This window comes from Saprospira grandis str. Lewin (assembly GCF_000250635.1).
Lineage (GTDB): Bacteria > Bacteroidota > Bacteroidia > Chitinophagales > Saprospiraceae > Saprospira > Saprospira grandis.
On sequence record NC_016940.1, the window covers coordinates 461371 to 519041 of the forward strand.

The 57671-nt window shown below is 45.5% G+C and carries 31 protein-coding genes (2 of these 31 only partly in view); 12 read left to right on the forward strand and 19 right to left on the reverse strand.

Going from position 1 to position 57671, the window contains the following annotated elements; translation table 11 throughout:
- From SGRA_RS02015 to SGRA_RS02030, 3 genes are all read right to left on the reverse strand, one after another.
- Positions 1-1383: the 5' portion of an IS4 family transposase gene (locus SGRA_RS02015; protein ID WP_014373399.1), read on the reverse strand. Its footprint begins 63 nt before the window's first position; only the first 1383 of its 1446 coding nucleotides appear in the window; its start codon is at positions 1381-1383; the stop codon falls past the left edge of the window.
- A gap of 197 nt (positions 1384-1580) precedes the next feature.
- Entirely contained in the window at positions 1581-2966 is a 1386-nt protein-coding gene (locus SGRA_RS19770) for an N-acetylmuramidase family protein (RefSeq protein ID WP_014373457.1), read from the reverse strand.
- A gap of 73 nt (positions 2967-3039) precedes the next feature.
- Complete coding sequence (locus SGRA_RS02030) at positions 3040-3702, reverse strand: hypothetical protein (protein ID WP_014373458.1); 663 nt, start codon at positions 3700-3702, stop codon at positions 3040-3042.
- A gap of 317 nt (positions 3703-4019) precedes the next feature.
- Here SGRA_RS02030 and SGRA_RS02035 point away from each other — a divergent pair, with 317 nt between their 5' ends.
- The 3 genes from SGRA_RS02035 (at position 4020) to SGRA_RS24300 (ending at position 7939) form a co-directional block, all read left to right on the forward strand.
- Entirely contained in the window at positions 4020-5435 is a 1416-nt protein-coding gene (locus SGRA_RS02035; RefSeq protein WP_245538615.1) for a DUF4384 domain-containing protein, read from the forward strand.
- A 221-nt stretch (positions 5436-5656) separates the two neighbouring features.
- Positions 5657-6346 (forward strand): T9SS type A sorting domain-containing protein, encoded by a 690-nt coding sequence (locus SGRA_RS02040; protein ID WP_014373460.1) that lies wholly within the window; start codon positions 5657-5659, stop codon positions 6344-6346.
- A 162-nt stretch (positions 6347-6508) separates the two neighbouring features.
- Positions 6509-7939, forward strand: coding sequence for a hypothetical protein (locus SGRA_RS24300; RefSeq protein ID WP_014373461.1), 1431 nt, complete (start codon positions 6509-6511; stop codon positions 7937-7939).
- An 853-nt stretch (positions 7940-8792) separates the two neighbouring features.
- On the opposite strand, the gene SGRA_RS02055 is transcribed toward SGRA_RS24300, so the two are convergent.
- A complete protein-coding gene (locus SGRA_RS02055) occupies positions 8793-20591 on the reverse strand; it encodes a T9SS type A sorting domain-containing protein (RefSeq protein WP_041329443.1) in 11799 nt (3932 codons plus the stop codon).
- A gap of 172 nt (positions 20592-20763) precedes the next feature.
- On the opposite strand from SGRA_RS02055, the gene SGRA_RS24250 reads away from it, so the two are divergent.
- Positions 20764-20892 (forward strand): hypothetical protein, encoded by a 129-nt coding sequence (locus tag SGRA_RS24250; RefSeq protein ID WP_014373466.1) that lies wholly within the window; start codon positions 20764-20766, stop codon positions 20890-20892.
- A gap of 180 nt (positions 20893-21072) precedes the next feature.
- On the opposite strand, the gene SGRA_RS02065 is transcribed toward SGRA_RS24250, so the two are convergent.
- The 8 genes from SGRA_RS02065 to SGRA_RS02110 form a co-directional block, all read right to left on the reverse strand.
- Positions 21073-31476, reverse strand: a complete 10404-nt coding sequence (locus SGRA_RS02065; protein ID WP_014373467.1) for an Ig-like domain-containing protein — start codon at positions 31474-31476, stop codon at positions 21073-21075.
- A 545-nt stretch (positions 31477-32021) separates the two neighbouring features.
- Entirely contained in the window at positions 32022-33440 is a 1419-nt protein-coding gene (locus SGRA_RS02070) for a caspase family protein (protein ID WP_014373469.1), read from the reverse strand.
- A 303-nt stretch (positions 33441-33743) separates the two neighbouring features.
- Complete coding sequence (locus SGRA_RS02075; protein WP_014373470.1) at positions 33744-34556, reverse strand: pseudouridine synthase; 813 nt, start codon at positions 34554-34556, stop codon at positions 33744-33746.
- Positions 34557-34561: 5 nt separating this feature from the next.
- Entirely contained in the window at positions 34562-35131 is a 570-nt protein-coding gene (gene scpB, locus SGRA_RS02080) for an SMC-Scp complex subunit ScpB (protein WP_014373471.1), read from the reverse strand.
- Between the two features lie 197 nt (positions 35132-35328).
- Positions 35329-36882 (reverse strand): NAD(P)H-hydrate dehydratase, encoded by a 1554-nt coding sequence (locus tag SGRA_RS02090; protein WP_014373473.1) that lies wholly within the window; start codon positions 36880-36882, stop codon positions 35329-35331.
- 54 nt (positions 36883-36936) lie between these two features.
- Positions 36937-37575, reverse strand: coding sequence for a hypothetical protein (locus SGRA_RS02095; protein ID WP_014373474.1), 639 nt, complete (start codon positions 37573-37575; stop codon positions 36937-36939).
- A gap of 84 nt (positions 37576-37659) precedes the next feature.
- Positions 37660-38442, reverse strand: coding sequence for a hypothetical protein (locus SGRA_RS21105; protein ID WP_245538616.1), 783 nt, complete (start codon positions 38440-38442; stop codon positions 37660-37662).
- Between the two features lie 609 nt (positions 38443-39051).
- Positions 39052-39765 (reverse strand): hypothetical protein, encoded by a 714-nt coding sequence (locus SGRA_RS02110; RefSeq protein WP_014373477.1) that lies wholly within the window; start codon positions 39763-39765, stop codon positions 39052-39054.
- Between the two features lie 37 nt (positions 39766-39802).
- Here SGRA_RS02110 and SGRA_RS02115 point away from each other — a divergent pair, with 37 nt between their 5' ends.
- The 7 genes from SGRA_RS02115 (at position 39803) to xerD (ending at position 47665) form a co-directional block, all read left to right on the forward strand.
- Positions 39803-40867 carry a sensor histidine kinase gene (locus SGRA_RS02115; protein ID WP_014373478.1) on the forward strand — a complete coding sequence of 355 codons (1065 nt, stop codon included), beginning with the start codon at positions 39803-39805 and terminating at the stop codon, positions 40865-40867.
- Entirely contained in the window at positions 40864-41583 is a 720-nt protein-coding gene (locus tag SGRA_RS02120; protein WP_014373479.1) for a LytR/AlgR family response regulator transcription factor, read from the forward strand. The genes SGRA_RS02115 and SGRA_RS02120 overlap by 4 nt, the downstream gene beginning before the upstream one ends.
- 268 nt (positions 41584-41851) lie before the next feature.
- Positions 41852-42520 (forward strand): vWA domain-containing protein, encoded by a 669-nt coding sequence (locus SGRA_RS02125; protein ID WP_014373480.1) that lies wholly within the window; start codon positions 41852-41854, stop codon positions 42518-42520.
- A gap of 102 nt (positions 42521-42622) precedes the next feature.
- Positions 42623-43498 carry a PP2C family serine/threonine-protein phosphatase gene (locus tag SGRA_RS02130; RefSeq protein ID WP_041329444.1) on the forward strand — a complete coding sequence of 292 codons (876 nt, stop codon included), beginning with the start codon at positions 42623-42625 and terminating at the stop codon, positions 43496-43498.
- Between the two features lie 197 nt (positions 43499-43695).
- Entirely contained in the window at positions 43696-45897 is a 2202-nt protein-coding gene (locus SGRA_RS02135) for a protein kinase domain-containing protein (protein ID WP_014373482.1), read from the forward strand.
- Between the two features lie 89 nt (positions 45898-45986).
- Positions 45987-46244: a type B 50S ribosomal protein L31 gene (locus tag SGRA_RS02140; protein ID WP_014373483.1), complete on the forward strand. Its 258-nt coding sequence runs from the start codon at positions 45987-45989 to the stop codon at positions 46242-46244.
- Positions 46245-46753: 509 nt separating this feature from the next.
- Entirely contained in the window at positions 46754-47665 is a 912-nt protein-coding gene (xerD, locus tag SGRA_RS02145) for a site-specific tyrosine recombinase XerD (RefSeq protein ID WP_014373485.1), read from the forward strand.
- Between the two features lie 164 nt (positions 47666-47829).
- On the opposite strand, the gene SGRA_RS02150 is transcribed toward xerD, so the two are convergent.
- From SGRA_RS02150 to SGRA_RS02180, 7 genes are all read right to left on the reverse strand, one after another.
- Positions 47830-50379 carry a S8 family serine peptidase gene (locus SGRA_RS02150; protein ID WP_014373486.1) on the reverse strand — a complete coding sequence of 850 codons (2550 nt, stop codon included), beginning with the start codon at positions 50377-50379 and terminating at the stop codon, positions 47830-47832.
- A gap of 129 nt (positions 50380-50508) precedes the next feature.
- A complete protein-coding gene (locus SGRA_RS02155; RefSeq protein WP_014373487.1) occupies positions 50509-51015 on the reverse strand; it encodes an OmpH/Skp family outer membrane protein in 507 nt (168 codons plus the stop codon).
- Positions 51016-51039: 24 nt separating this feature from the next.
- Positions 51040-51555 carry an OmpH/Skp family outer membrane protein gene (locus SGRA_RS02160; RefSeq protein WP_014373488.1) on the reverse strand — a complete coding sequence of 172 codons (516 nt, stop codon included), beginning with the start codon at positions 51553-51555 and terminating at the stop codon, positions 51040-51042.
- 74 nt (positions 51556-51629) lie between these two features.
- A complete protein-coding gene (locus tag SGRA_RS02165; RefSeq protein WP_041329445.1) occupies positions 51630-52139 on the reverse strand; it encodes an OmpH/Skp family outer membrane protein in 510 nt (169 codons plus the stop codon).
- A 588-nt stretch (positions 52140-52727) separates the two neighbouring features.
- Positions 52728-53684 carry an isopenicillin N synthase family dioxygenase gene (locus SGRA_RS02170; protein ID WP_014373493.1) on the reverse strand — a complete coding sequence of 319 codons (957 nt, stop codon included), beginning with the start codon at positions 53682-53684 and terminating at the stop codon, positions 52728-52730.
- Positions 53685-53843: 159 nt separating this feature from the next.
- On the reverse strand, positions 53844-56021 hold the full coding sequence (locus SGRA_RS02175; protein WP_014373494.1) for a PD40 domain-containing protein: 2178 nt from the start codon (positions 56019-56021) through the stop codon (positions 53844-53846).
- A gap of 156 nt (positions 56022-56177) precedes the next feature.
- Complete coding sequence (locus tag SGRA_RS02180) at positions 56178-57011, reverse strand: leucine-rich repeat domain-containing protein (protein ID WP_245538617.1); 834 nt, start codon at positions 57009-57011, stop codon at positions 56178-56180.
- A 193-nt stretch (positions 57012-57204) separates the two neighbouring features.
- On the opposite strand from SGRA_RS02180, the gene lolA1 reads away from it, so the two are divergent.
- On the forward strand, positions 57205-57671 hold the 5' portion of the coding sequence (gene lolA1, locus SGRA_RS02185; RefSeq protein ID WP_041329446.1) for an outer membrane lipoprotein periplasmic chaperone LolA1. Its footprint extends 214 nt past the window's final position; the window shows 467 of its 681 coding nt (coding positions 1-467); the start codon lies at positions 57205-57207; its stop codon lies beyond the right edge, outside the window.

Sequence of the window (57671 nt, forward strand, 5' to 3'; positions counted from 1 at the left end):
CTTGACGGATACGGCATGCCTAGTTTTCTTCACTGCGCCATTAAATCCGCCCAACCTTGCTATGATCCAATAGGCCCAAGCTATTGATTTAGAGGTAAATGGGTTACGCAAAGAAGGGCTTTGGCTTTCGCCTTTTAGATATTGTTTAAATATAAGATCTAAGACTTCTACTTCATCTTCTGTGAAAATAGAGGTTGCTGGAGTCTCATTATCTTGGTTAAGTCCAGCTTCTTTAAGCTTAAGGACCTTGTCAGATGCACTGATTGCCATAAGTATCATTTTGCGGATAGCTTTACCTGTTTTTAAACATATGTTTTCAATATCAAAGCCATCTGATTTTAAATATTTAAAGTATGTTTCAATTAACCACCTCTTGCGGTAGCAAAGAACAAGCTCTAAGAGCTCTTCTTCGCTGTTGATTTCTTCATTTGTGAGTAAGCGCCAACTGATGGTTTCATCATCATGATCTTTTTTTGTTCGGCTTCTTTTTCTAGCGGCAGATTTTGAAAAACCTTTGCCCTTTTCAAAGACCTCAATAACATTGATTGTCATTGGTTTAGGCCTTGGTTCGCCAAGAACATACTTACAAGATTTGGGAACGGCAAAAGTCACTTTTTTAGATCGAATAACTAGCTTCTTCCCGTTAAGTTTTTTACGGCTACTCTTGACCGTTTCTGTCGTCTCAAAGTCTGCTGGATAATGTTCAAAGACATCACATAATGGAATCTTTTTGCCATCCTCCCAAATCGTTGCTCGTCTATCTGTTCGAGACCGAATCAAGAACTTAATATGCTGTCTGAAAAAACTTTCCATCATGGGATAAACATCTCCTTCTCGATCACAAACATGTAAAATATCAATTAGGTCGTTAATTACTTTTAACGCAGATTCTGTCTCTTCTACATTTACTTTCCATCTCGTAATTTCACCTCTAAAATGACCCGTATTTCTATTTTCAGCCTCCTTACAAGTTACTCTATTTTTATATCGATTATAAAGCTGAACACCTCCTAAGCCATGATAATGAAAGCTTTCTCGACCATATAGTAGAGCCATGTGAAGAAATACAGACAAATTTGTTTCCCGACCTCCAGGGCCTAAACCCTCTTTGTCCGTTAGTCTATTTCTTTGCTTATTCAGTACAACTTCAGAGGTGTCGTGAAAGGCCAGAAGCTTTTCTTCAACCACCTTCATAGACTCCCTACTTTTGCCAATAAACTCAAATTGAATGTATTCCTCAGTAAGATTTTTGTTTGATAACAACCTCATGAAAGCCTTACGGTCTGCATCAGTTTTTGCTACATTTGTTAAATGTGGGTTAGGATTATTTTTTAGACTCTCTGCTAATCTATAACATACTCTCACTGATTGCTTATTTAGCATAAATGAAGATACCTTTGTACTGTCCATATAAATCTTGATTTAGAGCTAAGTTAAGCTTATTTTTAAAAGTGGGTCAACCCAAGCCCCGCAGCATAGCGGCGGCCAGCTTCGCTGGCCGCGGGCCCCAAAACAAAAAACGCCTCGCTCCTAAAAAAGGAACGAGACGTTAATATTTGGATGATCAGAACTACTGGCTGCTATACATTTTGGAAGCGAGCGAAGGCCGAGGCCAACTTCTTATCATATTGGTTTTTGGCATAGCCGGGGCCATTATAGCCTTTGGCAAAAGCTGCCCAATCCTTGCTACTTCCTTGTACGTGACGGAGAAGATTATTGTTTTTCACAAACTCCATAACGGCTTTGAGAGAAGCGCCATTGGGTACTTTCATGGCTTCCACGAAAGAGAAAACATCGCTGTATCCTACGGTAGAGTGGTTAAAGCCCATAATTTGGAACTCGCCCCAAGAAGTGGCCTTATAGGCGGCTTCCTTATGAATTTTTTCAGCTCTAGCGAGGCGATCATACTCTTTGGTACCACCGGCGTACTGGCTACTATCCCATTTGGGGTAGATAATATTTTCGTTTCCAGGGCGGAGCGCATTAGGATCTTTACCTGCTTTCTTGAGTTCCTTCCAGAAAATATGTCCTTCAAAGAGGATTTTGGGTCGGCCATCAGAGAAGAAGCCATTTCCGCCAGACTCGACAGTTTGGATCGCCATAATGACGGCGGGTTCTACGCCATACTGTTTAGACAAAGCCTCTAGGTGGCCTTGGATACGGCCCATACCGAGCAGAGAGCCCCAGGTACGTCCGCCAGCGTCTACGCGGCCATCGGGTTTGCTACTTCCGCGATATTTAGTTTGGAAATCTTTGATTGCTGCGGTAAGTGCGGCATCGGCATTTCCGTCCTCGGTTAATTTGTGGCCAAATTTATTGAGGAGTTGTTTTACGCGGAGCACATCTTCCGCTTGATTTTTTCCACCTGCGCCTACAGAGGCAGAGATTTTAGAATTGGCGGCTAGGGCCTCTTCTACCTCGCCAGAAGCGGCGGCATCGGAGCTAGCAGAGCTGCTATCATCGCCGGATGAGGCATCTTCGCTGCTTGTGTCCTCTCCTTCTTCGGTAGTTGCTTCATTGGTGCTTGCGCTAGCTCCGCCAGAGAGTGCGCCCCAGCTTTTCCCGCCTGGATCGATACGGCCATCTTTCCAGCCGAACTCGCTTTGTTGGAAAGCCTCGATAGCGGCGATAGTATTGCGGCCACAGTCTCCATCAACAGTAAGGTTTTGGCCTTTTTTGTTGAGTAGTTCTTGGACCAATTTTACATCTTCTAGTTTATTATCTCCGCCTTTACCGACAGATCCAGAGATAGAGCTGACACTAGCGGGAGTTGCTGCGGCGGCAGATGCGCCTTCTACAGCAGAGCCGATAGATGCTCCGATAGAGCTAATCAGTTCTTCAATTTGCGTTAGTGTAGCTTGTTCTTTATCATCGATTTTGCCATCGGCCATGAACAGCTCTTTGAGTGTTTTAAGCTGATCTTGATATTTGCCGAGCAGTTGTTGTAGTTTTTCTACGTTAGCCATGCTTCAAAAGTTAAATTAGGTTGAATAGATAAGATGCTCTAGCCGAAAAGGGCTAGAGGGATAAAAGCAGGGATTATTTTTGAAGCTTGCTTTCGATTTTCTGAAGATTCTCTAGCATTTTGGCCATCACTTGGCGGGCTTTGGCTTTTTTCTTCTCTAGTTGGGGGTCGATTGTAGTGCTTTCGGGGCCAGCAGAGGCGGTATCATCAGAAGCGCTATCTTCTGTTGTTTTGGCTTCTTCTTTGGCCTTGGGTTCTTCTGTTTGTGCAGTTTCTTGCTTACCCTCTTGCTCTTCTTCGGCAGCACCGGCGGCGCTTACTTCAGGACCAGCAGAACCGGCTACAAATTCGTTGAGAGTCAATTTTACTTTTTTGAGGATGGTCTTAGCTTCCTTAGCGATTTTGGCTAGGGGGGCATTTCCTTTGATGGGGCTTACTTCTAGGGTAGCGCCATTTTCGCCTTCCTGAACAAAAGCCTTAGCGATCATGACCATTTTCTTATCGCCTTTGAGGTCTTCCTTGGCTTGTTTTTTCCATTGCGCATCTAGTTTAGCAATGAGCATAAGGGGGCCAGTGGCACCGCAGGCAAATTTGTGCTCACGTTTTACGTAAAGTGTGACAGCGGTATCTTCGCTATTGGCTTGAGTAAAAGCGGCTTTGCTCAGGCGCTTAAATTCTTTTTCGTAAGCGGCTTGAGTCAATTCAGATAAAACTCCAACTTTTAATTTCGTTTTCATAAGGTAGTATGTATTGGCAGGTTAATGTATTGTATTTGCTTTAACGAGTCGAATATATTGAGTTTTGCAGAATTAAGCAAGCGCATAAAGAAGTATTCCTAATTTTTATTGCATTTAAGACGCTTAACTTATCGGATCCTCTTGTAAAATAATGGGCTTGGCCTTATAAAATTTGCCTAGTCCTTGGTAAAAACGCTAGCTAGGCCTTAGTTTTGTAGTCCTCTGTATGAATTCCTAATTTAAACTACAACTTTTTTATTATGAGGCAAGCTCAGTTCAGTTTACTATTTTTTATTTTTTTGCTCAGCACGAGTTTAATGGCCCAGCGTCCTCGCAGTGGTGGTTTTGGTGGCTTTGGGAAGAAGCTATCTGGGACGACCTATAATGAGGAGCAGCTTGAGTTTATGAAGGGGCATGTAATGGCCATAGAGCAGTTTAACGACAGTGTAAGTCGGGGTTTATTAGAGTTTCCGCTCAAGATTCATATTGTGGCCAAGAGTGACGGCAGTAATGGTTGTGAGATTGCCGAGGTACAGGCAGCAATACGGGAGCTCAACAAAAGTTTTTTGAAGGCCAACATTCGTTTTTTGCCTTTAGAGGACTACAACTACATTCGGGATGATGCGCTTTATCGCTTTCCGGTAGTTGATGAAGAAAAGCTTTGTCGGCCACATGATCGGGCTAATGTAATTAACGTTTACATTGTAAACAAGCTGCAAGGCGAGCGCAATAGTTTTTCGGGTTATACGCATCCGCCTTCAGCCAAGCCGGTCAATCGTTTGTTTATCACAAAAAAGGCCCTCAGTAATGGCACCACGCTCAAGCGGCAGATGGGGCATTTTTTTGGCCTCTACCCCACTGCTGGTCCTATTGCTGGGCAGCGTAGTGAAGAATTGGTTTCTGGAGAAAACTGCCAGATGGAGGGCGATCAAGTTTGTGACACCCCGGCCGACCCCGGTTTGGACCGTCGTTCTATTGATGATCGTTGTGATTATGTAGGTACTTTAAAAGATGCCAATCGCAAATTTTACAAGCCGATGGTCGATAATATCATGTCGGATAATCCTCGCCAAGGTTGTCGGACCAAATTTAGCCGTGGGCAGCTCAAGCGGATGCTTTATACGGCCACTTATATTCGCAACTACATTAAGTTTCCGCCTCCTGCCGATGCCACCAAAAAGTATCTCAAAAAATTGAAGGAGAAATATGGCCAAGAGGGCGAATTGGTGTTTAACATCAATGCGAGCAAAGCGAATGTCCAATTGCTTCAAAACCTATATAAGGTGCAGGGTACCTTTTTGCCAGAAACCGCCTACTTCTTTGAGATCACGAATTTACGCAAAGGCTTTATTTATGTCTTTGAAGGCGATGAAGACCGCGGTTTTCACTTGCTTTATCCGCAGGCTGGCGATCAGCAATATTTTAAGGATGAAAAGAAAAAGTTTAGAGTCCCTACAAATAAAGGTGATCATTTTCAGGTAGACCCAGATGGGACAAAAAACTACATTTGTATTTTGTTCTCGAAAAAACAGATTCTCCCAGAGCGTTTTCTCCAAGAAATCAATGAGCTAGATGATGAGCAGCTGAACCTTTTCCAGCGCTTTTATGCCGCCCATCAGGAGAAGATTGTGGGCAACCACAATATTGAGTTTAAGGATAATAAAATTGAGTTTTCGGCCACTTCTACAGAGCGCTATATTGTGCCCATCTTTTTAGAGTACGACAAGCGTTAAGCGCCACAATTTAAAGCCCCTTTGCCAGAAGCAAAGGGGCTTTTTTTTAGCCTAAGCTTTCGGGAAAGTGATGAAATCGTTAAAAGCGGGGCTATAGCAGGGAATTTTATGGGGATAAATTGTATATTAAATAGAAATTCAGTCTTTTTGCGGCCAGGTAGTTTCTTTGGCCCAATTTAGGCTAAAAACAACCAAAATTCATCCAACTCAACCCCCCGCTTATGCAGCAAACTATACATCTTTTTTGTTTTCTTTTTTTCACGGTCTTTCTTTCGGCCCAAAACTTTTCGGTCTCGGCGGATTATGCCAGTCTTCAGGGCGATTGCCAGGCAGAAATAGGGCCCCGGATTAGCCTAAAAAATGAAAGCAATCGCAAAATCACCTTGGTTTGGGAACAAAGCCGCAATCTCTGCCCCGAGGGCTGGGAGGTAGCGGTTTGCGACCGACAATGCTACTCCTCTTTGGTCCAAAAAAAGCAATTGGTGTTGGGCCCCAAGGAAGAGGTTTCTAATTTTCGGGTCAATTTTCGCCCTAATGGAAAGGAGGGAATTGGCAATTTAGAGCTCAAGATTTATGAAAAAGGGCTCAAGCAGGATGCCGAACGCATTTTGTTTTCTGCCTCAGCCAAAAATGAGCGCTCGGCACAAAAAATGTATCAGCCCAAGGCCGAAAAGCCTACGGTTTACCCCAATCCGGTGGTAGAGCACCTCATGCTTCGAGACGCCCAAGAGCAGGTCAAGTATTTAGAGATTTACAATGTGGTGGGCCGCAAAGTTTTGCAATTTCAGGTCAATGGGCAGCAAGACAAATTTGATGTCAGCAGCCTCAACCGCGGCATTTACATGCTTCGGATGCTTGATGAAAACCGTCATATTATCCGCACAGAGCGCATTAGCAAGTACAATCCTTAGTCTTTTGCGCCTAAGATTCAAAAAGCCAGCTGTTTTCAGTTGGCTTTTTTTGTTTTGGGGCCTCCGCTGCGGCCTGCAAGGCGGGGCAGTCCAAAAAATTACCCTCTTTTTTTTTAAGTTTACGAAAAGGTTGCTAACTTTATGTAATTAAAAAATAAACCAATGAACACCCTTATGACTTTTTTGGTCCTTTTCACGGGACTTTTCGCTCCCATTGAGCTGCAAGAAAACAAAGCAGAATGTAGAACTAAGGACTATAGTAGTAAAGAAAGAATGAGCACAGAGGCCGCTATTCCAAAAATTGATTTTTGTTTGGAATTTGCCCTAAATGCGATAGCGGTAGCCGATAAGGCAAGAAGCCTAAAAAATAGTATTAAGAAGGACCAATGGGAGGAAACCTTATACCTAGATGATCTTTATTTTAACTTTTATCAAGGTAAAAAGCTCAAAGTTTGTCGCCTAATTTCGAGAGATATTAAGGCCTTAGTAAAGCAGGCGAACAACAAGTCACCCAGTCTATTTTTAGAAGAATTGGCCCAAATTTTTGAGCGTTATGATGCAGTAGAAAAGATTGAGAAATATAGTGCTAAATCGGACTTTATTGAGTCTAGCATTGCACCTTATGTCCTTTCGCCTAGCCAACTAGAACCCATTTTGGACCAAGCCTTGGCCAAAGATGACTTTTTGACCACAGAAGAGTGGAGAGAGAAAAAAGAAGCCGACTCTACCTACCTGGCAGAACTTACTAGATTCTATGACCTCCTTAACTATGGTGAAAGTAGAATCCTAAACCAATTATTCAATATGGCTCCTTTAGAGGAGCAACTGCATTTAGACCCCGCCTTTAAATACTCTATTTCAGCTAAGGAGTTAATAGCGTTTTTAAAACAAGGAAATACAGGGCATCCTCTTATTAGAAAACAACTGATTCAACAATTGGCCAATCAATTAGATAGTAACAAACACTACTCAATAGATGAGTTGAGCGCTAAGATTCATACTGAGCTATCCCTTTCTTCAAGTTTTAGGAAAGAGCTCTTTTGTCAAGAATTTTATGACGTAAAAAAACAGCGCTGGATGAACGGCTACCCTCCTGCTCCTCAGGAGCTCTATCCTATAGACTGGCTGTATAGCTGCTTTGATGCTAAACTACGGCATACTAGCGTACGCCGAGAAGTAGTTGTTATACAACTTAAAGAAGAAATTAAAGTCTGGTTTAAAAAACTACAACCTAGCATCAGTGATCCTAATATTAGAAACTACTGCCTAAGCAAAAAGCAATGGAAGGCCCATATTCACAGCCTTTTTTCAGCATCAACGAGAAGTGGGTTGAAAATTCCTCTATTAGAAGACTATTTTTTGTCTAAAATAGATGAGACAAACCCCAATGAAGACTACCTTTCTATGAACGATTTTATCAAAAACGTTTGGACTAAGTTTTTGGGAGACAAAGCTTTTCAGCGACTAGATCCTTTCAAGGAATTATCTGCAGAAGAGATTAAACAATTAGCAGATAGTGCTAGGGTGCTCTTAGCAGCAGCAAAAAACTGGGAAAAAGCAATCCGAGATAGTCGTTGTCAGCAGTCAAAATAGCCTCTCTTTTTTGCCTTATATTATTTTAACATCTAGCGCCCTGAACGAAAGTTTGGGGCTTTTTTGTTTTGGGGCCTCCGCTGCGGCCTGCGGCCTTGCGGCGCTACGTTTCGCAGCTCGCAGGTCTGCTCGGCCCTGCGGCCTAACGGCCTTGGTCTGCGGCTGCGCCGCACTGCTGCACATCGCTAGGCCGAATGGAAGTCCTGCGCTTCGGCCATCCTTTGATAAAAATTTCAGGCTAGTCAAGGCATTTTTTAAAGGCATAGCCCTAGCTATGGGGGAGAAAAATAAGGCAAAATAGCAAGAAATTAAAGCAAAGGATAGAAGTGGAAGGGCTTTCATTTGGCCTTTGCCGCTCCACGGTCTTTTTGCTCTTGGCATTCTTCTTTGGCGACTGAAAAGTTTTGGGTTCATGGGCTAAAGCCTAGGCTTATTAACTGAGCGAACTGAAGGAGAAAGTCCTTGTTCGCTTTTTCTACTTATAGCTGTCCATTAAGCTTGAGCCCAAAACTACCCAACCGCTAAAAGACGCTTTCTTTCCCTCTCCTTTTTCAAAACTCCCAAGAAAAAGTTGAGGGACTAATATTAAAATCTTGTGTGCGCCCTTCTTGCTGCCTAGGGGCTTGTCCCTAGGCGATAAATGGCAGGCGGCAAAGCCGCCATGGCCGAAGGCCAAACGGCCTAGCGATGTGCAGGGGTGGCCGAAGGCCAGACCGAGCGGGCGCAGCCCGCGCAGGGCCGAGCGAGCAGCGAGCCCCGAAACGTAGCGCCCGCCCTAGGCGGGAGGCCCCAAATAAAAAAGGCCTAGCTCCAGAAGAGCTAGACCAGTAAAAATCAAAGTATCAAAATTGGTTTAAGGACGAACGATGACTACTTGGCGTTGGGCCATAGCTTGTCCATTTTTCAGTACAAAGAAGTAAGTTCCCTCGCTGAGGTTAGGCGTTTGGACCTGAATTGTCTGGCTGCCAGCTGTGGCGGTTCCCTCTTGAAGAACGCGGCCGAGCACATCGATTAGCTGCCATTGGCAATCCTCGCTAAGGCCTTTAGTAAAGTCTACTTGGAAGGCCTCGGTAGCGGGGTTCGGGTAGAGCGTAATGCCGTCTAGTTCCTCACCGATAGACTGAATAGCCTCCTCATTGAGTACGCCAGTGGGTGGATAAACCGTGAGGTCTCGGGTAGTGGCTACTTGGAGGACCTGTTTACTGGCATTATCCTGAATAAAGGCGACAGCTTGGAGGTTGGCAGGGTTGAGTGTACCCTGGGTGTAGACCCAACTTCCGGAATAGCTAAACTGTTGGCCAGCCGACCAAGGTTGAGCGTATTGTTCTCCTGCTGCATCGGGGAGGATCGTTCTCATGACAGCCATTTCGGGGAAGCCACGGTCATTAAAGACTTGGTCTTCGGTGATTACGATATAGAAGGCATAATCGGAAGAATCCATTTGTCGGAGGGCTTCTCCTTGGGCATCGAGTAGTAGGATATTACCTGAGAAGACGATGGGGTCGAGTTGGATATTGAAGTCAGCGAACTGCATCATATCGTAGTCGATACTCCATTGGTCAAGTTCCTCGGTAGTGCTAACGCCTCGGGTAGTACCGTTGAGGCGATATCGGCTATTTTCCGTTAGTCCATAGTAAGATATTCTAGCATTATTATCTCGCCAGTTGAGGGCATTGAGAGGATCTTGGCCTTCGAAATCTGTAGCATATTGGATCAGGTTAAGATCGCGGCCATTGTAATTATTATAGACGAGGTCATTGTATACATAAGTATTGATCTCATCCATAGAATCGCCTTGGGTATTGACATGATAGTAATTAGAGAAATGTTCGAGGAGGAGATTTCGGTTGCGTTCTCCGACCCAAACACTATCAAAGGCGAAGCCTTCAAAACCGTCGGTAGTTACTGTATTGCTATCAGAAGCAAAAGCGATACGGAAGCGGACAAAGTCCTCTCCGACTAGGTGATCTAGGCGGAAGCGGCTATTATCCCAGGTACTGCTGCTATCGGTCCAACCTTTGGGGTTGAGTAATCCGGCTTGGTTACCGGGGCGAGCGAGCAGGAAGTCTGTTTGGTACCAATTGATTCCCTGGTGAGGGTCCCCCAATTGGATCCATTCGTTAGTTGCGTTATCGTAGTACTCCATAACGGCGCCATCAATATCGTTGAGCGTATGTCTCCAAGTATTGAGCACAATCATGGGGCGCCAAGACTGCGTAAAGTCGAAGCAAGGCGAATAAACCCAAGCCTGTTCGCCTGCGCCGTAAGTATAAGGCGTTTGGGCGGCGGTAACCCAGGCAAAGTTTCCGGGATCATTGATTCCTGGTGCGGTTAAGTCTGCACGTTGCCAGAGGGCCAGCGAGTCGGGTAAGAGGACATTAGCTTCCTCTTGGTACCATCCGCCTGCATTAGTTTGGAAATCCTCTACATAAGGCGTTTGGTGGATCGTATTCACATAGGGTGAAATAATCAACTGATTGCTCATGGTATCGATACATTGGCCTTGATTATTCACGACCAATTGTACTTGATAATTTCCATCGGTGGTATAGGTATGAACTTGGTTCGGGATGGTCACGCCAGAGGCTGGGTTAACAACTGTAGAGTTTCCGTCGCCATAGATCCATTCGAGTTGCCAGATACTATCTACGCCGGCCACTAAATTGGAGGCCAGAGTATCTTCTACGAAAGTGATATTAGCGGCGACACAACCTCCTAGGGCGTAGAAATCTACATCTGGAGTATTGTACATCGTCACCAATTGTTGATCAGTATTCGAGCAAGTAGTTAGGCTATCATAGTAATAGTACGTAATATTTCTAGGTCCTGAATTGCCATTAAGGACAAGGAAAGAATCCTGAAGAATATCGGTTACTACTAGATCATCGGTAAATAGTCCTCCTTGAGGCGAGACATAAGGCATCAGATTTTCGATAGTATCGGCAGAGCAGAAGCTTTGCGAGATATTCATAAAGATGCGTGGGTAGGGTCTCACTTCGAAAGAATCGGTTATTTCATTCGTACAGCCATTGAGGTCGGTATAAGTATAATAGACATCATATAGGCGGGTACTGCTCGTTGTATCGACTAGCTGCATAGGTTGAATGAGATAGAAGCTACTATCGAGGGTAAAGGTATCGGCTCCGGAAGTAATTTCTAGATAACCTGCACCAGGATAATAGGGTTGATAAGCGAGTAAGAGGCTAGGCGCTTCATTTTCGCAGTACACCCGATCGGGGTTGAGGCCACTAAAGTAGAGTTCTGGAATAGTATCTACGCGGAAAGAATCGGAGATAGACGAGCTACAGCCATTTCTATCGGTATAACTATAATCGATATGGTGCCATCCTACTCCAAAGTTACGAGCGACCAAGGTATCTTGCAAGCCTAAGCTAGGCAAGAAATTACCGCCAAAGACGGGGCCGATTCCGACTAGGGTATCGTATTCGATTTGGCCTTGTGGTCCTTCGATCACGTGGTTATTTACTCGAATCTGCACGGCTCCTGCATTTAAGCAGATGCTATCGGGCATATTGGTAAAGTTCAGATCGGGTCGAGCATTTACGCGAGTAATAATCTTGGCTGTATCTACACAAATGCTATTTGTGGGATAGATATATCGGAGTTCAAACTCGCCATAGCGGCCTGATTGAATCACAGCAGAATCTGGGAAGAAGGCAGAGACACCAGCTCCGGCAGAATCTGGATAGACTCCTGCGCCGACAAAATAGCCAGGAAGAGGAGCACCAAAGACGGGAACAAAATCGAGAAGAATAGAGTCCTCATATACACAGTAAGAAGTATCCACGCCATTAAAGGTAGCGCTATCGGGAATAGCGATTACGGTAGCGGTATCACGGATAATTGAAGTACAAAGCGTACTCAAATCTGTATAGCTATAGCTCACCACCTCATTATTGTGTGCGGCTACGGGATCGTAGGCTAGAGCGGCTTGATCCAAGTTGGGGCCAGTACTTGTGAAAGTACCACCAACAGGGCTTGGGTTAAGTGCTACGGCTGCGGCATTAGCGCAATACAAAGAATCTAGATCGGTAAAGCTCACAATGGGGTGAGGCTTCACTTTGATAGGCATTTGGATGCTATCGGTACAACCTGTACTTGCATCGGTATAGACATAGCGGACATTATAAGAGCCTGGAGTCACCAACTGCGGATTAAAGGTATAAGTAGAGTCGGCAATATAGCTAATGCCGGGGCCAATCATAGAGCCTGATCCGCCAGCGATACAGCCAGTTTGAGAAAGATCTTCGATCTTAATATCATCTAAAGTAATTCCTTGGGCATCGATACCGGAGGCATTTTGGAGGGCAAAATTAAAGCCTCCTGTTACGCCAGTATGTAGGTAATCAAAAGAGTAAGGATTATAGAAAGTTTGATGAATTGAAGTATCTCCGATTTGCGTTCCTGCTTGTTGGGCGCTAATACTTTGCCCTTGGCCCATATACACATTAATTTGGGCGGGGTCGCAAGGTGGAGGCGTACAGTTATCGGCTTTAGCAAAGAAGCTAATGCGGTAAGTATGTCCAGTAACGAGGTTGAGCGTAGGCGTAAAGAGCCAAGCATCTTCCACATCATTAGAGCTATTCACATAGGCTGCACCTGTACCAGAATAAGGAGCAATAGTAGTTCTCACCCAGGGGTTTCCGCTAGCGCTATTATTTAGGGCCAACCAGCCACCGGGAGGGAAGGCAAGAGAGTCAAAGTTGGCAAAGAGAATATCTTGTCCACCAGAAACAAACTGAGCACAAACGGGAGTAGGCGCTACCTCCATAGTTACGATAGAGTCATTTGTACAGTAGCTAGACTGCAACAAAGGCGTTACAGAAAGCTGAGGTAAGGCATTGACCACAAAAGTATCTGTAGCCTCATAGCTACAGCCAAAAATAGTATCTGTAGCGATATGCGTAACAACTTGGTTACCGGGCACTAGAGGGCCGGGATTAAAGAAGAGTCCTCCTTGAGCCACTCCATTGACCAACCAAAGGCTGGTAAAGTTGCTTCCTTGTGTATTGATATTGATTGGATCAACAGGATCTGAGGCACAATAAATTGTGCTCATACTAGCAGGAAGGAAGCTAGGATCTAAGGGTTCTGGAATCGTAATTTGCTTCGTATCAGAATTTTGGCAAACCGCCCCTTGCTTGATATAAGTCAAGTCATAGGTGGTATTGTTAGATTCTGGACTATGCACATCAAAAGGATTCAAGATATTATTGCTAAGCGTATCGGCAGTGGCATAAGCTGCGGTTCCACCAGCAAGGGTAAAGACTCCACCGCTAGGTGCCCCAGCAAGAAGATAAAGTTCATCCTCTTCACAGTAAATATTATTAACAATACTATCAATGATTTCCACTTGGAAAGTATCCTCGATAAAGATAGGGGTAATGATAGAGCCCAGTACGTATTCCACGGTATCTACGGGTGCACCAAAGACATACTCCACCTTGCGATAGACATACTCTAGGCTAAGCGTATCGTAGTTTCCAGGAACCGCTGCAGGATTATAATTAAACTCTTCGAGGTTTGTAGCGGGGTTGATGGTAGTCAGCCCTGCTCCTGCTGTATTTCCGACCACCATAATATTGATCGTATCGCTAAAGCTCACGCCAGCTTGGATCGGGATATTGGGGCCATCAAAATAGTTATAGCGTCCAGTTTCACGGCCAAAGTTTGCAAAGGTTTGGGTCCGACAAATAGAATCTGGAATACCAATAGACAAAGGTGCTTCAATAACTTCAATAGAATCTTCTACTGAGTTTTGGCAAGCGCCATTGTTAATCACATAGCTCATTGCGTGTTTTCCTAGGCCTGCATTAGGGGGTAGGAAATCTACGGGAGCTCCAGCAGGGAAGGTAAAGCTACCGCTAAAGCCAATCGTTCCTACGCTTTCCCATTGGCTAGGTTGTGCAGAATAGGGAAAAACACGATAAACAAGATTTTTCAGTAGTTCTCTATCCTGAGAGATAGCGATAGGGTTAAACTGAACACTATCGAGGAAGACACCTCTAGCATCCACCCAAGAAGTATCGGTATCTGTCAGCGGACAAGTTTGGCCATTTGTATAGGTGTTTACATAGTTATAAATCACTTTTACATTTTGGACTTGATCATTGCCATAACTACCATAAGTAGCGGCTGTAGGATAGAAGGTAGAGCCATTAAATGCTCCAGGAATTAGGGTATTGGCAGCTACGGTAGATCCACCAGCAGCTCCAGTATACTCAGCCGTGAAGAAACCTCCAGCGGGTGTACCTGTAAGCTCAATAGAATCTCCATTAGAGCAGATAATTCCGGGCAAGCCTGAGATTTCTAGGTTTTCATTATGGATGAGGACAAAAGAAGTGAAGAAAGTATCTACATTTCCTGCAGAAGTCATCATCATAAAGCTTTCTTGAGCCCAAGAAGGAATACCTAGGCGGATTGTTCCGGTATAGACGATATCAGAGCCATAGGTTTGTGCTTGCAAGCCATTAGAGTCTATGGGCACCAACATATAGTTATTGCTAACATCTCTCAAGTAGATAGAATCTACATAGAAAGGCATATTATTCACTTGCAGCTGTAGTGTATCGGCCACACAAGCCTCTAGGCTTGGGGCGATTGGGTTTTCGTTGAAAATATCTACAGAAGGATCTTCAAAGACCAGCATAATATCATCGGCAATAAAGTTACAGCCTAGTGTATCGTAGCGATAATAAATCTGGTGGTAGCCTGCTCCAGAAATGGAGGGATCAAAATTTTCATTTCCAATGCCAAATAGTCCTGAATTAGCGGCCAAAGTCGCATCAAAAGGTTGGCTGTAGAAGCTATCATTTAATGATTGGCGAATAGTGGATGGTTGAACGGCATCATACAGACTCACTGGCGCACCCGTTGGGGTCAGTGGACTAATACCATTGGTAGAAAGGTCCAGACCAAAACTAGATGGGGCGGCAACATTGGCCAAGGTAATAGCTACCGAGGTATCTGTACAACCTGTTGCGGCATCTACCATTTCTAGGGTATAGGCTCCTGGAATGTTATTCACCACAAAGTTGGGTGTAGTCGCCGAAAGGATAGGCTGATCGTTAAGTAGCCATTGGAACTGACAACCAGCGCAACCTCCGCCCATACGGTAAACCGTGAGCGTATCTCCATCACAAATATTGGCCTTAGTAGAGCTTACCGGAATACTTAGTCCGTTGAGTCTGTTCAAAGCGACTTGATTAGACAAGGCAGCACAGCCCAACTGCGTCACTTCTAGAGAGTAGACCCCTACAGAGTCGGTCTCATAGAAAGGAGTAGTCGTTGTTGTATTTAAACCATAAAGCGGAGCGGCAGTACCTCCTTTTAGCCACTGATAGCTACAACCTACACAGTTGGCAGAATCTGCATAACTAAGCTCCACGGTTCCTCCAGTACCACAAATAGCTGTTGCATTAGAGGCGACAAATGGATTGAGGTCCACTTCTCGTACAGTTACGGTATTAGACTCTTCAATACATCCTCTAGAGTCAGTCATCCGCAATTTGAAAAACCCACCTTCAGTAGTTGTATAAGCATTGGCATTAGAAGGCACCAAAGGAGATCCCCCTCTAAACCACTGGAAGGTACAGCCTAAGTTGCAATACAAACTTCCTGAAGTTGCCGAATCAATCTGCAGATCTACAGGACTATTATTACAGACAATACTGTCTGGGCTATTAGGATCAATTTCAATGGCCAAATTATAAGAGCCATCTAAAATACTTTCCACAATAGAGGTGTCGCGACAGCCATTGGCATAAGTTACGGCCACGCTATACGTTCCCGCATCAGATGGATCTGAAACGATGAAGAAGGTATCATTTAAGGCGCCAAAAACAGGCACACTATTTCTCATCCAAGTATAGCTACAAGAGTTACACTGAGAAGTCGTCAAAGTAGAAGACTGCCCATCACAAACATAAGGCGAGCTACTATTGATATTGATAGATGGAGTAACTAGCGCCAAAGAAGCGATGTTAATGGTATCCGAATTTACAAAGCAGCCATTATTATTACTTTCTACTCTAGCGTAAAAAGATCCACCAACATTCGTTGTATAACTAGAGTTGGTATTGGCCATATTCGTAAGGTCTAGACCATTGCTGGCATTTACCCACTGATATTGACAACCTACACAAAGCGTAACAGAAAGGGTAGCTTCATCGCCGGGGCAAATAGCCAACTTATCTGTTGAAGCATTGACACTGTCTACGGTCGCCCTGCTTACTGTTAAAATATCAGATATGGCTGAACAGCCTGGAGCATCAACTTCTACATAATACTGCCCAGCTTGAGCAGCATTATAAGCAGCCCCTTGACCTGTAGGAATAGGTATACCGTTTTGATACCACTGATAAGACCAGCCAACTTCTGTTGGTGTCGATAAGGTTACTGTTTCTCCAGGACAAACAGTTCCTCCTGATTGAACCGCTATTGGATTAAAAATAGCAGTATCTACATGTATTGTATTAGAGCTCAAAACACAGCCACTAAGATGTGTTACCTCTATATAATAATTTCCTGTATCAGAGACAGTCAAAGTAGAGTTGATATACCCACTCTGTGGGATATTATTTTTATACCACTGATAACTTACATAATCAGGCTCTATTACTACAGATAAATCGGCAGTTCCATTACCCAAACAAATAGAATCTGTATTGGCCAGTATTTGGGGGAAACTCAAATTCTGAAATGTCACATCGACCGTATTAGTTACATACTCACAACTATCTACATTAGTTAAGATCGCATAGTAAGTATCGGCTGCTGAGGGTCCTGTTAAGGTAATCGTTCTTCCTGTTCCAATAGAATCGTTATTGCTATCATACCAAATATAGCTACAAGAAGCGCAAGCCGTAGCCGTCAATTCTACAATAGAGTCATTACACATAGGGTTGGGCGAGGCCGTAGCAATAGCCCCCTGCCCTTCTAAAGAAGGTACAGCCAAAATAGGGTCTGAGGTACCTCTACAGCCATTCGTATCGACCACTTCCACATAGTAACCTCCAGAGCCATTAATTACAAAATTGTCTGAGGTTGAACCATTACTCCAGGTAAAGTTACAAGAAGGGCAAGTAATGGGATCTACATGTACTGTCTGAGGTTGCCCATCACAAAGCGGCAAATAGAAACCTGAAATAGCCACAGAGTCTGCTGTCTCTACTATAGGGTTTACCTGCGTATAGTTAGTAAACACTACGCTATCCTCTTCAATACAGCCTTGCTCTTCCACAAAGAATGTATAGGTTCCAGCCTGACTCACACTGATTGAAGTTCCTTGCTGCCCTGTACTCCAGCTGTAGTCACAATTAGAGCAGCCAGATGCTGTTGCAGATAAAGTCAAAAAGTCTCCCGTACAAACCGAAGCCGTATTCCCTTGACTAATCTGAGGATTTAAGGCATTTCTAACATTATAGCTAATCGTTGTAGAATCCTTACAACCATATATCTCTCCAACTACCTTAAAGCTCGTATCTTGAGTTAAGGTAGTAAAATGAGGCCCAACTCCTGTATAGCCATTATCCCATGTATAGTTTACTGGATCTGGATAGCTAGAACAAACCGCACAGTCCGCTAGAAGGTTAATGGTATCGCCAAAACAATATGCAGCAGTTGCCGTATCAGGAGTAATCTGCGGCTTAGGTCTAATAATTTCCAAGGTGTAAGTTGGATAAGAGTTATCTAAAAACTGATAATATCCAAATGCACATGCTGTATCTGGTGGATACGGTCCAGGAGAATTTGCAGGGTTAATGGGATCCGCACAATAATACTGCTCTAAACGAACAAATACTCCTATCGTTTTAGTCGCTACATTACTATCTAATACCGTATAAACCAAGGTTTGCCCCACTCCTGTGGCCGAGTTCCCCGAAAAACCAGTAGACCAGTTATAAACAATGCGCTGTTCTCCACTAGCTAATTTTGCCGGATCAACATTATCATTAACCGTTAAGCTAATGTTCTCTCCATAGCAAATTCTATTTGTTGCTCCCGTGCTAGAGGTAATTGCATAGTTTCCACAATCTATAAATTCAAAGGTTCTTGTACTTGTTCCTACACAGTTATTATCATCCGTTATTGTTAGCTCTAAGGTTTCTATAGCCCCTATAGCTGGGTTGACAAAGGTAAATTCACTACTATCCGATGTAGTAGTATAGGCCGAGCCATTAGTAAGTGTAGTACTCCCCGTCCAACTATAGGTATAAGGACTACTATTCCCTCCCGAAGGCGCTGGAGAAGGGGTAATCGTCAAATCATTTCCCGAACAATAACTCCCTCCAGATGCAGGGATAACCACATTCAATGCAGGATAATAACTAATATCTATTGTTGCGGTATCTGAACAAGTCCCCAAAGAAGAAATATAAGAATACTGAACCGTTTGATTTGTCGTCGTTGTATTATTATAGGTAGTATACAAACTATCTACATTACTGACCGAAGCAGCTGTCAAACTCCCTCCGTTCTCTTCCCATCCAATAAAAGTCCCTATGTCAGGATCTCCTTCCAATAAAACAGAATCGGTCAAACAAAATGGCCCTGTTCCCGCCGTAGCATTAATGCTAGCAGAAGGCGTAGGCTGAACAACAACCTCAAACCAATAGGTTGAAGGACAGGTTGTTCCCACTGGCTGAACCTCCACACTATAGGTATAAGTACCCGCCGTAGTAAATGGTCCAATATATGCCTTTCTATTTCCATCATATAGCTCCATAGCTCCCCCATCCAATGAAGTCCAGTTAATGCTATTGGAAGCAGGCAAAGAAAAATCTCCATCAAGATTCGCTAAATCTAAAACCGCAGCCTCTCCCACACAAATGTTGGTCACGCTAGCGCTGTTGTCATAGTTTACCCCAGATAATACCTGCTCTACACAACTGATAGTGGCCTCCCAGCCAGAGTAGTTTTGTCCTGCAGTAGAGGTAAACCTAAAAGTTAAACATCCAGAACTATGCGTAGATTCAAATATCGTTGCCAAAACAGTTGAAGCCTGTGACTGCGTATACTGACCAATCAAAGGAGAAGAAGTACTATTTCCATCATATATGTATAAATAATCTGCCGCTCCTACATCCTCTAGCTCAAAGGCTGTAAAATCAATTCTGGTTATGGCTCCAGAAGACACTGGACAAATTGTAATTGTTTCATCCTCATTACTGATATAGTCTGAACCCGCTCCACCAGAATCTGTAAACTTACCATTACAAACGTTAATGGTCAAATGGTCATCAATATGATATTCCGGATTAGTCGCCCCTCCTGTTACACTCGGACTAGTCGTAATACCAGTCACCCCAGCATACAAGCCCAAGGAAATGGCTATACTATCCTTCACCTCAACATCTACATTATCTGTTGCCAGACAGTTATTGTCATCTAAAATAGTGACATCATAAGTATAGGTAGTTCCTCCACTAGCTGTAGCAACTGGCGTACTAGACTCTGTCGCTGTATTTAAGGTACCCGCAGTATTCACTGGAGCTGCTGTCGAATTACTAGTCCCCCAAGTCGCCAAATAGTCAGCAGTAACTGAAGTAGCACTAATATCCAAAACAACTGTTTCGCCCAAACATATAGTGCTCTTATCTACCGTTGCAGTAAAATCAGGCAAAGGGCTAATCACAAAATTATCAAAAGTAGTGGTCGTACAACCCGCACTATTGGTTACAACAAGCTGCATCACTGCCGAATTCCCCTGATCTCCAGCCGTATATGGAATAGTCGAAAAATCAGGAGTAGCCGCTCCAGAACTATTATGAGCAGAACCATTCCCTTTAGTAACAGTCCAATCATAAACCGCAGAAGAACCACAAGAAGAGCAAACCCCTCCAGAAACTAAGACTGGTGTATCACCAATACAAACACTATCTTTTGCATCTACGGCAGTTACCGGAGGTCCATCAGCAATTGGTCTGTTTATCGTATACTTACTTGTACAAAAGTTTTCATTAGTCGCTTCCAATACCAAATCAATAGGTCCGACAGGCGGTGAGGATACCGTATATGTCCCCCCAGAGCCTAACACTGTTCCTGAAGCAGTCTGCCACTCATAACTAATTGTCCCCGATGAGCCGCAAGCTGCCGTACAATTTGCCGTAAAAACCTGATCGGTCCCTGCACAAGCCTTTGTTGTACTAGGAATAGAAGCATCGATCGTTGGTGCAGCATCATTCGCACTTACTGTTATAGTGTGCGTTTCCTGAGGGAGACCAGAGGCAGGAGTGTGATTATAAGTTACCGTAATTTCAAATCCTAAGGGCGACCCCGAAGAAGTCACTGTAAATATTGGCGTAGAAGCATTTGCTGCTCCAGTATACGGACTCTGCCCGTTAGCCTGTGTTACAGGTCCTCCCCCATTATGTGCCATAACAGCAGTATTAAACGTACTGCCTCCTGGGATAATCTGAAACGCCCCCTCCTGACAATAAGTAAAAGAATGCGTATAAGTATTCCCTAATACTGTATTCGGAATGGTCTGTAAACAATTCCCCTTTGTATCTACAATAACAAAGGCATAATCACTCAAGCTAATATTACATGCTGTTTGCTGCGCCCAAGAGGAACTAGCCCACAGCAGCAAGCCGAAAATAAAAACCGTTTGTAAAAGTTTGCGTAGCATAGATTGCTTGTTTTGATATGGTCTTTTTTCTTTTTTCTTTTTTTGGGGCCTCCCGCAGCTTTGCTGCGGGCGCTCCCTTGCAGGGCTCGCTCTTCGCTCGGCCCTTCGCCAGCTTCGCTGGCTCGGTCTGGCCCTGCGGGCCACCCTTTCAGGCAGCTAGGCCGCTCAGCCAATGAGCCTAAGCCATGATTCGGCTATCGGCCCTTTTGGGGGCTTTTCTTTCTTGCTGGACCAATTGGTCCAATTAGCTGCAAGTTGGGGCGGCTGGCCGCCCTTGGCCCAAAGGGCCAAAACGGCCTAGCGATGGTAGGCAGTGGCCAAAGGCCAGACCCAGGCGCTGAAAGCGCCGCAGGGCCGAGCGAATAGCGAGCTGCCGAACGTAGCGCCGACGAGCGAAGCGAGGCGGAGGCCCCAAAACAACTATACAAAAAAGAATAGCAGAGCAAGTAGCCGAGCCAGGGCCCCACTACTTGCCTATTGGCTAACGATAAATGACCACCTTTCGCTGGCTGTATACCGTCTCATTATATACACTAAAGATATAAACTCCTGGAGTCAATCCATCGGTTTGGATCTGTAAATTTTGCAAGCCAGGCTGCAATTGTCCATCTTTCAATCGGCGGCCCAAAAGGTCCACCAACTGCCAGTTGTAATCTCCTTTGAGGGGAGCGCCAAAGTCTACTTGGAACTGCTCCTTGGCGGGGTTGGGATAAAGATTGAGGTCCAAAATTTCAGCTCCATCTTCATCGGCCAACTCCTCAATAGCCACTGGCCCATTAAAGAGATTGAGGTTTCTTGAGCTATTGACCTGCAATACCTCCTTGCTTTGGCGGTTTTGCACAAAAACAGTCACCTTGAGTTGTGTGGGGTCAATCTGCGTGGGGTCAAAGGTCCAGGTTCGAGTATAAGGCAAGACATCGCCCATCACCCAAGCACTTGGAATTTGCTCGCCAGCGCCATCGGGCCGCATTGCCTTTAGGACCGACATCATAGTATGGGCCTGCAGGCTAGGAATACTATCCTGAGTAATGGCCACATGAACATCTAGGCTATCCGTCAAAAGCATAACATCCTCCAAAGCTTCAATTTCGAAGGCCGTGCTCAAGACGCCATTTTGCACATTGACGGGGAACATCTTGATATCAAATTTTGCATCTTGCAGCATTTGCATATCCATTAGCTCCTGTTGGTAGCGCACTAGGCTACTGGTGGTATTGGCCAAGGCAGATCCGTTTAGGCGGACCTGATCGGCATCGTTGATTCCGTAGTAGAGTACTCTAGCACTCGACTCATCGGCAGAAAAGACATTGAGATAATCATAGCCGCCATAGTTGGTATGGATCTGCAAAATTTGCACATCTCTTCCGTAAAGGTTGCTATAAACGGTGCTATAAAGATCGCGTTCAATATCATCAATGCCCGCATAATTCTGGTTGCTAAAGTGCTCTAGCAAAACAGAGCGACTTCGGTTACCGATATAGACATCATCAAAGGCGAAACCTTCATAGAGTGCGCCTCCACTACCATTTGCTGCGGCAAAGGCGATACGGAAGCGAAGATTATCGCGGTTGCGCAAATCGCCTCCGCTCACATCTAGGCGATAGCGGGCATCCTCCCAGCTATTGCTCGTTCCGGACCAGCCGATGGGGGTACCATCTTGGTTACCGGGATCACTCACCACATAAGTGGGGTTATACCAATTGAGTCCTTTATTTCGGATACCTAGATTTCTCCAAGTCTGAGTAGAATCGTCGAAATACTGCATAACGGCACCATCTGTGCCTTGGCGGCTATCTCTCCAGATATTCAGTTTGACCATTGGGCGGCCCAAAGTAGAAATATCGAAGCAAGGGCTATAGACCCATCCGGCCTCAGCTTCTGGATAAGGACCGTTGGGAGCGGTGGCCCAGACATGGTTGCCATATTGAATAGTGGTAATTCGGAAGCCATCGGCCAAGCCCCAAGCCCAGAGCGAATCATTGGGTAGGTTGATGGTGCTATCCTCATTTTCCTGGAACCAGTTGCCGGCATCGGCCTCAAAGTCTTGGAAATAAGGCATAGTATCATTTACCAAATACTTGGGCGAAACCACAATTCGGCGAGAGAAGCTGGTATCACATTGTCCACGGTTGACGACAGTCAAACTGGGGAAGTAAATTCCGGGCTGCGCATAATTATGGTATTGCGTGGGCACATTAACCGGATCGACCAAACTAAAGAGCGTATCGCTCAGGCCATCGCCATAATTCCAGACCACCATCGTAATACTATCCAAAGCGGGGACACTATTGCTCAGGCCGGGAGGAGATGCGTTAAATTGTACGCTATCGCCTTGGCAGCCCCCCTCGCTAAAGAAGTGGACCTCTGGAGCGTTATAGACATCAATTTGGTGTTGGATGGTATCGGTACAGCCCGAAACCGTATCCGTATAATAGTAAATCACTTGTCGGCTACCCAATTGGGCCATAGGATTGAAGAGGCTATCGCCTACAATTCCGGCAATGGCGCCAAGCGTAATATCCTCAAAGGTTCCGCCATAAGGCGTTGCAGAGAGCGGAACTCTTTGTGCGCTATCGGCTACACAGAACGTATTGGGTGCATTGACCAGCTGTAAATCTGGTGTGGGGCGCACCTCAATCATCTGAATTGTAGAATCTAGACAAACGCCACCTGCATGATAGCGGGCCGAGATAAACTCATAAGTAATTCGGTGAATATTTGTGGTATCGCCATAAGCCAGCGTATCGGGGATAAGCTCAAAGATACCTGTTGGAATTTCGTAATAATTCAGGTAGCTCGTTCCACCAAAAGGAGAAGGAATAATCAAGCTAGCAGGATCATTTTCGCAATAGACATAGCGTCCAGTAATAGTATCTAGATATTTGCTATCAAAGCCAGCAAAACCGAGTTCGGGCACCGTATCGATGACGATCACCTCTGAACGGGTATTACTACATCCGCGAGCATCGGTAAAGCTATAATGGATAGTATCTACCCCGCCATTGGCTTGTTGAGCTTCATAGGCCCAGTTACCAAAGGTCACACTCCAAGTCATGCCTAATCCACTGCTAGTCGTAAAGATACCTGACTGGCTAAGGCTAGGTTGTGTTCCGATATATTGCGGAATGGGGTTAATATTTCCTTGATACTGATTGTAAGCTTGTAGCGTAGCAGCGGGCTGGCTAAAACAGGCGTGGATAGTTGGATCATTTCGGTTGAATAAACTATCGCCGGGCATGTTATAGATCAACTGCGGAAGTGGATTGAGGACCGCTGTATCATAGACGGTATTATAACATCCATTAGAAAGGTAAGTATAAGTTACAATTGCACTTCTACCTCGATCGAAGATACCTGAAAGCGCAGGATTAAAGTGTCCGGCCACAGCATCGACAATCATATTGGTATCGATAGCGGCAAAGGCACCAAAATAACCTGTTGTCAAACCGGGCGTAGGCATTGGACCGCCATTGGGGTTCACGCCTAAGACATAAATAGTATCATCGGCACAAATTTGAGTAGGTAGTCCTGTAATCGTTGCATCGGTAAGGAAGTTATTGATTTGGATGGTGTCCACAATAGTATCCTTACAAAGCGTAATAGGGTCTTGGTAAGTATAGGCCAAACCTTCTTCACCAAAAGGAATAGCGGTTCCGCTAATAAATGGAGTAAAGAGAGGCGGGCTCACTGAAGTATCAAAGCTCGATGGAATTGTATTACTGGGGTTTCCTTGCTCATAACTAAAGAGGCTAAAGAAATCTCCGCCCAATGGGCTAGCAAAGAGCGCTACAGAATCGCCTTCACAATAGAAAGAATCTAGCGGCACCCCATTATCTGTTGTCAGCGTCAAGTTGGGCAAGGGCAGAATCTCTACATATTGTGTGAGTACGGTATTACAACCATTCACATCTGTATAATCATAAGTAATCGTATCTAATCCCACTCCAGCTGCAGAAGGATTATAGAGCGGGTTAGTTGGGTTAGTTCCGCCATTGTAGACGCCATTACCAGTCAGTTGTACAACATCACCGGGGTTATAAGCCATTGGAGCTTGTAGGTGCCAGCTTGTATTATGCTCATAGAGGTCTAAAATAGTCGTATCAGCATTTAGGCAGTAGACAGAATCTAGTGCTGTAATTGCGATATCGGGCATGGCAAAAACCGTAAACAAGGCACTATCTCTGGCTTCGCAACCAAAGGTATCTTGCGCGATATAAACCACATTATTCCCCCCCACAACAGCAGGAGCAAAAGCGGGATTAAAGACCTGTCCAGATCGGGTAGTCCCCACCAAGAACATCCCTGCGGCAGTATCGAGTACGCCGGGCACCGAAGAGCTAACCGAAATAGTATCGGCTGGATCAAGTCGGCAGTAAGTGGGACCATTTGGTGCAAAAATACTTACCGAGAAGGTATCGGGAATGTAAATAGAGGTAGAAGTAGAATCTACACAAGCATTTCCCTGATAGACATAGGTGAGTAAATGGCTACCTACGCCTTGGCTAGCGGCCTGTTGGTTAGGATTAAAGAGGTTTCCGACCAAAGGCTGATAATTGATATAATATTGTCCGCCATTAGGAATACCCGAAAATTGCTGAGTACTGTTGTCTTGGCAGAAAATGGTATCGGCTAAAATAGCGGGGTTAATTTGAGCGGCAATAGGATCTTCAATAACCACCTGCTTACTCAATTCTGCAATAGTATAAGCTACATTATTCAGTGAGAACGTAGGAGTAAAGTAGGTATGATAGCGCTCATAGCGGAAGCTAATAGATAGATCAGTAGTAGTTCCAGACACCAAAGCGGGAATAAAAGCAAAGCGTTCTGCTCCTTGCGTTAGGCTAATGGGTTGAAGACCACCATTACTAGAGCTAAGGCTCATCACATTGATAAACTCATCGTAGCTATAATTAACATTATCCGTTACGCCAAGGCTAGGTTGATATGCATAATTAGAGTCGAGCAAATAAGTCATCCCATCAATTTCCAAGTACATCGAGTTCGCATTACGGCCAATAAAGATCGTATCGGCATTGCGGCAGAGGAACTTAGGAATAGAATCAAGAGTAATTGGCTTTTGCCAAACATCGATAAGTTGTTCAGTTTCGTTTCTACAACTTCCATTGACAAAGCGGTAAATAGCAGTATCTACCGTTTGATTTGCTGTAGCGGCTAGAGGAATCGTATTAGCGAGTAATTCGCCGCTATTGATATAGGTTCCCACATAAAAGCCAGGGAAGAAGCGGCTATCGAGTGGCCAAATCAGGCGCGTCAAGTCCGTCATAGGTACATTGGTCTCTGTTACAGAGATAGGCGTAAACTCAATACTATCCACCTCATTATTGTTAATGCTAACAGGAATTACGGCCACCACAGAGTCGGGGCAAGCTGCTGCATTATTAGAATAAGTAGGTTGATAGACATAAGTCACCTCTAATTGTTGTGTACCAGATACAGGCGTATAGTTTTGTACATTTTCTACCAATAAGTTGTTGCCAGAAATCAGGCTAGGCTCATAGGTAGATGGGGTAGCTGCATAAGCCGCCTTAAAGATTCCGGGTTGAGGGAAGCCTGAAAGCGCAATAGTATCTGCGGAAGAGCAGAGTGGTTGAGGCACTCCATTTAAGCTAATGGCTACAGAAGGATTTTGGACCACCAAGAAGAAATCAGAGACATATTCATTTCCACTAACACTATCTCTCAAAACAACTTTTCCTGTCACTGCAGAAGAAGGCACCACAACGGGAATATTTCCAGACCAAACCCCTGCATACTCGCTCAGGCCTGCCGTAGAAACAGCTAGTGTATCATAAGTAGTGGCTGAAGTCGCAATAAGAATTTGGTTAGGTTCTAGTGTAATATTACTCAAATAAAAGACTAGACTATCTTGAACACAAGCCTCTTCGGCTGGAGCCAAGGGATTGAGGTTCGCTACATCTAGGCTAGGTGGAGAGAGAACATCAATCGTATCAAAAGTTTCAAAGAAACAATTTTGATTTTGGTACTCAAAGCTAATAATATGACTTCCAGAACCAGCCAAAGCAGGAATAAAGCTATCGGTAGTTACTGCAGTAGCCTGAGGGACCGAAAGGTAACTCCCTGAGTTGTGCACTAAAACGGGTTGCAAATAATTATCTAATAAAATTGGGCCCTGAGAAATGGGGACCACCGCAACAGAATCTAGCACTAGGCCAAAATTAGCTGGAGGCAAGACCTCTATAGCCGTTGTTATTGGTGAGTAATTAACACAGCCCAAGTCATCTGAGACGACCAATTGATAATCTGCTGCATTATCAATTTGGTAAGAAGCCCCAATTGCACCAGGAATAAGCATACTGTCCTGGTACCATTGATAGTGCAAAGATAGATTTCTTATGCTATCACAACTTGTACAATTAGAAGACAGCTCAAAAGGCTGACCATTACAAATATTCGCATAAAGTGCTGTTGAGGTATCAATCGCAATCGCTAATGCGGTAGTATCATATAGATAAATAGAATCCTCTACAAAACAGCCATTAAGGCCAACACTTACCTTATACATCCCCGTAGCGGCCACACCGTTCACCAAATAGAAGGTGTCATTTACACCTAAGTTACTATAATTAAATCCATTGGTAGTATCTCCATCATAGTACCAGTTGTAAGTACAACCTACACAAGAGTCTACCTCTAGAACAACCTGTCCAGAAGGACCACAAATTGCTTCCGAAGAGGCTCGCATAGCTACTCCCAAACTCACATCACTATAGTTTCGTACTACAGAAGTATCGGTACAGCCAAAGGTATAAGGAGAGGAAGAGTAACCTGGGTAATTTTGAGTAACCACTACATAGTAATCACCACCCTGTACCACCTCGAAATAATCTTGGGTATCGGGAACAGGAACCTGTACATTATCTTGAAACCACTCATAAGTACAATTTGGGCAAAGCGTAGTATCTGGCACGGCCTCTATGATAACCGTATCCTGATTACATACATTGGCCAAAGGAGCTGTATTCAGCTGCGCATTATAAGAAAGACGAGTGATCGGCACTGAGTTAGAAACTGGTGAGGCACAACCTGATTGTAGCGTTTGCACCTCATAACTTCCTGTGGTATCTGCCGAGTACGTACTTTGACTAACAGTTTCTTGCCAAGTTACAGTGTCTCCTTGCTCATTATAACCACTATAGGTCCAGATATACTGACAGCCAGCACAAGCAGGAGTTGATAAAATCACTGGACTGGTACTACAGATATTTGTAGCACTAGCAACAGTTACAGCCGGCACGGGCAAAACAGTATCTTTAATCTCAATTACTGGCGATTGGTAAACACAGTTAGAAATTGTATCTCTTACCTCTACAGAATAACCGTTTGGAACATTAGTCCGATAAGAGTTAATGGAGTCAGGTTGACGATTAACCCCACTTGCCAACTTAAAGGTATACAAGCAATTTGGAGAAGGCGGCACAGACAAAGTAACAGAGTCTCCACCACAACTATAAATTGATGGACTTGCATTAAGCACCGGATTGGCTCCGGCAGAAGATGAACGCACCACAACACTATCTGAAAATGCACGACATCCACTAGCATTAACAACCTCTAAGAAATATGTTCCTGCCTGTGATGCACTATGAGTATACCCATTTGAACCAGGAATTTGAACTCCATTATAATACCACTGATAAGACCAATTGGGAGGTAACTCATAACTCCCAATAATCTCAAGACTTACAGCAGCCCCATTACACAAATAAAGGTCAGTTGAATCAACTTTAGGATTAAAGGCTTCAAATGTAATCGTATAATCTGAAGATTTATGGATACAACTATTTGGATATTGTAGCTCTACAGAAAAAACTCCAGCCTGATTCGCTACATAACTAGAACTAGTAGCTCCCGGAATTACAGCAGCATTGAGATACCATTGATAGTGACAATCTACACAGCTATTTGTACTCAGAGTAATCGTATTAGTACCACATAACTTACTTCCTGTCCCTGTAATCACTGGAGGAGTTGTCGTTCCGACCCCAATATCCGCTACAGCAGATTCTTCTTCACAAGCTAGCGTATCTGTTACCTGAACAATATAACTACCTGTGTCCGCAACATTAGGTAAACTCAATACAGTTCCCGTACCAACAACAGAGGAAGAAATAGTTCCATTATTATCTGTCTCATACCAGCTATAAGTACAACCCAAACAAGGATTATCAACCTGCAGTATAGCTGGATTCGTCCCACAAATATTATAAGGGTCTGCATCTATCTGAGGCACAGCCAAACTGCTACTCTCAATCACCAAATCATTAGAACGACCCTCACAACCACTCACCACATCTGTAACCGTGACACTATAAGTCCCTGTCCCCATAGCAAAAGTGAATGGACCAGTCGTTCCATCACTCCAGCTATACTGACAACTCGAACAAGAGGCTCGAGGAATAGAACGAATAACCACCGGCCGCCCATTACATATAGAAGGACGAATTACTCCGTTAATATCTTCCGCATAAATAGGAGGAGTCAGATAAGCACCAGGTTGTACATCCTTCTGAAGAATAGTCGGACATCCATACTGATCAGAAATCTCCACATCATAAACACCCGCTATATCTGCCAAAATTTGCTCATTATTTGAGCTAGCTAAAGAGGTAGTTGGCGGATCCCAAACATAACTACAACCCGGACAGTCTATTACCGTTAATAAAGCCCCCGTATTTGCACAAATTTTTGCCGTATCCGGAATAATACGGGCTGCCGTAAATGGATAATAATCTAAATTGACAGAAGCCTGCCCCTTACATCCATCTACATTTGCCTCTACTGTATAAATATCATCATCAAATAAAGAGGCATTCTGTACCATAGACACAGTGTCCCCAGAACTATTCAACCAAATATAAGATGCCCCCGCAGAAGGTGAGGCTGATGCCCCCAAAGTGGTGGAGTCACCAAAGCAAATTACGGCATTACTTAATGAGGTGCTAACAGTAACTGAAGGATTAACTACAAAGTTAAACGTATCCCGAGACACACAAGCAGAATAAGCCTCTACCGCCTCTAAATGCACCTGATTCGTCCCTAGATTGTTTGTATTTAAACTAAAAGTCGACAAGTTATTTGTCAAGACTACATTATTATTTACATCTGTCCATGTATTCTGAAAGTTTACACTCCCTTCTGGACTATCCGTCCAAGCTGTGATTTCTATAGACTCTGACAAACATATCGTATCTTTTTCTGCAGACAATACAATAGTCGGACAATCATACTTGGCCAAGAAACCATCATAATATGAACTCTCCTCTGTATAGGGAGATCCTGGCGCAGGAGAATAATTAGTTACGCCTGTACTATATCCAGACAAATAATAAGCCTCCTCCGAAAAAACAATTCCTGTTAAATACTCAGCAGATGTTCCCCAAAACTGTATATGATTATTAAAACTACCCGTACTCGCATCAAAACTAGCAATCCCCGCATCAGTAAAACTGCCTCCCGTCACCGGAAAACCAATCTGCTGAACAACCGGCACAGTAGCCGTTGTCATAGGAGAACTGCCTACAGCTAAGTCTTCTATCGTTTCCGAATAGAATAATACATTGATATTTCCTATCTCATCCAATACTAAACCACTCCCCCCATGAAGACGAACGTCTCGGTAGTTTACAGGTACCCCCAAACGCTGTAACCAAGAAAAATTAACTGTAGGAGCACTGTCATCTATTACACGACCTACAGCAACCGTATGCGCTGTTACTGCTCCTGGATTAACATCTAATGTTGGTAAATTCACCGTAGACCCATTTACCCGTAGGTTAGCTGTACTCTCATACTCAAAAGAAAAAAACAGCCCCAAATTATCATCAATTGCTACATCAACAATACGTTGGTCCGAGTTGGTGGTCGTCGTAGATTCTATACTCTTGCGCCAAACTGTTGCCCCTGTAGAACGATCTATCTTTAATGCAATTCCATCCGGAGTAAAAGGATAGTTCCCCCGCGAATCACTTATACAAGTACCCGGGTTATTCTCCAAGTTATACTCCCCTATCAAATCTCCAATATAATCCCCTACAGCATAAACATGACTTCCATCTACAGCTACTCCACGAAAAATAGCCGTCCCCTCCGCATCCAATGCCTTGGCCCAAACCAATTCATCAAATTGACTCATATCCAACTTAAAAATAAGTGCGTCAGAAGAAGATCCTCCTCCAGTACAACGCCCCCGCTTCAAACGCTCAGAACCTGTCTCCGGACGAAGTGTCTTGTCAGACATTCCCACAACATAACAATCCCCCTGATCATCTACAGCAATATCCTGTAACTGAGAAGAATTAGCATAAACCGTCCCTCCATTAGAGTTTGTACGCACATAAGCCGTTTTTATATAACGACCATCAAATCCATACTTGCTTACAAAAAATACAGGCTCCTGATTCACTTCCGTTACCGGAGTAGCACTATTAGTGCTCGAAAAAATTAAAGTGGCATTATTCCTCGTAGATCGAAATGATCCCGCCACATAAATCCCATCATGCCCAACAGCCAAGGTGTTCCCCTGAGAAGGCCCCATGCTCAAAGGATTAGAAATTGTACGATCTGTCTGTATACTAACCTCCCACAAAATTTCTCCAGCAGGCGATAGCTTATACAAGTAAATACTATAATTATTATACATCCCCGCAGTATATATATTCCCATCACTGTCCTTTCCTACCCCCAAACCGCGGTCATTGGTAAACAACCCATTGCTATTCCCCACCATCAAAGGCTCCGGCGAATCCGTATCCCGCAACAACCACGCAAGGTTGCCATCCAATTGTCCAAATACTGTCGTTACCGACAAAAACAACAACAAAAAATTAAGTATAATTTGTCTCATATATTCTACTCTTGGTTAGTGCTTTTACTTGATGCGTACAACTCCTAAAACTAATACTTTATAAGCGTTTTACCTAAGCTTTATGCTGCTTTATAGCCAAGACCTCCTCTATTTTTTTTATTAAGTCCTTAACTTTTAAAACAAAAACTATAGCTTTAGTTTAGCCATTACTTAGATTTAGTCTAGCTGGCCGCTTAACTTTTACCCCAGTTTTTAGGCAGCATAAATCTACTCCGATTAAATGACAAGCCCTAAAAGCCTTTTTCTCTTTTGTCAAGATACTATTCTATACTAAATACGTAAATAAGACGCCCCATAGATGTTCTGCCAAAAAAATAGCCCCCAAAGCAGGAAGCTATGCCGGCCCCAATGGCCCAGCGCTGCGCAGCGGTGGCCGTAGGCCAGACCCAGGGCAAGCAAAGCGCAGCCCGCAGGGCCGAGCAGACCTGCGAGCCGCGCAGCATAGCGGCGGCCGACCTAGCCAAAGGCTAGCCGGCCGCGGGCCCCAAATTATTGGTATTCAATAAATAAACTCCTCTCCTACCCTATTTCTTAGAGCCAAAGCCTACAGGCATCTCCTCCACAAATTCTTTGTTTTTCTCCTCCATCTCCTCACTGTTCAAGCCCTTGGGCATATAGTCCTCACTCAAAAATCCCATCATTTTAGGAGTCTGAAAACCATAGGTGAATTTACGGACGTTCTTGGCAATAAAGTCAAATAACTCCTGCACCGTAATAATGTAGTTGCCATCCGCATCCGCATACCCCTTAAGCCCCATAATCAAGAAGTAAGAAAATACGCCCTGCTCAAATTTTTTGGTCTCTAAAGAAATTTCCTCCGAGGCAGAAGATAAAATCATGGCCAAGCCACCATCTACCCGCTTGAAACTCTCTTTGTATTGCGCAATTACATCACGGCCCATGTTCATGTTGTTGGCCGGCGGCAACTCATTGCCGTTGTCCCGATATTCCGCATAAGTAGCCATCAAACTGCCCGAGTGACAAGCATCGGCCAAGATCAATTTAAATTTAGCATCACTGTCGTTCAACATATTGGCCACCGCCGTATGATATAAGGTGTTGCTGCCATTGCGCTGATAGTCTACAGGCAAAAATCCACCCTCCAAACCATGGCCCGCAAAGTAGAATATAATAAGGTCGTTGCTGTCCGCCTGCTCATACAAATCACCCATGCTGTTCAAGATGTTTTTGGCCGTGGCCTCCTTGTCCAACAACAGTTTAACCTGATCACTAGGCAAAGCGCCCCCCTCCGGACTACGCAAAAAACTATAAAATTTTTGCGCATCATCAATGGTGTAGGTCAATTTGTCAAAGTCCTCATAATCAGCAACGCCTACCACTACAGCCCACATCTTAATGGGGTTTTCCGTACAACGCCCCTCTACCCAACGACCACTCAATTTATGCCCGTTTCGGTAGTAATGCGTGCCCTCTCCATGAGGCAAGCCATTCTTCCAATCTCCCTCGTATTTGCTGCCATCACTATAGGTCAAGCTTCCCTTGCCCTCGTATTTTCGGTCTACAAAGTACCCCTCATAAACCCGACCTTTATAGTCCTTAGATTTACCATAGCCGTTCTCACAATCCCCCTGCAAACACTCACTGGCTTTGCGGATTTTTGGATTGACCTCTACCAAAATATTGTCTTCCCAACGCCCCGCCTTGATGTTCCCCTTGGGGTCAATCAATACCCCCTCGCCATTGTATAAACCATTCTTAAACCGCCCCTCAAAAAAGCCGCCTTTGACAAAAGAAAACTTGCCTAAGCCATCAAATTTGCCATTCTTAAATTCCCCCTCATAGGTCCCCTGGGGCATCTCGCCCAAAAATTTTCGAGCCCGACCAATCCCATTGTCGCAGTTCCCACTCAAACATTGTAGCTGCGCCTGCAACTGTATCGCCCCCATCAAAAGGAGCATGATGCCCAAAATTTGCTTTTTCATGATTATCCTGTTTCTTATTAGTGAATGTTTTACCTTGCTAAGCCGCAAATATTTATCCGTTTTCTGCTGCTGTTCTTCTTTTTTTTAGGGGCCTCCGCGGCGGCTTCGCCTTGCGGCGCTACGTTGCGGGGCTCGCAAGCCTGCTCGGCCCTTCAGCGCTGCGCGCTTCGGTCTGGCCTGACGGCCACCCCTCCACATCGCTAGGCCATTTGCCCCCTTCTTCGCTTTTGTAGGCCGCCAACCGCCTACTTCTTTAACGTAAAAAAGGAGCAAGAGATTCGCCTCTTCCTCCTTTTTCCTTCATTAGGTCAAATGCTTCAATATGGCTAGCTCATCTGCCCGCAAAGGCCGACAATGCCCAGGCCGTAAGCCCTTTTTGGTCAGCATGCCGTACTTTCTTCGGTCCAAACGCTTAACCTCATAACCAAAATGCTCAAATAATCGCCGAACAATGCGGTTGCGACCAATATGTAGCTCTACGTTCAAACTACGGCCATCACTATCTGGCACATACTCAATTTTGTCTACCGGAGCCGGACCATCCTCCAACTCTAAGGTGTTGCGAATAGCCTCTACATGCTCCTCCGCCACCGGCTTGTCTAAGGTAATGCGGTAAATTTTAGTCACCTCATAACTAGGATGCGCCATTTTTTGGGCCAAATCCCCATCATTGGTCAGCAAAAGCAAACCCGTTGTGTTGCGGTCCAAACGCCCTACGGGATATACCCGCTTCATCGTATGCTCTCTGGCAATATCCAATACGGTCCGCCGCCCCCGCTCATCACTAACGGTGCTGATGACATTATATGGTTTGTTCATCAACAAATAAACATACTCTTTTATGGGCGTAATGACTTTGCCATCTAGTTTGACCTCGTCTTTTTCTGGCTCTACCCGATGCCCCATTTCTAAAACAACCTGGCCGTTTACAGTGACTCGCCCTTCTTTGATGATCTCATCGGCTTTGCGTCTAGAACTCACCCCCGAATGAGCCAAGTATTTATTCAAACGCATATCGCTGCGCTCCTCTTGCGGCGCCTTTTGCTCTTCTTTCTGCTCCTTGGGCTGCCCCTTTCGTCTGTTGCGAAATGGCCCCCTATACTTTTCTTTTTTCATCTTGACTATATTAACTTTTCTGCCTCGCCAATGGCGTTATCTGGCAGTTTAAACTCCTTGAGCTTGGGCAGCTCTTTCATTGACGCCAACCCAAAATGCTCCATAAATTTACTACTTACTCCATATAATAAGGGTCGACCAGGATCTGTAGACCGCCCCTTTATTTCTATCAATTCTTTTTCTAGCAATTTTTGCACGGCATAATCACAGCTTACGCCCCGCACACGCTCCATTTCCGACTTAGACACCGGCTGCTGATAAGCAATTATGGCCAAGGTCTCTAGGGCCGAACGCGATAGCTTTTTCTTGCTCTTTTGCTTGAGATATATCCCAATCAAATCGTAGTAGTTGCTTTTGGTCAAAAACTGATAGCCCTCCGCAATTTCTAAAAGCTCAAAACTATATTGCTCCTCTTGGTAGCGCGCCATCAGGCCCTCTATAGCCAGTTGGACCTGTTTTTTGCTAAAGCTATCGCTAAAAGCCGACTCCAAACAAGCTACTATTTCCCCCAATTTTATCGGCAGCTCTGCACTGAAGATGAGCGCCTCTATATATCGTTCTAAATGTTCTTGCATGCTTTTGCTTATTTATAGAAGTTGGACCAAAAAGGCGGCGCAGCCGCCTTGGCCGAAGGCCAAATGGCCCAGCGCTGCGGAGCGGGTGGCCGAAGGCCAGACCCAGCGGGCGAAGCCCGCGCAGGGCCGAGCGAACAGCGAGCCCCGCAGCATAGCGGCGGCCGCCCCCCTATACAGGGCGGCCGCGGGCCCCAAAGCTAAACAATAGGATGCTTGCTCTGGACCTTCTTCTGTATCTTTTTGCGCTTGGGGTTTAGGGCCAAAAAGGCCTTACCCAAATAATCAATCAGATCGCCTGCCATTAGGCCCTCTTGGCTCTTCTCCACTACGGCCAAATCGCCCGCCAAACCATGCACATAAACCCCTAAAATACAGGCCTCTAAGGGACTATAGGGTTGGGCCAGCAAGCCCGTCAAGATGCCCGTGAGCACATCGCCACTACCCGCGGTCCCCATGCCAGGGTTCCCCGTTGAGTTGAAATAGCAGTTGCCCTCTGGGGTCGCAATACAGCTATTCGCGCCCTTGAGAATGATGTAAACCTCTAGTTCCATGGCCTTTTGGCGCAGCAATTCATAGCGCTCAAAATTGTTGTGGCTGCGGCCAAACATACGCTCAAACTCTTTGGGATGCGGCGTGAGAATACTCTGTTTGGGGATGTACTCCCACCAGTCTGGACTCTGCGCCAAAATGTTCAAAGCATCGGCATCTAGGACCGTGGGCGTATCTCGGTGCTTAAGCAAATAGCAAAGTGCATTGCGGGTTTTGTTCTTGGTGCTCAATCCGCAACCAATGGCAATTGTATTGTATTTTTGGAGATCGTAGATGCGGGTAAACACATAGCGATCATCATCTAAATTGACCATGGCCTCGGGCACAGCGCCCTGAATCACCTCATAGCCGCAGCTCGGCACATGCACGGTCACTAGGCCAGCCCCTGCCCGCAAACAAGCACGAGTGGCCAAAATAGCCGCCCCCATTTTTCCGTGGCTCCCCATAATGAGCAAGGCATGACCAAAAAGCCCTTTATGGGCATATTTACCTCTTTTCTGGTAAATATTGGCAATGGTTTTAGGCGTCACATAATAATTATGCGCTGGCAAATTGGCAATAAACTCCTGCGGCAAGCCAATAGAGCGAAAATGAAACTCGCCCACCCGATCATAATTATCGGGGAACATAAAAGCAAAGCGAGGGGTCTCAAAACTGAGGGTATAATCGGCCTGAATGCTACTGCTAACCGTAGGTTGTTCGGCCTGTAGGCCCGTGGGACAATCTAGGGCCAAAATAATATTGGGACATTGATTGATGGCTTCGACAATTTCCGCCAATTCGCCCTCTAAAGGGCGGTTAAGGCCAGAGCCCAAAAGCGCATCTACAATAATTTCACGTTCATCAAAAACGGGGAGATCGGCTAGGCTGAGGATTTCGGTAATCTCTACCTCGCCGCTAGCTTTAAGGGCCTCATATTGGTCCAAAAAGTCCTCGGTTTCTCTTTGTAAGCGATAAATAAAGACCTCTACCCCATAGCCCATTTCAGAGAGGATGCGGGCAGCGGCTAGTCCATCGCCACCATTATTTCCAGAGCCACAAAGAAAGCTCAGCCATTGGTACTCTCCGGCAGGGAACTGCTCGGCTACCCAATCTGCAAAGGTTTTAGCGGCCCGTTGCATCAGGTCCAAATTGCTAATTTGTTCGGCGGCTAAGGCGGCCTGTTCTGCCGCTCTTAGTTGTTCTAGTGTCAGTATTTTCATGATTTCTTTTTTAATGGGGAAAGTTCTTTTTTTTCTGCTTTAGTCGAGCCAAAGCTATTCAATATACAGTTCTTTTTGCAAAGAGGCCATAAATAGGCGTTCTACTTCCTGTACATCGGGCGTCCAGCCATTAAAAGAGACCACAGCTAGGCTGTATAAATGTCTGCCTATCACAATCAATCGGCCCGAAAGCTGAAAATCGGCTCCTTCTAGGCGAAAATTGTGGGCAGGATAAATATCTAGGTACAAAAAGCTATTTTCTGCCCGCAAGTTAATGCTATTGGCCTCCCGGCTATTGGCATCTAGGTCCATAATTAGGTCCTGTATCACCAAGTCATAAAAGCGCTCCTTATCTTTTTGGTAATCGGCATAAGATTGCTCCTCTTTTAAATCGGCCACCGTAAGTTGTAAGCTATAAGTTTTGGCCTCTAGTCGGTAGCGGGTTTTGCTTCGGCTTCGGTTCCTTAGGCGCCTTGGCTTTTTGGGGAAGCGAATGCTGTAGCCCTGCCCCAATTCCTTTTTGTACCAATCCTTAATCAAAGAATCTATGGGCAAACTATCGGTAGCTGCGGCAGCGGGCAAGGGCAAACTATCGGGCTCGGCTAGAGTGGGCGCCTCGCTTGAGGGCGCCTGCTCCGATTGGCAGGCCCAAAAGAACGGAAGAAATAATAAGAAGTAGATATATCGGGGCATGGCTTTTTGCGCAAAGGTACAAAGCCCCGCTTTAAAAATAGGCCAGAGGGTTTAAAATTTTATGCCTCCCCTTTTTGCTCTAGCCTAAAGCAGCCCTCTTAAGAATAGCTTAGCCAAGTTTACAATTGCCGTTTCACAAATTCCGAATAGCTTACCGCAGTTTACAATTGCCATTTCACAAATTCCGAATAGCTTACCGCAGTTTACAATTGCCGTTTCACAAATTGCAAATAGCTTAGCCTGCTTTACAATTGCCGTTTCACAAATTGCGAATAGCTTACCGCAGTTTACAATTGCCGTTTCGCAAATTGCGAATAGCTTAGCCTGCTTTACAATTGCCGTTTCACAAATTGCGAATAGCATACCCTCTTTTACAATTGCCGTTTCACAAATTACGAATAGCATACCCTCTTTTACAATTGCCGTTTCACAAATTGCGAATAGCATACCCTCTTTTACAATTGCCGTTTCACAAATTGCGAATAGCATAGCCTCTTTTACAATTGCCGTTTCACAAATTGCAAATAGCACAGCCTGCTTTACAATTGCCGTTTCACAAATTGCAAATAGCTTAGCCTGCTTTACAATTGCCGTTTCACAAATTGCGAATAGCTTACCGCAGTTTACAATTGCCGTTTCGCAAATTGCGAATAGCTTAGCCTGCTTTACAATTGCCGTTTCACAAATTGCGAATAGCATAGCCTCTTTTACAATTGCCGTTTCACAAATTACGAATAGCATACCCTCTTTTACAATTGCCGTTTCACAAATTGCGAATAGCATACCCTCTTTTACAATTGCCGTTTCACAAATTGCGAATAGCATAGCCTCTTTTACAATTGCCGTTTCACAAATTGCAAATAGCACAGCCTGCTTTACAATTGCCGTTTCACAAATTCCCAATAGCTTATCGCAAATGCAGGAGGGACTGTTCAGGATTTTGTGTATTAGAATAAAATTTGGGTCTTTAGCTTGCTAGACTTCAGCCAATAGTCGCCTAGGGACAAGCCCCTAGGCTAATCCAATGGAGTCAGCCCTAAAGGGCTTCAAAGGCTTATGTACAGGGCTTTGCTAAGTAGTTATCGCAAAGAAAAACCTCATCCAAAGGCCCTCTTTAGAGGGCTGTCTGAAAAAGCTAGCCTAGGGGCTTGTCCCTAGGCGCAGGAAAGGGCAGCCAAAAGCTTGCTTAGCTGTTTCGAAATGGGCTGCGGCTTTCAAGCTGCAGCTATGGCCGAAGGCCAAACGGCCTAGCGATGTGCAGCAGTGGCGCGCAGCGCCAGACCAAGGAGCCGAAGGCGACGCAGGGCCGAGCGAACAGCGAGCTGCGGAACGTAGCGCAGCAAGGCGAAGCCGCAGCTGAGGCCCCAACTCCTCCTACAGCAGTTTATTTTGAATCGCTAAGGGTAAATTTTGGGCATAAAAAAGGCCCCAAACCTAAGTTTAGGGCCTAGAGTAGACTTCTTTATTCTTTGGACCTTAAGAGGCCAATTTAATTTGTTCGTTATGCATCCATTTTTGCCAAAGCGCCATATTGGGGCCTAGAGCGCCCACCATTTTGATCTTAGACTTGAGGACCGACTTTGATTTTTCTAGCGGTTCTTGGACCACTTGGCGGGGGTACATACCTGAGGAGTGGATAAAAAAGCATTCTTCCGCCTCATTTTTCCAGATAAAGCCCACATGTTTATCGAGGCCTAGAATAAAGATGCCGGGGCTAGCTCGCTTGAGGTAAAAATGGAGGTCAGACATTTTGGTATAGGTCTGAATGCTAGATTTTGCGGCCATAGACTTAATAATGACCGAGGCCGCCTGCTGGCCCATTTTGGCTCGGGGCAGCTTAAAGCCTGCATCTTTGAGGCAGCCACTGACGAAGTAACCGCAGGCAATTTTTCCCTGCCCCGGTTCTTGGCTAGTGCCATGAAAAGCCCAAGGCGTACCATACCAGGCGGGAAAAATCTTTTGACTGAGTTGATCTGTGACAAAGGCCCGGCTTTCGGCAATGGCCAGCATTTGGTCCTCCTTATATTTTTTTTGGAAAATGCGCTTTTTTTGATCAATTTGGGCCAAGAGCTCTTGATAAGCCTCGGCTTTTTCGCTGGGGCTAGGTCCCTTTCTAGGCTCGGCCCAATATAAATAGAGGGCAATCAGGGCCAAACAGCCCACTAATATAAATTGATGATACAGCTTCATGAGCAATGCTTAATTTTGGAGTGAAGAACGAAAACCTATGGAAGCTACGGTCCCTTTAAATTGGATGAGCCGCTTTTGGCGCTATGTCGAGCGCCCCTGGCTCTACCATTTGTTATTGTGGCTGCTCTATTTTAACCTGATGCTCACCATTAACTACAATGGCTGGGCAGAGCTGCCCTTTACCCTAAAGACCTTAGGCATCCATTTGTTTTTTGTGATGGCTTTGGTCTACTGGAACCTCTGGCAAATCTTGCCCCAATATTTGGCCCAGAAGAAAATTGGCCGCTACTTTCTGATGGCCACCTTTGCCACCTTTCTCATTACACCCCTAGAGCTGATTTGTTTATATTGGGTGATGGACGAATATACGGCGGCACAAGAACATCTGCTCAAAAACCAACATATTCATTTCCTTTTCAATTTCTTTGTCCTCAGTCTGAGTACCGCCCTAAAAATTGGCAAAGAATGGTTGCGGCAAGAGCGCATCAAGAGAGATTTAGAAAAGCGGAACCTGCAATCGGAGCTCAGTTTTCTTAAGTCGCAAATCAATCCCCACTTCCTTTTTAACACCCTCAACAACCTCTATGCCCTCAGCCTAAAGAAATCGGATAAGGCCCCAGAGCTGGTCCTCCGCCTTTCGGCCATGATGCGCTATATGCTTTATGAATGCAATGAGAAAATGGTTCCCCTACAAAAGGAAATTAGTTATATGGAAAACTATCTGGCCTTGGAACAAATCCGCTATGGCGACAAGGCCCAGATTGCCCTGCATTACCCCCAGCCGCTTCCGCAAAGCGTAGAAGTGCCCCCCCTGCTCTTTATTCCCTTTCTAGAAAATGCCTTTAAACATGGCCTCTCTAATAGTATTGAGGAAGGCTATGTTTGGATAGAATTACAAATTGAAGAAAAAAAACTTAACTTTAGGATAGAAAATAGCAAAAGTAGCGAGCCCAAAGGCGAGCTTTATCACCAAGGAGGTATTGGCCTGAGCAATGTCCGCCGCCGCCTCGAGCTCCTCTACCCCAAACGACACCAACTCCAAATTATGGAGGACCCCAGCAGCTATCAGGTCCTCTTAACACTGACAAAGGAAGAACTATGAATGTTTTAATCGTTGATGACGAACCCCTAGCCAGAGACGTTCTGCAAACTTATATTGAAAAAATACCCAGCCTTCAGCTAATCGGTAGCTGCCAAAATGCTATCGAAGCCTTTGAGCAACTCAATAGCCAAAAGGTAGACCTCATGCTGCTCGATATTCATATGCCCCAAATTTCAGGTATCGATTTTCTCAAAACATTGGCCCAGCCGCCCTTGGTCATTTTTACCACGGCTTACTCCAATTATGCCCTAGAAAGCTATGAGCTCAATGTCGTCGATTATCTGCTCAAACCCATCGCTTTCGATCGCTTTGTCAAGGCCATCAATAAGGCCATGGGACTGCAAAAAAATAGAGGGCAAGAACGACAAACAAAAGCCGCAGAACCCCAAACCAAAGGCAGCGACTATATCTTTGTCAAAGCAGATAAAAAACTAATTAAGGTCCGTTTCGACGAAATTTTTTATATTGAAGGACTCAAGGATTATGTTATTTTACATACACCCCAAGGCCGAATCGTTACCCTGCAAACCATGAAGTTGCTAGAGGCCAAACTGCCCGCCCAGCTCTTCAAAAGGGTCCACCGCTCCTATATCGCCAACCTGAGCAAAATTGCGATGCTAGAAGGCAATATGCTGGAGCTCAATGGCAAAAGTATTCCCGTGGGCAAAAATTATCGCGACGAGCTGCTGGCCATTATCAATGAAAAGCGCTTGTAAGCTGTTTTGGGGCCTCCGCTGCGGCTTCGCCTTACGGCGCTACGTTGCGCAGCTCGCAGGTCTGCTCGGCCCTGCGGCGCTTGCAGCGCCTTGGTCTGGCCTAACGGCCACTGCTCCACATCGCTAGGCCATTCTGGCCTGCGGCCAGGGGCGGCTTCGCCGCCCAATTGGACCAATAAAATGGCCCTCTACTGAACCTTGAAAACAAAAAAACACTTAAGTAATAGATAAAAATCTTCATGCATCAACTGAAATAATCTATATAATTATGAGCTACTTTCAGGGAGAAACCCCAGACAATTACGAACAGAAATGTTTGTGCACCTTGGTCCTCGATACTTCGGGCTCTATGGGTGGCGAACCTATCCGCGAGCTCAACCGTGGCTTGCAGGAGTTTTATGCGGCTATTGAGGAGGACCTCATTGCGGCCAACCGCCTAGAGGTAAGTATTGTTACTTTTGGCAGCCGAATCAATACAATCCAAGAACCCTCACTAATTGAGGGCTTTGATATGCCTACTTTGGGCGTTAGTGGTACCACTCGCCTAGTCGATGCTGTTCGAGAAGCGATGCGCAAAACAGAAGAGCGCAAGCAATGGTACAAAGAAACTGGGCAGCCCTATTACCGTCCTATTGTGGTCCTCATTACCGATGGCGAACCCGATAGAGACCAGGATGTCAATGGCATTTCTGCCGAAATCCGCGAAGCCGTAGAAGGCAAGCGCTTTACCTTTTTTGGCCTGGGTGTAAAAGGATACAATCATGCTACCCTACAACGCATCTGCCCCCCAACCGCTCCGCCTATGCCTCTAGCAGGCTATAAGTTCTCGGAGTTCTTCAAGTGGTTGAGCAATAGTATTGGCATTATTACCAAATCTAAAGAAGGAGAAACCATTGAGCTTCCTCCTATTAGTGATTGGGCCCAAATGAAGTTTTAATTTTTTTGCCAAGCAGTTCTTGAGCCCTTGCCCAAGAACTGCTTCCCTATAATTTAGAATAAGGGTGGGCCAAAAGCGCCAACCCTTGATTTTTTATTGCTTATGAATCAGGAAGAAAAAAGCCCTTGGGTCTTAGCCTATGCTTCGGTAATTGGCAACGGACATATTCAATCGGGCACCCCCTGCCAAGATAGCACGGCCCACCACCGCATCAATGAAGATTGGGGGGTGGCGGTGGTCTGCGATGGTGCAGGTTCTGCGGCCCAATCACATATTGGGTCTGATTTTGTGGCCCGAAATACGGCCCATTGTTTAGAGGAAGTGATTCAGCGCTGTGCTTGGTCGCCCAGCCAACTGCCCGATGAACAAACTTGGCGCAAAGAGGCCCAAAGAGCCCTGCAACTGGTCATGCAACGCCTCATGCAGTTTGCCGAAAAAAGAGAAATTCCGCTGCCTCAATTGGCTTGTACGGTCTTGGCCACCCTCTACTGTGAAGGGGCCCTACTTACCGTACATATTGGCGATGGCCGGGCCGCCTACTCCGATGCCCCAGGCCAATGGAAGGCCCTTATTGCCCCTTACCGAGGCAATGAAGCCAATGAAACGGTCTTTATTACCTCTAGAATTTGGAATCCCGCCGGCATTGAGGAATACATTGAAAGCTCGGTAACTACTGGCCCAATTCGCGCCTTTGCCCTAATGAGCGACGGTTGCGAAAAAGCGGCTTTTGAGGTTAATATCTTTGACCCCAAAACAAAAAAATACAGCGATCCCAATCGACCATTTCCCCGCTTTTTTGAGCCCAATGTGCCTGGCCTTCGCCAACTGCATAAAGAGCAAAAAAGCCAGGCGGAAATCAATACACTATGGAGCGGCTTTTTGACCGCTGGCACCAAGCAATTTAAACATGAGATTGACGACAAAAGTATGATTTTGGCCGTTCGTCTAGCCGAAGTGCCCCAAGAAAAAAATATTTAAAGGTCCAGAAAGGCGCGAAGCGCCTTGGCTTAGGGATGGACAGCAGTGGCCCGCAGGGCCAGACCGAGGCGGCAAAGCCGCCGAAGGGCCGAGCGAATAGCGAGCTGCGATACAGCCCGACCCGAGCGCAGCGAGGGGAAGCCCCAAAGAAAAAATATATGCGCTGTTCTCCTTTATCTTCTACCCATTTTTAAACTATGCCCCAACAGTTTTATATAGCCGGCAGTAAAGAGGCCATCAGTTTGCCCGACAAACCCTTTGCAAGTGGAGGGGAGGGCGGCCTGTATGCCATTGAGCATCCCGTTCGTTATTTGGATTATGTGGCCAAAATTTATCATCCGCATAAGCGCAAGAGCGAAAGCCGAGAGGAGAAGCTGAGCTATATGCTTAATAATCGGCCCAATGTGGAGCAGGAAGGCCAACATCAGCCCATTATTTGGGTGGACCAACTGCTCTATGATGCTCAGGATAATTTTGTGGGTTACCTCATGCCCAAGGCCAAAGGCGAAAAATTGGAGGTGCTCTGTGCCCCCAATTTGCCCAAACGCCTAGGCCGTGCTTGGCACCGCCTAGCTTTTGGACATGAAGATGCCTGGCGCCTTCGGATGAAAGTTTGCTATAATATTGCCGCTGCCGTTTCTCAATTGCATGCCAGTGGTCGCTATGTTTTAGTAGACCTAAAGCCCGATAATGTCTTGATTCAGAGCAATGGACTGATTGCTTTGGTGGATATGGACTCTATTGAGGTAGTGGAAAATGGGCAAACTGTTTTTCCCGCTACGGTGGTGACCCCAGAGTATACTCCCCCAGAGTATTATGATGGTTTGCGCCCCGGCGAAAAGTGTATCCCCAAAAGTTGGGATGAGTTTAGCTTGGCGGTTATTTTTTATCGCCTTTTGCTAGGGATTCACCCCTTTGCGGCCTCTGCCCTACCGCCTTATGACCAGATGGTTTCTTTGGGCGATAAGATTCATCAGGGGCTCTATGTGCACCATCGGCAAGAGCTATTTAGTGTGATTCCGCCTCCGCATCGGCAATTTGAAGAGCTAGAAGAGGAAATCCAAGCCCTTTTTAACCGAAGCTTTGTTGCGGGCCATCAGCAGCCAGAAGAACGCATTTCGGCTGAAGAATGGGGAAGCACCTTTATGAATAGCCCCCTTTTGCTGATTGATCGGCCGCTGCCCTCTAAGGTCCTTTCTGTAGAACATAAACAGCAGCAAAACTGGTACGAACTAGCCGTCAGCCGAGCCGTAGCCGAGCTCAAGCTAGCCGCACCAGAGCTCAAAGAGCTACAAGAGCAATTGATAGATGGCGGCATGAACCAAAGGCTCTTTAGAGAGAAAACAGTGAAGCTCTACAAAACTGCTGGACGCATTGCCCTGAACTTATTGAAGTTTGTTGGGATTGTCTTTGTGGTGATTGTGGCCTTTGTCTTTCTTATTGGTGCCGTATCCAATGATTTTGACTTTGCCACCGCTTTTGAGGTATTAGGCGAGCTCTTTTTCTTTATTCCCAGAACGATCTTCAACCTCGTTACGAGCCCGACGAGCTGGCTCTTTGTGCTTATCCCGCTGATCATTAGTTCGGGCCAGAGTATCACGAAATTTGTGGGCAAAAAAGTAAGTCAACTGCTCGAGTTTGCCCAAGAACAAATGGCCCTGACCAAATCTCAGCGCCGCCGATACCTAGAAGACAAGCAATATAGCCTGTTTACAGAAAGAGTTAAGCTCAAGCAAAAGGTACAGGATATTCGCCAAGAACTAGACACCTTGCTCAAGCTCAAGGAGAAAAGAGAGCGCAATTTCCAAAATACCTATGGCAAAAATGTTCGCTCGGCCAACCAAAGAATTCAAGCTGACATTGCCAAAGAAAGCTACCAAATTAAGGTGCAAGACCAAAAAGCTAGAGAGCTGATGCGGGCCGAAGCCAAGGAAATCCGAGCGCTGCGCCAACAGTATCAAAACTACTTGCAGGCTGCGCCTTATAGCCAGATTCTGGGCCATAGCCCCGAGCAAAAACTACAGCAACTGCCCTATTGGGCCGGAGCCGAAGGCATAGACAAAAGCGAAGAAATGCAAATTGCTCGGCAGCTAGAAGACTGGAAAAATAGCTTTGAAAAAGAACTGCAACTTATTCAAAATCGATACGACCAAGCCCAAAAGGAACTGGTCGAAGAAGGAGAAACACACAAAATCAAAATTGAGGATATTGTCAAAAAAGCCTCTAAAGAAATTCGCCAAGAATCTCAGCTGGATGACAAACTCCTCGATAAAGCCTACCGAAAGTTACTCAAAACTCGCAACGACCTCTTAATCGAATTACATGGCGAGGAACATAAACTCAAGGACCTCAACCAGAAAATTAAACTTTTGCGCTCAGAGCTCACTCAGCTCCGATAAAAGTTGGCTTTTCTCTTGCTTTTTTGAGATTTATGCTTATTTTTGCCCTCGCTTTATTATGAATCATCATTCAAAACCAATTTTTGGCCATGAAACAAGGATTGCATCCAGAAGACTATCGTCTTGTCGTGTTCAAAGATATTTCTACAGACTACAGCTTCCTAACTCGTTCTACTGCTCCTAGCAGAGACACGATCACTTGGGAAGATGGCAATGAGTATCCCCTCATTAAATTGGAGATCTCTAGCGCCTCTCATCCTTTCTACACAGGAAAGATGACTTTTGTAGATACTGCTGGACGTATCGACAAGTTCAAAAAGAAATTTGCCAAGTTCGACTTGGGCTAGGCTTTTCTTTTTGCCAAAACACAAGCACAATAACCGCTATGGTTGTTGTGCTTTTTTTATTTGGGGCTGCCCCTTCCGCTAGGTTGAAAGCCAGCGCAAAGCGGTATCGCTTTGCGAAGTGATACAAAATGAGGGTTGAAACCCTCATGAATTATCGGGCGGGTCGGGCTGTGTCGTGGCTCGCAGCTCTGCTCGGCCCTGCAGTTTTTTTCGCTTCGCTTCAAAAAACTTGGGTCTGGCCTGCGGCCACCACTTTCCATCCCTCAGCCTGCGGCGGCTTCGCCGCCTGTAGAGCCGCATAGGGCAAAAAAAAGAGATTTTCTTCCCCTTGTAGGAAAAAAACCTCTACACTTTCAGAATAACGGTACATAAATTTCCGCTTTAGGCTTCTAATTTAGGAAAATAAATTTTGTCAAAGCAGCCTTTCCTGCTTTTTTATTAGACAATTTTTAACTTTTTTAAATTTCTATTTTACAGCCTTTTTATTTTTGTCCCCTTTAATTTATGCTATGCTAGACCTTTATTTGCCTGCTTTTGAAGCCTTTTTGCAATTGGAAAAGGGCTTATCTAATGCTTCTTTGGCCGCTTATAAAAGTGATTTGAAGCAGCTCAACCGCTACCTCAAGCAACAAGAGGAGCTAGAACAATTGGCCGATATAGATAAGCAGACGCTAAGAAGCTTTATTCAAGAACTACAAAAGCTCGGCTTGGCCAAAAGCAGCCAGGCCCGTATGCTCTCTTCTATTAAAAGCTTTTTTGCCTTTTTGCGTCTAGAGCAATTGGTAGAGCAAGACCCCTCGGTCCTATTAGAAGCCCCAAAACAGGCCCGAAAACTGCCCGAATACCTCAGTATTGATGAGGTGGACCAAATATTCAATGCCATCGATCTCTCGCATCCGCAGGGGCACCGCAACCGCGCCATGCTCGAGCTGCTCTATGCCTGTGGCCTAAGGGCCAGCGAGCTTTGCGAACTCAAATTATCGGGCCTTTTGCTAGAAATGGACCTTATTCGCCTTTGGGGAAAGGGTCAAAAGGAACGCATTGTCCCCATTGGAGAATCAGCTAAGCAACAACTGCTCTTTTATTTGGAGCAAAGAAAACATACAGAAATTGCCCCCAAAGCGGAAGATATTGTCTTTTTGAATAGAAGAGGCAAACAGCTCTCTCGACAAATGCTCTTTTTGGTGGTCAAGAAAGCGGTGGCCGATGCAGGCATAGAAAAAAACATTTCGCCCCATAGTTTTCGCCATAGCTTTGCCACCCATTTGGTAGAAGGTGGGGCCGACCTGAGATTGGTCCAGCAACTATTAGGTCATGCCTCTATTACCACCACCGAACTCTACAGTCAACTCGATAATCGCTACTTAAAAGAAAGTTTGCGCTCATTTCATCCCGCACAACAACAAAAGCCCAAAGAGTAACTTTTGGCGCCCTACAGGCCCCTCAGGGCCGCAGGCTGAGGGGCTGTAGCAGGGCCGCCAAAGGCGGCAGACCGAGGCGCTTTGCACCGAAGGGCCGAGCAGACCTGCGAGCTGCGAAATGGCCCGACCCAAGGCCGAAGGCCGCAGGGGCAGCCCCAAAACCTCTAATCGATTAACATGAGTGGGCTAGACCAAAGACCAAGCTGCAAAAAGTACTGTCCAGCAGGATACTTATTTTGTAAATTCAGGCTAGTATTTGGCCCTTGAACGGTTCCAGTTTCTAAGACTTGGCCCTGTAGGTTGTAAAGCTGGTAAGAGAAAGTTCCCGCCTTGGGCAAACGGAGTTGAAATTGGCCCGAATTGGGTTGCGGCCAAAGTTTTAGCGCTTCCTTTTCGCTAAGCACCGTGCTCGTATAAGGCGTAAGATAAACGCAATAATCCTCGGTTTCGGCATTTTGATGTTGTTGACAAAGCTCTGGATATTGGTTCCAGCGCAGGGCTATCCGCAGGCGGCTGGGGCCAGGCTGCGCCTGCTGTGGCAAATACAACTGGCCCAAAAGCAAATTGCTTCCATTAAATTGGCCTTCATAAAGTAGCTCATCGGCATCCTCAAAATCGCCATCGCCATTGAGGTCCAGCCAAATGCGGAGGCTTTCCTGATAGAGATCGCCCTGTTCTACCTCAAAGGGAATCGACTGGCCAATAGGCCAATGCAAGACCAGACTATCTTGCCAAAAATAGCCGCCATTATTGCCCGTTTGCTGCTCATATTGGCCTAGGCGAATGCGCTCGATCCAGTCAAAGGTATTTTGTAGGCCCTGCATATTGCAGTATTGTTGTGGGCTGCAGGCAGGGCAACCTTCGCTGCGGAAAAAATGCAGGGGCCCCCAATCGCTGCTATCGCCCCTTAGGCAATGGCTCTGCAGCTGGTACTCAAAAAGGAGGCAGCTATCGAGCAGTGGCAAAACAAAAAGGCTATCTATAGCCGCCAGCTGCTGCCAAGACTGTCCGCTATTATGAGGCCGAAATCGCAGGGCCGAGCTAGAGGCATTGCTAGGCAAATGGGCCAATAATTCTCGTTCTTGATTGGCATTGAGGCTCCAGCTTTCGGACTGAGGCGGCAGACAGCAATCTGTAGTACTTAATTGCAGCAAAAGGCTATCTTGAGGGCCACAAAGCGGATAGATTTTGAGCTCATAGCGCTGGCAATGGGCCAAATTAGCTAGGGTATCACGGCTAGAGAGGTAGAGGGTATCCCAGGGAAAGCTGGCATCGGTTCTGAGCAAAACTTGCAGACTATCCTCATAATGTGGCGAATGCAAATAAAAGCCCTCATCAAAGGCCTCCAAATAAAAATCGGGAGGTAAAAGGCAGCTATCGGCGGGGCAAGGCAGTTGTTGGACCAATTGGCCCGCATTGAGATAAGAGGAGCTTGTGGTAATCGTCTGCAGGCTGCCGCTGGGCGTTCCGCTTTGCAAAAGCGTTGCCTTAACGGCCAAGGCAGCCGCGGCAGGCCAGCGTTTGGCCCATTGCATAAAATTGGGACAGGCCGCCGCATAGGCTAGGGCTATACTGCCCGTTACCGAAGGCGTAGCGGCAGAGGTTCCGCCAAAGCTACCATAACTTCCTCCATTTTGGGCCGTAAACACCCCATCGCCAAAAGCGCCAAGATCTACAGAAAGAGCGCCATAGCCCCCAGCCCGCAGCCCAAAACGGTTTAGATTGGTCACAACAATTAGGTAATCGCTGCTGCAAAGGCTGGGCAAATCGCCAGCGGTTTCTACATTAACGTCATTATTCGTGGTGGCAGCCACGCTAAGAATCCCGGCCTGCCCCAAGCTATCGTAAAAGCCACACCAAAGCGGCGCCGAATTGGGCAAAGCATGATCTAAGCCCCAAGAAGAATTACAAGCCACCACAAAGGCCCCTTCTTGTCCATTGCTTTGATTGTAGCGTTGCCGTTGGCGCAAGACATAGCCGTAGGCGGCCAAAATATTGGCCTCAGTAGTATTAAAATCATTTCGGATGATCAGCAGTTGGCTGTTCCAGGCTAGGCCAGCGATACCTGTAGCATTATTGCCTCGGCCAGCGGCTAAGGCGGCTACAGCGCTCCCATGATTTCCCCCTTGAATTTGGTCATTTTGGCTGTTGCTATTCCAACCCCAAAAATCATCGACATAGCCATTTTGGTCCTCATCAATTTGATTATTGGGAATTTCGGCTTGGTTTTGCCAAATGGCGGGGGCTAAATCGGGATGTGTTTTCTCTACCCCATCATCAACAATGGCCAGCACAATGGGGTCGCCAAGGCGGCTGCTATCGCCGCCGCCCGCCAATTGCCAGGCGGGAAAAGCATTATGGTCTAGGCCGGCTGGACCTCCAGCTTGTCCTGTATTTTGATGTTGCCATTGTTGGCCCAATAAACTATCATTGGGAATTTGGCGATATTTGAGGCGGCGGTTTCTTTGGGCCATTTTGACTTCGGGCAGGCCCCAGAGTTCGGGCAAAAGATCGCTAGTTGAATTTGTTTTGAGCAAAAAATAGCTGCTCTGGGGAATCAGCAACTCTGGGGCCGCCCATTGGCCGGGCAATTCGGCCATGAGCTGGCGAATTTGCTCCTGCTTATGCAGCAAAACAATATACTCTCCGGGCTGCGCTTGGCCCCAAAGGAGGCTGCTCAAAAACAGAAAAAAACTAGTTAAATACAATCGCATATTATACAGATTTGAAGGGGCGGGTTTTCTTAATTAACGCTTTAGAAAAGCGAAACGGCTACAAAAAAAGTAAAAAAGGGAGTTGACCAAATGGTCAACTCCCTTTTCTTTGTCCTAAAACAAAATGGATTAAATGCCCAATTTTGCTTTTACTTTTGAGGTAGCATCAATGCCTCCTTCAGAGTACATAATAAGCTTTACATCCATAATATAGCTATAGCCATTTTCGGCAGCTACATCGGTAAGGGCCTTATTAAACTGCTCATAAAGCGGCTTGATGAGGTCCTGTTCTTTTTTGGCCAAAGAACGCTCTGCTTCTGCGCTTTTTTGCTGCAAAGCTTGCTGCATTTTCTGCAGTTGTTCTTCTGCTTGTTTTTGTTGTGCAGGAGAAAGCAAACCTTGCTGTGCTTTTTCCATGGTGCTGGTATAAAAATCCTGGACCTTTTTGCTTTCTGCTTCTAGTTGCTTTTGCAAAATTTTACCATAAGATTCTACCTCTGCTTTTGCTCTTTTGTAGGCGGGCATATTGGGAATAATCGCGTCGCCATCTACATGAGCCATTTTTTGGGCCGATAGTGGCGTAGCTGCCAAAAAGAGCAAGCAGGCCATTAGGCTAAAAAAAGAAGCCAATTTCATAATACTAATTGTTTTGGGGTGAAATTAAATGCCAAGCTTGGCTTTGAGTTTGGCTGTTGCATCGCTGCCACCTTGGTGATAGAGCAACATCTTTTTGTCTAGGATATAGGCATAACCATTTTCCTTGGCCACTTCTTTGAGTTTAGACTCAAATTTTTCATAAAGGGGCTTAGTAAGGTCTTGTTCTTTGCGCACCAAATCCTCATCGGCTTTGAGGGCCTGTTTTTGCAAATCTTCCTGCATTTTGGCCAATTTCTGCTCCGCTTCTTTTTGCTGAATGGGCGTCATTGTTCCTGCTTGCACCTTAGCCATTACATCGGCATAGTACTGCTGCATAGTCGCTTGCTTCCCCTCTAGTTGTTTTTCCAAAATCTTGCGGTAAGATTCTACCTCGGCTTTGGCTCTTTTGTATTCGGGCATATTGGGAATGATGACATCGGCATCTACGTAGGCAATTTTTTGTTGGCCGTAGCTCACTGAGCTAAAGGCCATAAAAGTAAGCAACATCAAAATGCTGCTGAGCTGCATAAGCTTTTTCATAGTATTTCTTAAAATTTTGAAGTTTGACGAATTAAGCGCACAAAAATAAATTTTTTTGGCGAAATCTAAGGAACTTATTTGCCCAAGCGCTTGACCACCTCTGCCGTAAGGTCTTTATCGGCTTTGGCATAAATCATTTGGCTGCCATCGGGGGCCGTAAAAATGAAGTCGTAATTGCGTTCCTTGGCCAGTAGTTCGATCGTTTTGTAGACCTTTTCCTGAATGGGTTTCACTAGGCTTTGGCGTTTAGAAAAGAGCTCTCCTTCTGGTCCAAAACGCTGGTCTTGCAAGGCTCTAACGGCCTTTTCTTTCTCAATAATTTCGTTTTGTTTTTGGGTTTTCATCTCTTCGCTCATCAAGACCTCTCTGGCCTGATATTCCCGATAGAGTTGTTCAATTTGTTCGTATTCTTTGGCAATTTCTTGCCGCCAACGCTCTGCCAATTGGTCCAATTCGGCCTGTGCGGTTTTATATTCGGGCACAGCATCCATAATTTTGGTCATATCCACATAAGCGGCCCTTTGTGCAAAAGAAAAGCTCATGCTAGACAGCAGTAGCGTTAGGCTTAATAAGAGGTTTTTCATTTCTATTTATTTAATTATTCAGTATTTGATTTTTTGGGGCTGCCCCTTCCGCTGGGTTGAAACCCAGCGCAAAGCGGTATCGCTTTGCGAACTTATGCAAAATGAGGGTTAAAACCCTCATGAATTATCGGGCGGGTCGGGCTGTGTCGCAGCTCGCAAGTCTGCTCGGCCCTGCAGCGGCTGCGCCGCTTTGGTCTGCCGCCTTTGGCGGCCCTGCTATCCATCCCTCAGCCGCTCAGCTGTAGTGGGGACTTTTGGCCCTTTTCTGCGGCCCTTTATGGTCTATTAGCCAAGTTTTGGGCCAAAAATAATTAGCCTGCCCTAGCAAAGATGCTATTTCTCCTTAAACTGATGTATAGGCAAAAGGGTTGGGCCCTGGCCTAGCGATGTGGAAGGGGGCGGCAAAGCCGCAGACCCAGCGGGCAAAGCCCGCGCAGGGCCGAGCAGACCTGCGAGCCCTGAAACGTAGCGCCGACGACCGAAGGGAGGCGGAGGCCCCAAAAAACAAAAATCTATAAAAAAATCAAAAAAAGAGCAGCCTCTAAAGCGAGACTGCTCTTCTATTTAAAACGCTTGCAAGCAAGGCGTTTATTTTTTAAGTCCGATTTCGCGTAGACGCTCATCTAGGTACTCGCCAGCGGTAATTGGCTCGTATTGTAGGGGCGTTTCTTCGGTTACGCAATCTTCTAGGCAAGTCAAATCCATATCGCTGCGGGGATGCAAGAAGAAAGGAATAGAGATGCGTGAAGTGTACCAAAGCTCTCGTGGTGGGTTCACTACACGGTGGGTAGTCGACTTCAATTTGTTGTTGGTGAGGCGTTGTAGCATATCTCCAACATTGATGACGATACCGTCACCTAAAGCTTTCACATCGATCCAATCTTGGCCCAAGGGACGCACTTGTAGTCCGTCGGCAGAAGCGCCTACCAAAAGGGTAATGAGGTTAATGTCCTCATGCTCTTCTGAGCGGATAGCCGATTTGGGTTCTTGCGTGATGGGAGGATAGTGAATAGCGCGCAAAATCGAGTTTCCGCCCTCAATATGAGGATTGAAATAATTGCGGTCTAGTCCCAAGAAAATAGCGATAGCCTCTAGCAAGTGAGCGCCAGAAGCTTCAAAAGCTTGGTACAACTCACGGGCTGTTTTGTTGAACTCAGGCAACTCATCGGTGTAGATGTTATCCATGTACACATCTTTGAGTTCGTGTCCTTCGGGCAACTCTTGGCCAAACTGATAAAATTCTTTAAGGTCACCAACATTAGATTGTTTGGCATGTTCGCGGCCAAAAGAGCAATATCCTCTTTGTCCAGCGCCATTTTTGACCTCATATTTGTCTTTGATTTCTAGGTCTTGCGCAAAAAAGCGCTCAGACTCTTCAAAGAACTTCTTAATTAACTCTTTGGGAATGCCGTGATTCACGACGCCCACAAAACCAATTTCTGTAAATGCTTTTCCTAGGGCCTCAACAAAAGCAGCTTGCTGAGAGGCATCACCCTTTACGAACTGACTCAGGTCTACCTGAGGAATTCCGGTAATAGTTGCCATAACTAAAATGCATTGATGGTAAGTGTACTGCTCTCTTTTTCCTTTCTGAGCAGCACGAAAGTAGTTTGTTGCACAAATCTAATAAAAAAATCGACTTTTTTGTCCTTTTTTCTCGGCCTACAAGATTTTTTCCCGGATTAGGGCTTCTAGCTGCAGAACCTACTCTTCCTCTGGCTGTGCCATAATCATCTCAATCTGTATTTTTCTTTGGCCCGCAGCCTCTACACTATAAATAGAGTTGCGAGGGTCGTTAATATCATCGCTAACGCCAGCCGGCACCTCCGTTTCTCCAATAGAAAGCTCTACAAATTTGAGCTGCCCAGAGCGCAAATAAGGCTGAAATGCCCCATTTTGAAATTGCTCCATTTCATTGCGCATACTCGAAATCCGTCTTTTGGCCAAGTTGATATTATAAGCCGAAGAAGAACGGGGACTACAATAGCCTCTCAAGTGAAACTCTACGGCTTGGCCAGTCTCCAAAAGCCTGAGCAACTGCCCCAGAAAATGCTGTAAACGAGCATATTCTCCCACTACTTCCTGCTCAAAAAACTTGGCCACTCTAGCTTTGGCCCGTTGCTGCACTTCTACCCCATCGTATTGGGCCGAAAATTCCTCCTCATATTGCACTTGTAGTTGCAAATAAGCTTGGTAGGATTCCGTATAGCTCTTTTTTGTAGTGGTGGCATAAGTTTGTTTGTCTGGACTATCATTGTGGAAGTACAAACTAATGGGCAATTTCTCTAGTAAATTGGCTATGCTAGGCGCTTCTTCAATGACTTCCTTGGGCAAACTATCTGACTCCATCACTGGCGGATCAACAGGATCCACAACAGCTACAGGAGGCGTTAAGCTACTATCTTTTTTGGGCGTTTCTGGAACCGCCTCTGGGACTTCTGGCTCCAATTCTATACCCGTCAATACGGGGTCTTGGGCCAAAAGGCTATCCAAAGGACTCAATTCGGGCTCTACAATCAAATCTCCAGGCTCAATCTCCACCGGCAAGGTTAAGGCATATATATCATTGCAACAAGATTCTCCCGTCAAGATTTTAGAGCCGGGCCGATTAGAAGAAAAATAACCAAAGGTGTCTAGCTCTGGCGCAATGTAAAAATACAAGTCATTGGCCGCAGAATTGAGCGGCACACCCACATTTTGAGGAGCCGACCAGCTATCATCCTCTCGTTTGGCCTTAAAAATATCATAGCCGCCCAAACCCAAATGCCAAGTAGAGCTAAAATAAAGCGTCTGCGTTTTGGCATGATAAAAAGGCGTGGCCTCATTGCCTTTGGTGTTGATTTCGGGCCCCAAATTAAAGGGTTTTCCATATTTGTTATCGCCCAAAACTTCTACGCACCAAATATCTAAGCCCCCAAATCCCCCTTTGCGGTCAGAAGCAAAAAAGAGCAGGCTTTTGTTTTGCAAACTATCAAAACTATGGTTAGGATGAGTCGTGGTATAGCCTCTAGGCGCATTGACCGATTTAGGCAAAGCCGCTGGCTTGCCCCAAGCATTGCCTTTTTTGGGCACTTTATATATTTCACATTCCAATTCATTCTGAGGATTCCGCTCGCAAAGTGTATAATATAACCACTGCCCATCTGCACTCAGGGCCGAATTACCCACATTGGTGTATTTGCGGTTCAAACCCGGCACAAAGGCCGCATTTCCTTGCCCTCGGTCTCTAGAACGCAAAATTTTTCCATATAAATATTGCTTGGTCGAGGCCTTGGCGCTCATTCTCCGCTTGGCATCCTGCTCAAAACGCAGGGCAGAAAAATACAATTCATCGCCCACCAAATGCGGAGAAAAATCGGCATAAGCGGTATTCACTTTTTCGCCCAAAGAGATCACTTCTACCCCCTCAATGGGCTTTTTATAAATCTCTTCGGCAAATTTACAAGCGTCTAGCTCATGCTTGGCCCGCTCTTGCAAAGCCTGCAATTCCCGGCCCCTAACCGCCTTGGCCAAAAAGGCCTCAAACTCTACAATTGCCTCCGAATATTTGGCATTGTGCTTCAAGGTGTAGGCATAATAAAAATCCATGCTCGGATAAGCCGCCCGCTCCTCTCCCATTCGGCTCAATTTGCGGTAATAAGACTCCGCCTTGCCAAAGTTAAAACTCTGTCGACAAGCTTCTGCATAGCCCCAATAGGCCTCGGCCTGCTTTTTCTTGGACTGCCCCTGAAAGGCCTCTTCCTTAAAGGCTTGCTCATACTCCTCCACCGCGCCATAAAAGTCGCCTCGATTCAATAGCTTTTTGGCGGTTTTCAATTCTTTTTGGCCCCAAAGGGAGCAGCTCAATAGTAAAAAGGGAAATAAGATAAGTAGTTGTTTCATAGGGTTCTGTTTTTTTATTTTGGGGCCTCCGCTGCGGCTACGCCTTGCGGCGCTACGTTCCGCAGCTCGCTGTTCGCTCGGCCCTGCGCAAAAAAACAAGTTTTTTGCTGGGTCTGGCCTGACGGCCACTGCTGCACATCGCTAGGCCAAGCAAAGCTAAACCAAAAAGTCGACCCATGGCATTCGTTGCAGCCATTGGTCCAAATTTTTGAGTGGCGTATTTCTGCTTTCTACAATTTGCAGGCGCTCGAGCTGCACAAAGCGCTCGGGCAACTCTTCTAAATGGGGGGTATAGGAGAGGTCCAGATGAGTAAGGGAATACAAGCCCCCAATATCAGCGGGCAATTGGTCCAATTCTGTGCCGCTTAGCTCCAATTTGCGCAGTTGGCCCAATTGGCCTTGCCCAAAAAGAGAGAGCCGCCGCAGGGGGTTGCGGCTCAAATTGAGCGTTCCAAAATCCTCGGCCTGAAAAAAGCTAAAAGAAACTTCCTCCAATTGATTGTCAAAAAGCTGCAAATTGCGCAAACTTTGAAAGCCCACTGCTGTTTTAGGCAGGGTTTTTATCTTATTGATGCCTAAAAAGAGCTGCTGCAAATTGGGCAAGCGGCCCAAAAAGCAAGGAAATTCTTCTAGGCGGTTGCTGTTGAGGCTCAGGCTATGCAAATAAGGCAGCTCGGCCAGTTCTTCAGGTAAAGACTGTAGCTGGTTAGCAGAAAGGTCCAGCTGTTCTAAGGCCCTAAATTGACCGATTTCTTTGGGCAGCTCCTCCAACTTTCTATTGGATAAATTGAGAAAAGGACGCTGCAATAAGGCCCAAAGGTCTTCTGCATCCATTTCTTTGGGCCGCTCGACCCTAGGCCAAAGCAAATAGTAGGGCGCCAACAGCTCTTGCAAAGCAAGCCCCTGCCCCTCAGCCAAACTAAAGGCTAACTCAATATTGGCCATATCGCCACTGCCAATTAACTGTCTAACTGCTGCTAAATTGTCCAAAATATTTATCCTCTGCTGATTAAAATTTATCTTGGCGCCTTGGAATAATTTTTGCTCGGCCAGACCAAATTGCATGAAGACGAGCAAGAACAAACAAAAGTTGGAATCGCTTTTGTTTTAGGCTCCTCCAAAGCCCGTAAATACTCCAAAAGACCAATAGTTTTTCAGAACTACCTACAACTACTTTATTCATATGAGAACAATGAAATTGCTTTTTGCTTTTTGTCTAATGATGACATTTGGCCTTAACCAACTAAACGCCCAAACGCCTTTCTTTAAAAAGGCCTTAGCGAATGTGGAAAAATCTGATCCAGCCGCAAAAAAAGTACTGGAAAAACTAAAAAAGAAGTACACCCAATATAAGGCAATTTATGCAGAATATGAGTTGCTGATTGATAACCGAGAAACCCAAGAACGCCAAAAAGGCCAAATTACCCAAGCAGGCGATAAGTTTCATGTCAATAATAATGGCAACGAAATTTACTGCGATGGCGAAACGCTCTGGATGTACATGAAAAACAACAACGAGCTGCAAATCAATGATTATGAGCCCGAAGATGAAGATATGATGTCGCCCTCTAAAATTATGAAAATCTATGAGGCCGAAGATGAGTTTTTTTATGCCATGACCCAAGATAGAGGCGATATTTGCGAAATTGA

Bases quoted from the DNA above. Each gene is read 5' to 3' on its own strand.
- SGRA_RS19770 (WP_014373457.1), bottom strand. From the start codon at position 2,966: ATGGCTAACGTAGAAAAACTACAACAACTGCTCGGCAAATATCAAGAT.
- SGRA_RS02030 (WP_014373458.1), bottom strand. From the start codon at position 3,702: ATGAAAACGAAATTAAAAGTTGGAGTTTTATCTGAATTGACTCAAGCC.
- SGRA_RS02035 (WP_245538615.1), top strand. From the start codon at position 4,020: ATGGCCCAGCGTCCTCGCAGTGGTGGTTTTGGTGGCTTTGGGAAGAAG.
- SGRA_RS02040 (WP_014373460.1), top strand. From the start codon at position 5,657: ATGCAGCAAACTATACATCTTTTTTGTTTTCTTTTTTTCACGGTCTTT.
- SGRA_RS24300 (WP_014373461.1), top strand. From the start codon at position 6,509: ATGAACACCCTTATGACTTTTTTGGTCCTTTTCACGGGACTTTTCGCT.
- SGRA_RS02055 (WP_041329443.1), bottom strand. From the start codon at position 20,591: ATGCTACGCAAACTTTTACAAACGGTTTTTATTTTCGGCTTGCTGCTG.
- SGRA_RS24250 (WP_014373466.1), top strand. From the start codon at position 20,764: ATGAGCCTAAGCCATGATTCGGCTATCGGCCCTTTTGGGGGCTTTTCT.
- SGRA_RS02065 (WP_014373467.1), bottom strand. From the start codon at position 31,476: ATGAGACAAATTATACTTAATTTTTTGTTGTTGTTTTTGTCGGTAACG.
- SGRA_RS02070 (WP_014373469.1), bottom strand. From the start codon at position 33,440: ATGAAAAAGCAAATTTTGGGCATCATGCTCCTTTTGATGGGGGCGATA.
- SGRA_RS02075 (WP_014373470.1), bottom strand. From the start codon at position 34,556: ATGAAAAAAGAAAAGTATAGGGGGCCATTTCGCAACAGACGAAAGGGG.
- scpB (WP_014373471.1), bottom strand. From the start codon at position 35,131: ATGCAAGAACATTTAGAACGATATATAGAGGCGCTCATCTTCAGTGCA.
- SGRA_RS02090 (WP_014373473.1), bottom strand. From the start codon at position 36,882: ATGAAAATACTGACACTAGAACAACTAAGAGCGGCAGAACAGGCCGCC.
- SGRA_RS02095 (WP_014373474.1), bottom strand. From the start codon at position 37,575: ATGCCCCGATATATCTACTTCTTATTATTTCTTCCGTTCTTTTGGGCC.
- SGRA_RS02110 (WP_014373477.1), bottom strand. From the start codon at position 39,765: ATGAAGCTGTATCATCAATTTATATTAGTGGGCTGTTTGGCCCTGATT.
- SGRA_RS02115 (WP_014373478.1), top strand. From the start codon at position 39,803: ATGGAAGCTACGGTCCCTTTAAATTGGATGAGCCGCTTTTGGCGCTAT.
- SGRA_RS02120 (WP_014373479.1), top strand. From the start codon at position 40,864: ATGAATGTTTTAATCGTTGATGACGAACCCCTAGCCAGAGACGTTCTG.
- SGRA_RS02125 (WP_014373480.1), top strand. From the start codon at position 41,852: ATGAGCTACTTTCAGGGAGAAACCCCAGACAATTACGAACAGAAATGT.
- SGRA_RS02130 (WP_041329444.1), top strand. From the start codon at position 42,623: ATGAATCAGGAAGAAAAAAGCCCTTGGGTCTTAGCCTATGCTTCGGTA.
- SGRA_RS02135 (WP_014373482.1), top strand. From the start codon at position 43,696: ATGCCCCAACAGTTTTATATAGCCGGCAGTAAAGAGGCCATCAGTTTG.
- SGRA_RS02140 (WP_014373483.1), top strand. From the start codon at position 45,987: ATGAAACAAGGATTGCATCCAGAAGACTATCGTCTTGTCGTGTTCAAA.
- xerD (WP_014373485.1), top strand. From the start codon at position 46,754: ATGCTAGACCTTTATTTGCCTGCTTTTGAAGCCTTTTTGCAATTGGAA.
- SGRA_RS02150 (WP_014373486.1), bottom strand. From the start codon at position 50,379: ATGCGATTGTATTTAACTAGTTTTTTTCTGTTTTTGAGCAGCCTCCTT.
- SGRA_RS02155 (WP_014373487.1), bottom strand. From the start codon at position 51,015: ATGAAATTGGCTTCTTTTTTTAGCCTAATGGCCTGCTTGCTCTTTTTG.
- SGRA_RS02160 (WP_014373488.1), bottom strand. From the start codon at position 51,555: ATGAAAAAGCTTATGCAGCTCAGCAGCATTTTGATGTTGCTTACTTTT.
- SGRA_RS02165 (WP_041329445.1), bottom strand. From the start codon at position 52,139: ATGAAAAACCTCTTATTAAGCCTAACGCTACTGCTGTCTAGCATGAGC.
- SGRA_RS02170 (WP_014373493.1), bottom strand. From the start codon at position 53,684: ATGGCAACTATTACCGGAATTCCTCAGGTAGACCTGAGTCAGTTCGTA.
- SGRA_RS02175 (WP_014373494.1), bottom strand. From the start codon at position 56,021: ATGAAACAACTACTTATCTTATTTCCCTTTTTACTATTGAGCTGCTCC.